The 57,671-nt window shown below is 64.5% G+C and carries 52 protein-coding genes and 3 tRNA genes (2 of these 55 running past the window's edge); 16 read left to right on the top strand and 39 right to left on the bottom strand.

The genetic code is table 11. The annotated features are described in order from the left end of the window. Positions 1-1,399: the 3' portion of a glucose-6-phosphate isomerase gene (locus ACFWHR_RS11560; RefSeq protein WP_382448449.1), read on the top strand. 233 nt of this gene lie to the left of the window's left edge; only the last 1,399 of its 1,632 coding nucleotides appear in the window; its start codon lies off the left edge, out of view; the stop codon is at positions 1,397-1,399. Positions 1,400-1,510: 111 nt separating this feature from the next. Here ACFWHR_RS11560 and ACFWHR_RS11555 read toward each other — a convergent pair whose 3' ends face one another. The 9 genes from ACFWHR_RS11555 to uvrA form a co-directional block, all read right to left on the bottom strand. Continuing rightward, positions 1,511-1,876 (bottom strand): RNA polymerase-binding protein RbpA, encoded by a 366-nt coding sequence (locus ACFWHR_RS11555; protein WP_382448448.1) that lies wholly within the window; start codon positions 1,874-1,876, stop codon positions 1,511-1,513. 39 nt (positions 1,877-1,915) lie between these two features. Then, the gene (secG, locus tag ACFWHR_RS11550) at positions 1,916-2,164 is read right to left on the bottom strand and encodes a preprotein translocase subunit SecG (RefSeq protein WP_382448447.1); all 249 of its coding nucleotides are present in this window, start codon (positions 2,162-2,164) and stop codon (positions 1,916-1,918) included. A gap of 62 nt (positions 2,165-2,226) precedes the next feature. Next, positions 2,227-3,063 (bottom strand): triose-phosphate isomerase, encoded by an 837-nt coding sequence (tpiA, locus tag ACFWHR_RS11545; protein ID WP_382448446.1) that lies wholly within the window; start codon positions 3,061-3,063, stop codon positions 2,227-2,229. Then, positions 3,060-4,262, bottom strand: a complete 1,203-nt coding sequence (locus tag ACFWHR_RS11540) for a phosphoglycerate kinase (protein ID WP_382448445.1) — start codon at positions 4,260-4,262, stop codon at positions 3,060-3,062. Before ACFWHR_RS11540 ends, tpiA begins: the two co-directional genes overlap by 4 nt. Positions 4,263-4,292: 30 nt before the next feature. Beyond that, positions 4,293-4,910 carry a superoxide dismutase gene (locus tag ACFWHR_RS11535; protein WP_382448444.1) on the bottom strand — a complete coding sequence of 206 codons (618 nt, stop codon included), beginning with the start codon at positions 4,908-4,910 and terminating at the stop codon, positions 4,293-4,295. Positions 4,911-5,024: 114 nt separating this feature from the next. Then, complete coding sequence (gene whiA / locus ACFWHR_RS11530; RefSeq protein WP_382448443.1) at positions 5,025-6,005, bottom strand: DNA-binding protein WhiA; 981 nt, start codon at positions 6,003-6,005, stop codon at positions 5,025-5,027. Between the two features lie 58 nt (positions 6,006-6,063). Beyond that, complete coding sequence (gene rapZ / locus ACFWHR_RS11525; RefSeq protein ID WP_382448442.1) at positions 6,064-6,942, bottom strand: RNase adapter RapZ; 879 nt, start codon at positions 6,940-6,942, stop codon at positions 6,064-6,066. Then, complete coding sequence (uvrC, locus tag ACFWHR_RS11520) at positions 6,939-8,867, bottom strand: excinuclease ABC subunit UvrC (protein WP_382448441.1); 1,929 nt, start codon at positions 8,865-8,867, stop codon at positions 6,939-6,941. The genes rapZ and uvrC overlap by 4 nt, the downstream gene beginning before the upstream one ends. Continuing rightward, positions 8,864-11,731, bottom strand: a complete 2,868-nt coding sequence (gene uvrA, locus ACFWHR_RS11515) for an excinuclease ABC subunit UvrA (protein ID WP_382448708.1) — start codon at positions 11,729-11,731, stop codon at positions 8,864-8,866. Before uvrA ends, uvrC begins: the two co-directional genes overlap by 4 nt. Before the next feature lie 161 nt (positions 11,732-11,892). On the opposite strand from uvrA, the gene ACFWHR_RS11510 reads away from it, so the two are divergent. The 4 genes from ACFWHR_RS11510 to ACFWHR_RS11495 all read left to right on the top strand — a co-directional run bounded on the left by ACFWHR_RS11510 (position 11,893) and on the right by ACFWHR_RS11495 (position 14,703). Further along, entirely contained in the window at positions 11,893-12,528 is a 636-nt protein-coding gene (locus ACFWHR_RS11510; RefSeq protein WP_382448440.1) for a hypothetical protein, read from the top strand. Further along, complete coding sequence (locus tag ACFWHR_RS11505; RefSeq protein ID WP_382448439.1) at positions 12,525-13,205, top strand: RES family NAD+ phosphorylase; 681 nt, start codon at positions 12,525-12,527, stop codon at positions 13,203-13,205. Before ACFWHR_RS11510 ends, ACFWHR_RS11505 begins: the two co-directional genes overlap by 4 nt. A gap of 24 nt (positions 13,206-13,229) precedes the next feature. Then, a complete protein-coding gene (locus ACFWHR_RS11500; RefSeq protein ID WP_382448438.1) occupies positions 13,230-13,634 on the top strand; it encodes a VOC family protein in 405 nt (134 codons plus the stop codon). A gap of 127 nt (positions 13,635-13,761) precedes the next feature. Next, positions 13,762-14,703, top strand: a complete 942-nt coding sequence (locus ACFWHR_RS11495; RefSeq protein ID WP_382448437.1) for a redoxin family protein — start codon at positions 13,762-13,764, stop codon at positions 14,701-14,703. A 34-nt stretch (positions 14,704-14,737) separates the two neighbouring features. Here the strand turns inward: ACFWHR_RS11495 and uvrB are convergent, their stop codons facing one another. The 6 genes from uvrB to ileS form a co-directional block, all read right to left on the bottom strand. Beyond that, on the bottom strand, positions 14,738-16,822 hold the full coding sequence (gene uvrB / locus ACFWHR_RS11490; RefSeq protein ID WP_382448436.1) for an excinuclease ABC subunit UvrB: 2,085 nt from the start codon (positions 16,820-16,822) through the stop codon (positions 14,738-14,740). 30 nt (positions 16,823-16,852) lie between these two features. After that, positions 16,853-18,070, bottom strand: coding sequence for a winged helix-turn-helix domain-containing protein (locus ACFWHR_RS11485; protein ID WP_382448435.1), 1,218 nt, complete (start codon positions 18,068-18,070; stop codon positions 16,853-16,855). Between the two features lie 36 nt (positions 18,071-18,106). Beyond that, positions 18,107-18,523 (bottom strand): nucleoside-diphosphate kinase, encoded by a 417-nt coding sequence (ndk, locus tag ACFWHR_RS11480; protein ID WP_382448434.1) that lies wholly within the window; start codon positions 18,521-18,523, stop codon positions 18,107-18,109. 121 nt (positions 18,524-18,644) lie between these two features. After that, positions 18,645-19,142 (bottom strand): DUF4233 domain-containing protein, encoded by a 498-nt coding sequence (locus tag ACFWHR_RS11475; protein WP_382448433.1) that lies wholly within the window; start codon positions 19,140-19,142, stop codon positions 18,645-18,647. Further along, positions 19,139-20,479 (bottom strand): bifunctional folylpolyglutamate synthase/dihydrofolate synthase, encoded by a 1,341-nt coding sequence (locus ACFWHR_RS11470; protein ID WP_382448432.1) that lies wholly within the window; start codon positions 20,477-20,479, stop codon positions 19,139-19,141. The genes ACFWHR_RS11475 and ACFWHR_RS11470 overlap by 4 nt, the downstream gene beginning before the upstream one ends. Further along, positions 20,476-23,862: an isoleucine--tRNA ligase gene (gene ileS / locus ACFWHR_RS11465; protein ID WP_382448431.1), complete on the bottom strand. Its 3,387-nt coding sequence runs from the start codon at positions 23,860-23,862 to the stop codon at positions 20,476-20,478. Before ileS ends, ACFWHR_RS11470 begins: the two co-directional genes overlap by 4 nt. A gap of 781 nt (positions 23,863-24,643) precedes the next feature. On the opposite strand from ileS, the gene ACFWHR_RS11460 reads away from it, so the two are divergent. The 8 genes from ACFWHR_RS11460 to ACFWHR_RS11425 all read left to right on the top strand — a co-directional run bounded on the left by ACFWHR_RS11460 (position 24,644) and on the right by ACFWHR_RS11425 (position 32,600). Continuing rightward, entirely contained in the window at positions 24,644-25,918 is a 1,275-nt protein-coding gene (locus ACFWHR_RS11460) for a glycine betaine/L-proline ABC transporter ATP-binding protein (protein WP_382448707.1), read from the top strand. Continuing rightward, entirely contained in the window at positions 25,918-26,823 is a 906-nt protein-coding gene (locus ACFWHR_RS11455) for an ABC transporter permease (RefSeq protein ID WP_382448430.1), read from the top strand. The genes ACFWHR_RS11460 and ACFWHR_RS11455 overlap by 1 nt, the downstream gene beginning before the upstream one ends. A gap of 71 nt (positions 26,824-26,894) precedes the next feature. Beyond that, a complete protein-coding gene (locus ACFWHR_RS11450) occupies positions 26,895-27,800 on the top strand; it encodes a glycine betaine ABC transporter substrate-binding protein (protein ID WP_382448429.1) in 906 nt (301 codons plus the stop codon). Between the two features lie 74 nt (positions 27,801-27,874). Continuing rightward, positions 27,875-28,357 (top strand): GyrI-like domain-containing protein, encoded by a 483-nt coding sequence (locus ACFWHR_RS11445; RefSeq protein WP_382448428.1) that lies wholly within the window; start codon positions 27,875-27,877, stop codon positions 28,355-28,357. Between the two features lie 130 nt (positions 28,358-28,487). Next, positions 28,488-31,082 carry a valine--tRNA ligase gene (valS, locus tag ACFWHR_RS11440; RefSeq protein ID WP_382448427.1) on the top strand — a complete coding sequence of 865 codons (2,595 nt, stop codon included), beginning with the start codon at positions 28,488-28,490 and terminating at the stop codon, positions 31,080-31,082. Positions 31,083-31,084: 2 nt separating this feature from the next. Beyond that, on the top strand, positions 31,085-31,396 hold the full coding sequence (locus ACFWHR_RS11435) for a Fe-S oxidoreductase (protein ID WP_382448426.1): 312 nt from the start codon (positions 31,085-31,087) through the stop codon (positions 31,394-31,396). Positions 31,397-31,425: 29 nt separating this feature from the next. Then, the gene (locus tag ACFWHR_RS11430) at positions 31,426-31,986 is read left to right on the top strand and encodes a hypothetical protein (RefSeq protein ID WP_382448425.1); all 561 of its coding nucleotides are present in this window, start codon (positions 31,426-31,428) and stop codon (positions 31,984-31,986) included. Further along, positions 31,983-32,600 carry a histidine phosphatase family protein gene (locus tag ACFWHR_RS11425; protein ID WP_382448424.1) on the top strand — a complete coding sequence of 206 codons (618 nt, stop codon included), beginning with the start codon at positions 31,983-31,985 and terminating at the stop codon, positions 32,598-32,600. The genes ACFWHR_RS11430 and ACFWHR_RS11425 overlap by 4 nt, the downstream gene beginning before the upstream one ends. On the opposite strand, the gene ACFWHR_RS11420 is transcribed toward ACFWHR_RS11425, so the two are convergent. The 5 genes from ACFWHR_RS11420 to ACFWHR_RS11400 all read right to left on the bottom strand — a co-directional run bounded on the left by ACFWHR_RS11420 (position 32,563) and on the right by ACFWHR_RS11400 (position 37,138). Further along, positions 32,563-33,249 (bottom strand): nucleoside/nucleotide kinase family protein, encoded by a 687-nt coding sequence (locus tag ACFWHR_RS11420; protein ID WP_382448423.1) that lies wholly within the window; start codon positions 33,247-33,249, stop codon positions 32,563-32,565. The genes ACFWHR_RS11425 and ACFWHR_RS11420 overlap by 38 nt on opposite strands. After that, positions 33,249-34,166: a PfkB family carbohydrate kinase gene (locus ACFWHR_RS11415; RefSeq protein WP_382448422.1), complete on the bottom strand. Its 918-nt coding sequence runs from the start codon at positions 34,164-34,166 to the stop codon at positions 33,249-33,251. The genes ACFWHR_RS11420 and ACFWHR_RS11415 overlap by 1 nt, the downstream gene beginning before the upstream one ends. Then, entirely contained in the window at positions 34,159-34,989 is an 831-nt protein-coding gene (locus tag ACFWHR_RS11410; RefSeq protein ID WP_382448421.1) for an ATP-binding cassette domain-containing protein, read from the bottom strand. The genes ACFWHR_RS11415 and ACFWHR_RS11410 overlap by 8 nt, the downstream gene beginning before the upstream one ends. A gap of 28 nt (positions 34,990-35,017) precedes the next feature. Next, positions 35,018-36,022, bottom strand: a complete 1,005-nt coding sequence (locus tag ACFWHR_RS11405) for an ABC transporter permease (protein WP_382448420.1) — start codon at positions 36,020-36,022, stop codon at positions 35,018-35,020. Between the two features lie 84 nt (positions 36,023-36,106). Then, positions 36,107-37,138 (bottom strand): substrate-binding domain-containing protein, encoded by a 1,032-nt coding sequence (locus ACFWHR_RS11400; RefSeq protein ID WP_382448419.1) that lies wholly within the window; start codon positions 37,136-37,138, stop codon positions 36,107-36,109. A 153-nt stretch (positions 37,139-37,291) separates the two neighbouring features. On the opposite strand from ACFWHR_RS11400, the gene ACFWHR_RS11395 reads away from it, so the two are divergent. Both ACFWHR_RS11395 and fbaA read left to right on the top strand, forming a co-directional pair. Next, positions 37,292-38,305, top strand: a complete 1,014-nt coding sequence (locus tag ACFWHR_RS11395) for a LacI family DNA-binding transcriptional regulator (protein WP_382448418.1) — start codon at positions 37,292-37,294, stop codon at positions 38,303-38,305. After that, the gene (gene fbaA, locus ACFWHR_RS11390; RefSeq protein WP_382448417.1) at positions 38,302-39,324 is read left to right on the top strand and encodes a class II fructose-bisphosphate aldolase; all 1,023 of its coding nucleotides are present in this window, start codon (positions 38,302-38,304) and stop codon (positions 39,322-39,324) included. The genes ACFWHR_RS11395 and fbaA overlap by 4 nt, the downstream gene beginning before the upstream one ends. 50 nt (positions 39,325-39,374) lie before the next feature. Here fbaA and clpX read toward each other — a convergent pair whose 3' ends face one another. The 14 genes from clpX to recO form a co-directional block, all read right to left on the bottom strand. Then, entirely contained in the window at positions 39,375-40,646 is a 1,272-nt protein-coding gene (gene clpX / locus ACFWHR_RS11385; protein WP_382448416.1) for an ATP-dependent Clp protease ATP-binding subunit ClpX, read from the bottom strand. A gap of 114 nt (positions 40,647-40,760) precedes the next feature. Next, positions 40,761-41,432 carry an ATP-dependent Clp protease proteolytic subunit gene (locus tag ACFWHR_RS11380; RefSeq protein WP_382448415.1) on the bottom strand — a complete coding sequence of 224 codons (672 nt, stop codon included), beginning with the start codon at positions 41,430-41,432 and terminating at the stop codon, positions 40,761-40,763. A gap of 26 nt (positions 41,433-41,458) precedes the next feature. Continuing rightward, on the bottom strand, positions 41,459-42,289 hold the full coding sequence (locus ACFWHR_RS11375) for an ATP-dependent Clp protease proteolytic subunit (RefSeq protein WP_382448414.1): 831 nt from the start codon (positions 42,287-42,289) through the stop codon (positions 41,459-41,461). Further along, positions 42,192-43,733 carry a trigger factor gene (gene tig, locus ACFWHR_RS11370; protein WP_382448413.1) on the bottom strand — a complete coding sequence of 514 codons (1,542 nt, stop codon included), beginning with the start codon at positions 43,731-43,733 and terminating at the stop codon, positions 42,192-42,194. Before tig ends, ACFWHR_RS11375 begins: the two co-directional genes overlap by 98 nt. A gap of 56 nt (positions 43,734-43,789) precedes the next feature. Continuing rightward, positions 43,790-43,867 (bottom strand) — tRNA-Pro (locus tag ACFWHR_RS11365). A gap of 294 nt (positions 43,868-44,161) precedes the next feature. Continuing rightward, positions 44,162-44,235 (bottom strand) — tRNA-Gly (locus tag ACFWHR_RS11360). Positions 44,236-44,310: 75 nt separating this feature from the next. Continuing rightward, positions 44,311-44,892 carry a gamma carbonic anhydrase family protein gene (locus ACFWHR_RS11355; protein WP_382448412.1) on the bottom strand — a complete coding sequence of 194 codons (582 nt, stop codon included), beginning with the start codon at positions 44,890-44,892 and terminating at the stop codon, positions 44,311-44,313. Between the two features lie 122 nt (positions 44,893-45,014). Next, positions 45,015-45,087, bottom strand: a tRNA-Asn gene (locus ACFWHR_RS11350). A 111-nt stretch (positions 45,088-45,198) separates the two neighbouring features. After that, on the bottom strand, positions 45,199-46,047 hold the full coding sequence (locus tag ACFWHR_RS11345) for an ABC transporter ATP-binding protein (protein WP_382448411.1): 849 nt from the start codon (positions 46,045-46,047) through the stop codon (positions 45,199-45,201). A 94-nt stretch (positions 46,048-46,141) separates the two neighbouring features. Beyond that, a complete protein-coding gene (gene dnaG / locus ACFWHR_RS11340; protein WP_382448410.1) occupies positions 46,142-48,256 on the bottom strand; it encodes a DNA primase in 2,115 nt (704 codons plus the stop codon). A 27-nt stretch (positions 48,257-48,283) separates the two neighbouring features. After that, on the bottom strand, positions 48,284-49,543 hold the full coding sequence (locus ACFWHR_RS11335; RefSeq protein ID WP_382448409.1) for a deoxyguanosinetriphosphate triphosphohydrolase: 1,260 nt from the start codon (positions 49,541-49,543) through the stop codon (positions 48,284-48,286). Continuing rightward, entirely contained in the window at positions 49,536-50,723 is a 1,188-nt protein-coding gene (gene dusB, locus ACFWHR_RS11330) for a tRNA dihydrouridine synthase DusB (protein WP_382448408.1), read from the bottom strand. Before dusB ends, ACFWHR_RS11335 begins: the two co-directional genes overlap by 8 nt. Before the next feature lie 20 nt (positions 50,724-50,743). Further along, positions 50,744-51,529, bottom strand: coding sequence for an isoprenyl transferase (locus tag ACFWHR_RS11325; protein WP_382448407.1), 786 nt, complete (start codon positions 51,527-51,529; stop codon positions 50,744-50,746). A 36-nt stretch (positions 51,530-51,565) separates the two neighbouring features. Beyond that, positions 51,566-52,288 (bottom strand): DNA repair protein RecO, encoded by a 723-nt coding sequence (gene recO / locus ACFWHR_RS11320; RefSeq protein WP_382448406.1) that lies wholly within the window; start codon positions 52,286-52,288, stop codon positions 51,566-51,568. Positions 52,289-52,390: 102 nt separating this feature from the next. Between recO and ACFWHR_RS11315 the strand changes: the two genes are divergently transcribed. Then, positions 52,391-53,158 (top strand): trimeric intracellular cation channel family protein, encoded by a 768-nt coding sequence (locus ACFWHR_RS11315; protein WP_382448405.1) that lies wholly within the window; start codon positions 52,391-52,393, stop codon positions 53,156-53,158. 151 nt (positions 53,159-53,309) lie between these two features. Here ACFWHR_RS11315 and ruvC read toward each other — a convergent pair whose 3' ends face one another. The 5 genes from ruvC to ACFWHR_RS11290 form a co-directional block, all read right to left on the bottom strand. Beyond that, positions 53,310-53,903, bottom strand: a complete 594-nt coding sequence (gene ruvC, locus ACFWHR_RS11310; protein WP_382448404.1) for a crossover junction endodeoxyribonuclease RuvC — start codon at positions 53,901-53,903, stop codon at positions 53,310-53,312. Between the two features lie 34 nt (positions 53,904-53,937). Then, the gene (locus ACFWHR_RS11305) at positions 53,938-54,702 is read right to left on the bottom strand and encodes a YebC/PmpR family DNA-binding transcriptional regulator (RefSeq protein WP_382448403.1); all 765 of its coding nucleotides are present in this window, start codon (positions 54,700-54,702) and stop codon (positions 53,938-53,940) included. 43 nt (positions 54,703-54,745) lie between these two features. Further along, on the bottom strand, positions 54,746-55,387 hold the full coding sequence (locus ACFWHR_RS11300; protein ID WP_382448402.1) for an HIT family protein: 642 nt from the start codon (positions 55,385-55,387) through the stop codon (positions 54,746-54,748). After that, positions 55,375-57,342 (bottom strand): threonine--tRNA ligase, encoded by a 1,968-nt coding sequence (gene thrS, locus ACFWHR_RS11295; protein ID WP_382448401.1) that lies wholly within the window; start codon positions 57,340-57,342, stop codon positions 55,375-55,377. Before thrS ends, ACFWHR_RS11300 begins: the two co-directional genes overlap by 13 nt. 87 nt (positions 57,343-57,429) lie before the next feature. Then, a protein-coding gene (locus ACFWHR_RS11290) for a hypothetical protein (protein ID WP_382448400.1) crosses the window boundary here: on the bottom strand, positions 57,430-57,671 show its 3' portion. 16 nt of this gene lie beyond the right edge of the window; only the last 242 of its 258 coding nucleotides appear in the window; its start codon lies beyond the right edge, outside the window; the stop codon is at positions 57,430-57,432.

The raw sequence follows: 57,671 nt of genomic DNA, 5'->3' as shown, positions 1-57,671 counted from the left end.
GGCCGGCGTCGACCGCATCGTGCTGTGCGGCATGGGCGGCTCAAGCTTGGCCCCCGCCGTCATCACGCGCTGGGCGGGAGTTGATCTCACCATGATCGACTCCACGCATCCAGACGTCGTGCGACGCGCGCTTGCCGGCGATCTCGCTCGCACCACAGTCGTGGTGAGTTCGAAGTCGGGCGGCACTATCGAGACCCGCAGCCACCTCGCCGCGTTTGAAGCGGCGTTCCGCACTGCGGGCATCGAGCCCACGGAGCGCGTCGTGATCGTGACGGACCCGGGTTCACCGCTCGAAGCAGATTCACGCGCGGCGGGCCGTCGAGTCTTTACCGCCGATCCGAACGTCGGAGGCCGTTTTTCGGCTTTGACGGCGTTCGGCCTTGTGCCTTCGGGCCTCGCGGGAGCCGATCTGCGCGCACTCGTCGCCGAAGCGGAAGCCGTGCGGGAGACGCTCGCGGTTGATTCAGCCGAGAACCCGGCGCTGCGCCTTGCGACCGCCGTCGCCACCGGACTCCCCCGGCGCTTCGTGCTGGCAGTAACCGAGATCGGCTCAGCCAGCTGGGGGCTCGGTCACTGGATCGAGCAGCTCGTCGCTGAGTCAACGGGTAAAGACGGCCACGGTGTCTTGCCCATCGCCCTCGAAACGGGCGCGCCCGAACTCGCTGAGGTTCCCGAGAGCGCGATCGTCGTCACTATTGCAGGAGACGGGGAAGACGCTGCGCGAGCAACTGACTCACGCACCGCAATTGCCGTCTCGGGCACTCTGGGCGCGCAGCTGCTGACCTGGGAGGTTGCCACAGCAGTTCTCGGCAGATTGATGGGCATCGACCCGTTCAATCAGCCCGACGTTGAATCAGCGAAGGTTGCCGCGCGCAGCGCACTCGACAGTGACGCTGCCGATGCGGGTGACGGCGGCCGCGTACTCACAGACCTCGCCGGGGCGAGCCTGGTCGCGGCGCCCGAGGGCTCCGACATCACAGACGCTGCAGGGCTGATCGCGCAGCTGCGCGAAGCCGCACGTGGTGCAGGGTATGTGTCGGTTCAGGCATACCTCGATCCTCAGGGCGACGAGGCGGCTCCGCTGCAGAGTCTGCGCGACGAACTCGCAGAACAGCTCGCGAAGCCGGTGGCACTCGGGTGGGGGCCGAGCTACTTGCACTCGACCGGTCAGCTCCATAAGGGCGGGCCTGCGGAAGCGGCGTTCCTCCAGCTCACGGCGCAGGATCTCACACCGCTCCCCATCCCCGGCTCCGAGCGAGGCTTCGACGCTCTTATTGCCGCGCAAGCGCGCGGCGACCGCACCGTACTCGCCGAGCGCGGCAGGCCGGTGTTCGCGCTCTCGTGCCCTGACCCCGCGGCGACCGTCACAGCGCTCATCGCGGCGCTCGACCAGGACTGATCGAAGCGAGCAGCCGCCCGCAACACGGCGCACACAACACAGAAACGCACAGAGAAGGGCCCCGGGCAACTGCCCGGGGCCCTTCTCTGTGTTGTCGACTGCGGTAGCGGTCTACGCCGACTTGCGTGCGGTGCCGCGACGCGTGCGGAGCTTCTGGAGTGCCGCCTCGAGCAGCTCCTCCGCCTCCTCGGGCGTGCGACGCTCTTTCACATACGCGAGGTGCGTCTTGAAAGGCTCGTTCTTCGGGAGCAACGGCGGATTCTCTTTGTCGCGCCCGGCCGGAAGGCCGGTCGTTGGAGAATCAATCTGCTCGGGAATGTCTTCGGTCGGAACGTCCGCTGCGAAGTAGCGAACGGTCTCATTGCCGAGGGCGTCCCAATATGAAATCTGCGTGCGTTCGGCGCGTGAGCCGTGATCCTTCTCCCCCATGGGGCCGGAACCGACGCGTGCGCCACGGATGGCGTTACTGCCTGCCACGAATTACCTTTCTGCTGCTGTCGGAGTCTGCGCGTCGAACTAGACGACGGAAAAGCGCGCTATAAGCCCGAGGCCGATGATCGATGCGCCCCAGATGAGAGACACGACGACCGTAATGCGGTTGAGGTTGCGCTCCGCGACTCCCGATGAGCCGAGGCTCGAGGTCACGCCGCCACCGAACATGTCGGAGAGGCCACCACCGCGCCCCTTGTGGAGCAGGATGAACAGCGTGAGCAGCAGGCTTGTCAGCACAAGGATGACGAGCAGGATGATCTTCAGAATGAGCACGAAGTGCACCTTTCGAGGTCGCGGGCGCGTAAGGCCAACGTCCAGTATAGCGTGGAGCCGAGTTAGCCGGCCGTCACGTGCTTCTTGAACTGAATGATCCGAGTAAACTCGTCGACTTTCAGGCTCGCGCCACCGATCAGGGCGCCGTCAATATTCGGCTGTCGCATGAACCCCGCAATATTTTGACTGGCGACGGATCCTCCGTACAGTACGCGGATCGCAACCGCACGGTCGTCGCCACGTAGCTCACGCAGGTGCTCGCGCAGCGCGCGGGCGACCTCTTCGGCCTGCTCCGGAGTTGCTGCCTGACCACTGCCGATCGCCCAAACGGGCTCGTACGCGACCACAAACTCGGCATCCTGGGGAAGGTGAGCGAGCGCCGCGGTCAACTGTGCAATCGGGATCGCGGCTGCGCCGTGCTGTTCGAGGTCTTCCGCGGTCTCACCGACACAAATCATGGGCACGATGCCGGCAGCGTGCGCAGCGCGCGCTTTGAGCCCGACCGTGTCATCGCTTTCGGAGTGACCGTGACGGCGCTCGGAGTGGCCTACCAGCGCGTACCGTACGTCGAGCTTGGCGAGCATAGCTGCCGAGATATCGCCGGTGTAGGCGCCAGACTCGTGCGGCGAGACATCTTGCGCGCCCAGCGTCAGCGAGAGCTTGTCGGCGGCGAGCAGGGTCTGCACTGAGCGAAGATCGGTGAACGGCGGGAACACCGCAACCTCGGCTTCGGAGAAGTCATGACGAACATCTTTCAGACCCCACGCGAGCTTCTGCACCAGCGCGATGGCTTGGAGGTGGTCGAGATTCATCTTCCAATTGCCAGCGATCAGGGGGGTGCGATTTCCCTGCGGCAGCGGCTCCCGAATTTCAGGGACCTCGGTGTTCTGATTGGTCATGCCAGTACCTCCAAGCCGGGCAACGACTTGCCCTCCAAGTATTCAAGACTCGCACCGCCACCGGTGGAGATGTGACCGAACTGGTCGTCAGCGAAACCGAGTGCGCGCACCGCCGCGGCCGAGTCGCCACCGCCGACGACGGTGAACCCGTCGGTTTCGGTGAGGGCGCGAGCGACTGTACGCGTGCCGGCGGCAAACGCCTCGAGTTCAAACACACCCATCGGCCCGTTCCAGAACACAGTGGCAGAGTCGGCAATGATCGCCGCGAACGCTGCAGCAGAATCGGGCCCGATATCGAGCCCCAGCCCACTGGCGCCGAAGCTTGACGATTCAATGGCGTCTGCGGGGACGATCTCGTGCGCCGCGTCAGCCGCAAACTTCTCGGCAACCACGATGTCGGTCGGGAGCACGATGCGGACACCCCGCCGCTCAGCCTCGGCAAGATAGCCGCGCACCGTATCCAGTTGATCTGCCTCAAGCAGGCTGGCGGCGACCGCGTGACCCTGCGCCGCGAGGAAGGTGAACAGCATGCCGCCCCCGATGAGCAGGGTGTCTACGCGTTCCAGAAGGTGCGCGATGACGCCGAGTTTGTCGGAGACCTTCGATCCGCCGAGCACAACCGTATACGGGCGCTGCGCATCTACTGTCAGCTTTTGCAGCACTTCGAGTTCGGCTGCAACAAGCCGGCCCGCTGCGCTCGGAAGCAGCTGAGCGAGTTCGTACACGCTCGCCTGCTGCCGGTGCACCACGCCGAATCCGTCGGAGATGAACGCGTCGCCGAACGCCGCGAGTTGCTGTGCGAACGCGCGACGCTCGGACTCGTCCTTGCTCGTTTCAGCGGCGTTGAACCGCAGGTTCTCGAGGAGCACCACGTCACCGTCGGAGAGTTCGCCGACCGCCGCAGAAGCAGCGTCTCCGACCGTCTCTTCGACGAAGCGCACCGGCGCGTCCAGCAGCTCGCTCATCCGCTCCGCGACCGGCCGCAGCGAATACTGCGGGTCGGGTTCACCCTTTGGGCGGCCGAGGTGACTGATGAGCACTACTCGTGCTCCAGCCTCTCGCAACTCGCGGATCGTAGTGAGTGAGGCGCGAATGCGGCCATCATCTGAGATGACGCCGTCGCTCAGTGGGACATTGAGGTCGCAGCGGACGATGACCGTCCGGGAACGCAACGCTCCGAGTGATTCGATGGTGCGCATAGGGTGAGTGGGCTCCTCGAGGTGCGGGTGTTAGATCAGGCCGGGCGTCTGGCTGCGCGCTGCTTCAAAGCGACGCGCAACGTCCTGCCAGTTTGCGATGTTCCAGAACGCCTTCACGTAGTCGGCGCGCACGTTGAGGTAATCGAGGTAGTAGGCGTGCTCCCAGACATCGAGCTGCAGCAGCGGAACGGTGCCAGCCGGGAGGTTGCCCTGCTGGTCAAACAGCTGCACGATGTTCGCGCGCTGACCGAGCGTGTCCCATGCGAGCACTGCCCAGCCCGAGCCCTGAACGCCGAGCGCGGTCGCGGTGAAGTGGGCCTGGAACTTCTCGAAATCGCCGAAGTACTCGTCGATCGCGGCTGCGAGCTCACCCTCGGGGCGATCCCCACCCTCGGGCGACAGGTTGTTCCAGAAGATGGTGTGGTTGACGTGGCCGCCCAGGTTGAACGCGAGGTCTTTCTCCAGCTTGTTCACCGAGGCAAGGTTGCCCGATTCGCGAGCCTCGGCGAGCTGATCCAGCGCCGTATTTGCACCGGTCACGTAGGCCTGATGGTGCTTGTCGTGGTGCAACTGCATGATCTTGCCGCTGATGTGCGGCTCGAGAGCGGCGTAATCATAGGGAAGCTCGGGAAGTGAGTAGGCGGCCATGGGCGATCCAATCTCTAGATGAACAGTTGTCAGATTCAGTCTATGGCGCAGCATCTCGCAGTGGTGGGAAAGGCGTCAGGTGACACCCGGGATTGTCCCGCTGTTCGCCAGCCGCTAAATTGCGTCGAGTTCTTCGGGCAGGCTCGCCTCGGTGCCGGGCACGCCGCGCACCTCTGCTTCTTTGTCTGCCATCGCCAACAGGCGACGAATGCGGCCCGCGACAGCGTCTTTAGTGAGCGGCGGATCAGCCCGAGCTCCGAGGTCGTCAAGGCTTGCCTCGCGGTGCGTCAGGCGCAGTTCGCCCGCATACCGGAGGTGCTCAGGGATTCCCTCGCCGAGCAGTTCCATGGCTCGCTCGACGCGCGCACACGCGGCGACGGACGCCTGCGCGGAGCGGCGAAGGTTTGCATCGTCGAAGTTCACCAGGCGGTTCGCTGTGGCACGCGTTTCGCGCGCGCGACGGAGTTCATCCCAGCTTGTGCGTGCCTGGTCGGCACCGATGAGCCCGAGCATTTCGCTAATCGCTTCGCTGTCGCGAATGAGCACCTTGTTCTGCCCGCGAATTTCGCGGCTCTTCGCGTCGACGCCGATGCGGCTCGCAGCGCCAACGAGAGCCATCGCGACCTCGTTGCTCGGGCACACGATCTCGAGATTCGCGGAGCGACCGGGGGCGGTGAGCCCACCGCGGGCAAGGAACGCACCGCGCCAGATTGCCGCGAGTTCGGGCTGGGCGCCCGTGGTCAATCGGTTGGGCAAACCGCGGATCTGACGTCGGCGCTGATCGAGCAGGCCGAGCTGACGGGCGAGCGTTTCGCCGTCAAGGACGCGAACGAGAAACTGCGGGGCGCCGGGGCGTGTGCTCGACGGGGGCAACTGCTTTGCATCCGAGCGGATGCCGTAGAGCTCGGCGAGGTCTTTACGCACGCGCTGCACGATCTGCGGGGTGTGCAGCTCGGCTTCCAGCGCGATCCGGCCGGAGATGGTGTGCAGCCCGCCTGCAAGACGGAGGATCGTGGCGACCTCGGCAACGCGTTCTCCGGTGCTCTGCACCGGGATTCGCACGAGTTCGCTCTTGACCTCGGGGGTAGACAGCACGAATGGGGTCCTTTCGGAGACAGTGTTTCGATGAATCGGTCGGCGTGTAAAACGTCGACTATTCGCGACCGAGGTCGCGGTGGCGCAGGCTCACGCTTACGCCGGGAAGCCCAGCAAGTCGGTCGGCAAGCTCTCGAGCGGTAGCGACCGAGCGGTGCTTACCGCCGGTGCAGCCTACCGCGAGCGAGGCGTGCCGCTTGTTTTCACGTTGGAATCCGGCGAGCACCGGGGTGAGGGCGGCCACGTAGTGATCGAGGAACTCCGCCGCGCCTTCGCGGCCGAGCACATACTCTTTCACTTCGGGATCGACCCCGGTCAGCGACCGGAGCTCGGGTTCCCAGAACGGATTCGGGAGGAAGCGCATGTCGACCATCAGGTCGACATCCGTGGGAGCCCCGTACTTAAACCCAAAACTCGATACGGAGAGCTGCAGCCCGGGTGTGTTGTCGTCAGAGAACAACTCACGGGTCGCGGTAGACAGTTCATGCACGTTGTACCGTGACGTATCGATGACGACGTCACACGAGGCGCGCAGTTCTTGCAGCCGCTCACGTTCGAGACGGATCCCCTCAAGGAGGCTCTGCTCTTCGCCCTGGAGCGGGTGCGGTCGACGCACTGCTTCATAGCGCCGCACGAGAATTTCGTCTGTCGCATCGAGGAACACGACGCGCACGGTGGCATTGTCACGGAGCTCGTCGACCGTCGCCTGAATATCTGCAAACAAATCGCGACCGCGCACATCGACGACGGCCACAATGCGCGGGAGCGCCCCGCCAGAGCGGTCAGCCATGTCGGCCAGCGTCTTCAGCATGGGAAGCGGAAGGTTGTCTACGACGTACCACCCGAGATCTTCGAGCGTGTTCGCGACCGTGCTGCGACCGGCACCGGACATACCGGTGACGATGAGGATCTCTTGCCGCGATACCGTGTCGTTCATGGGCCGAGTTCCTCCCCCTGCTTCGCTTCAGACTGAGCCTCTAGCTTAGCGCCAGACGCAGTGTCCGTTCGCAGATGGCCGATGATCTGCTCTGCAAGCTTCGGCCCGACACCGGGAGCTGCAGAAAGCTCCGCGAGTGATGCGGCGCGCAAGCGAGTCACCGAGCCGAAATACTTGAGCAGCGCCTGCACCCGCTTGGGGCCGAGCCCCGGGATCTCCGAGAGGCGACTTGAGATTGATGTGCTGCGGCGCTGGCGCTGGAAGGTAATCGCAAATCGGTGTGCCTCGTCGCGCACCCGCTGCACGAGAAACAGGGCCTCACTTGTGCGCGGCAGAATGACGGGGAACGGGTCGCCGGGCAACCAGATCTCTTCCAGCCGCTTTGCAATGCCGCACAGTGCAATGTCGGTGATTCCCGCCTCGGCGAGCGCGCGTGCGGCGGCCTTCACCTGTGGCTCGCCGCCGTCGACAATGAGCAGCTGCGGTCGATCCCGATAAATACCCGACGGTTCCACTCCGGCCTCGCGCGCAGCATTCAGCTGGGCCGCACGGCGAGACACAACCTGGTAGATCGAGTCGGTGTCGTCGGTCGTCTGCTCGATCCGATATTTACGATAGGCGCCCTTCGCGGGGAGTCCGTCTTCGAACACCACGAGCGATGCCACGACACCCGTGCCTTGCAGGTGAGACACGTCGATGCATTCGATGCGCAGTGGCGCCTCGTCCATGTCGATCGCACGCTGGAGCTCAGCGAGAGCATCCGTGCGCGCGGTCAGGTCTGCCGCTCGTTTCAGCTTGTGGCGGATCAGGTGCTCCCCCGCATTGCGCACGGCGCGATCCATGAGCTGCACCTTGTCGCCGCGTTCGGGGATGCGAATCGTGACGCGGCCGCGCCGGGGACGCCTGGCGCCGAGTGCTTCTTCGAGCGCCGCGGCATTTGCCGGAAGCTGCGGTACCAGAATCTGCGGCGGCGGTTCACGCTCGCCCTCGTACGCCGACTGCAGCACCTGCTCAAGCAGCGTCTCGGGGGAATCGTCGAGCTCGACGTCGACGATCCAGCTGCGCTCGCCTCGGATGCGGCCGCCCCGGATGATGAACTGATGCGCCGACGCGGCGAGTTCGTCAGACCGCAGCCCAAACACGTCGAGGTTCACGTCGAGTCCGAGCACGACCGCGTTTTTCTCCATCACGTGTTCGACAGCTTGGGCCTGATCACGGAGCCTCGCGGCATCCTCGTAGCGCTGCTCACTCGCGGCCTCGCGCATGCTGCGCTGAAGTGCCTTCAGATGGCTTGTGTCGCTGCCCGCGAGAAACGCGACGAGCTCCCCCACACGTTCGCGGTGCTCCTCGATCGTGAGCTTCTGCGAGCACGGTCCGCTGCAACGACCGATCTGCCCGGCGAGGCAGGGCTTTCCCGAGCTCATCGCGCGCTGATAGTCGGCATCGTTACACGTGCGAATCGGGAATGCCTGTTGCAGCAGCGACGTCGTCTCGCGCAGCGCCCAGACCTTCGGGTACGGGCCAAAGTAACGTGCACCGCGAATACGCTCGTTACGCGTTATGACGAGTCGGGGCGCGACCTCCTTCAGTGTGACCGCGAGATACGGGTAGGTCTTGTCGTCCTTGAACTGAACGTTGAAGGGTGGCTTGTACTCCGTGATCCAAGTGTGCTCGAGCACCAGGGACTCAGTGTCTGTCGCTACGACCGTCCAGTCGAGCTTCGCCGCGATCGTGAGCATGGTGCGCGTGCGCGGCATGAGTGAGTACTCAGGCTGGAAGTAGTTCGCGAGCCGCGCCCGCAGATTCTTCGCCTTACCGATGTACAACACCCTGCCGTGCCGGTCGCTAAAGCGATAGACCCCGGGAGAAGTCGGGATCTCGCCCTGCGCCGGCCGGAAGGATGCGCGGTGGTCGGTGTCGTTCAAGCCGAAGCTTTCGCTCGGCCGTTCAGCACCTCATTCAAGAACTGCCCGGTGTGACTGTCGGCAACGCGCACAAGCTGCTCTGGGGTACCCTCGGCGATGATCATGCCGCCGCCGGAACCGCCCTCGGGGCCCAGGTCAATGACCCAGTCCGCGCTGCGGATAACGTCGAGATTGTGCTCGATCGTGATCACCGTATTGCCCTTGTCGACAAGTCCGTTCAACACGAGGAGCAGCTTGCGCACGTCTTCGAAGTGGAGGCCGGTGGTCGGTTCGTCGAGCACGTAGATGCTGCGACCGTTTGACCGCTTCTGCAGTTCGGTCGCGAGCTTGACGCGCTGCGCTTCGCCGCCCGAAAGCGTCGTCGCGCTCTGCCCCAGCCGCACATAGCCCAGCCCCACGTCCACGAGCGTCTTCATAAAGCGGTGAATCGAAGAGATCGGCTCGAAGAACTGCTCAGCCTCCGCGATCGGCATTTCGAGCACCTCAGAAATGTTCTTGCCCTTGTAGCGCACCTGCAACGTTTCGCGGTTGTACCGCGAGCCGCCGCAGACCTCACACGCGACATACACGTCAGGCAAGAAGTTCATTTCAATCTTCAGCGTGCCGTCACCCGAGCAGGCCTCGCACCGGCCGCCCTTCACGTTAAAGCTGAACCGGCCGGGTAGGTAGCCGCGCGTCTTCGCTTCGGTGGTTTCCGCGAACAGGTTGCGGATCTTGTCGAACACTCCCGTGTAAGTCGCCGGGTTCGAGCGCGGCGTGCGCCCGATCGGCGCCTGGTCAACGTGTACGACCTTGTCGAGGTGCTCAAGCCCGGTAACGCGTGTGTGCTTACCGGGAACGAGACGAGCACCATTGAGCTGGTTTGCGAGCACGCGATACAGGATGTCGTTCACGAGCGTGGACTTGCCCGATCCCGATACACCGGTCACGGCCGTCATGATGCCGAGCGGGAACGTCGCGTCGACGTTCTTCAGGTTGTTCGACCGCGCGCCCATCACCTTCAGCTCGCGCTTGCGGTCGCGCTTGCGACGACGTTTGGGGGTCTCGATGCTGCGCCGGCCCGCGAGGTAGTCACCCGTGATGGACTCGCGGTTGCTGAGTAATTCGTCGTAGTGCCCCGAGTGGACAACCGAGCCACCCTCGACGCCCGCGCCCGGGCCGATGTCTACGATCCAGTCGGCCGCTTCGATCGTCTCTTCATCGTGCTCGACGACAATCAGCGTGTTGCCGAGGTCACGGAGCTTGATGAGCGTCTCAATGAGGCGCCGATTGTCGCGCTGATGCAGGCCAATGCTGGGCTCATCAAGCACGTAGAGCACGCCCGTCAGCCCCGATCCGATCTGCGTTGCAAGCCGAATGCGCTGCGCCTCGCCGCCCGAGAGTGTGCCCGCGGCGCGCGCCAGCGTCAGGTAGCCCAGGCCGACCTCGATCAAGAAATCAAAGCGGAGGCGGATCTCGCGCAGCACCTGTGCGCCGATTTTCGCTTCACGCTCGGTTAACTCGACCTCGTCGAAGAAGCGCTTGGCGTTCAGCAGGCTGAGTTCGCCGACAGCCGCGATCGACTGACCGTCGACCGTCACCGCGAGCACCTCGGGCTTCAGTCGCTGCCCCTGACAGGCATGGCAGGGTACCTCGCGCAGGAACTCCGACCACCGGTCGCGCTTCGCGTCGGACTCCGCCTCGGCGTACTGACGCTCGATGAACGGGATGACACCCTCGAAGCCAGACGAGTATTTCATCTCGCGACCGAACCGGTTGCGCCAGCGCACGCTCACCTTGAAGTCGTTGCCGTAGAGCACCGCTTGCTGCACCTCATCGCTGAGATCTGACCATGACGACTTCAGCGAGAAGTTGAGATCGTCTGAGAGGCCAACGAGCAGCTTCTCGTAGTACTGATACAGACTTTTGCCCTGACTCGTCCACGGGATAATGACACCCTCGGTGATCGAGAGCTCAGGATCACCGAGTACGAGATCTTCGTCCACAGACATGCTCGTGCCGAGACCCGAGCACGTCGGGCAGGCGCCGAACGGAGCGTTGAACGAGAAAGTGCGCGGCTCAATCTCGGTGAGCTGGACCGGGTGCTGATTCGGGCACGACAACTGCTCGGAAAACTGCTGTACGCGGTCGTCGGCCTTCGCATCACGGTCGATGAAATCAATCGCGACAATGCCACCCGCAAGGCGGAGTGCGGTCTCAAGCGAGTCGGTCAGACGGCCGAGAATGCTGGGGCCAGCGACAAGTCGATCGACCACGACCGAGATGTCGTGCTTCACCTGCTTCTTGAGCTTGGGCGGATCCGAGAGCTGAATCATCTCGCCATCGACGAGCGCACGCGAATAGCCATTGGCCGCGAGATCCTGGAAGAGGTCGACGAACTCCCCCTTTTTCTTCCCCACGACAGGTGCGAGCACCTGGTAGCGCGTGCGCTCTTCAAGACCCATAAGACGATCGGCGATCTGCTGCACGGTCTGCGATTCAATGCGCTCGCCGCACACTGCACAGTGCGGCACACCGATGCGCGCCCACAGCAGTCGCATGTAGTCGTAGATTTCAGTGATCGTGCCCACGGTCGAGCGCGGGTTTCGGTTCGTCGACTTCTGGTCAATGGAGACCGCCGGGCTGAGCCCCTCGATGAAGTCGACGTCTGGCCGATCCACCTGCCCAAGAAACTGACGCGCGTATGCACTCAGGGATTCAACGTACCGTCGCTGGCCCTCAGCGAAAATAGTGTCGAACGCGAGGCTCGACTTGCCACTCCCGGAGAGGCCAGTGAACACCACCATCGAGTCGCGCGGAATCGCGATATCGATGTTCTTGAGGTTGTGCACGCGAGCGCCCTGCACGCTGATTTGGGAGTGCATTGCGGAGGAACGGATGGGGGTCGTGGTCTTCGAAGTCACTGCTCCATAGTACGCGCTCGCTACAACATATTCGAACATACCTACGATATTTTCGCCACCAGCGCACTGGACTCGCAGCCACTATCGAGTACTATTGGTGTAAGCAATCGAAAGGGCAGATCATGTCACTCGCGCAACTAAATCCCCGACGACCCACTCAGGCAGGCACGGTCGGCGATGCTGCACGGGACAGGCTCGTATCGATCGTGACGCACCTCGACGGCGATCGTCTGGAATCTGCAGAAGAACTGCTCGCGGGCATCCTCGCCCATCAGCAGGCCGACACTCGAACACTGACCGGTGCAGAGGTGAGTGCGCTCGCCAGATTTGGCGCGACCGAACACGAGTTGCGTGCGCCGAGCGCCCTCCCCGCCACGACACGGGGGGTGCTCGCGAATCAAAGCTTGGCTGCGCGCAGCGCAACCGTCACGGAGGCCGCAGAGCTCCTTGGGGTTACTCCCGCGCGCATTCGCCAGCGGTGCGCCGCAGGAACATTGATCGCCCAGCGCACGAGTGACGGGTGGCATCTTCCCCGTTTCCAGTTCCCCGAGGATCGCGAGCTGCGCGGGTGGGCAACGGTGGCACGCGCCATTCCACGCGGAACTCCGGTGTTGCTGGCTGAGCGCGTGCTCACCTCCCCCGCGCCCGCGCTTCGCAGCGGCGGCGAAGAGCTTGCCCCGTTCGACTGGCTCGTGCAGGGCGGTGACGCGGCCGCGGCGGCGAGGGCGGTCGATGACGCACTGCACCGGCTGCCATGAGCGAGCGACTGCCGGCGCCAGATACTTCGCGATTCCCCGACCTTGCATCGGACGCAAGCTGGGTGCGGGAGCTCGCCACCGGAACAGGGTTCGCGCGCATTTTTAAGGCCGGCGGCCCGCACCCCGCGGCGTGGTACGACTTTCGAACGTACGGCCCGGTCGACGCCCGGTTTGATCCCCACCCCGAGCCGCCGGGAGACTACCCGGAGTGCGGCGTCATGTATGCCGCCCTTGAGTCGCGCGCTACTACGAGCACCGGCGGCGACCCCCTCGCCGCATTCGCCGCGTGCCTGCTCGAAGTCTTCCAGTCCACAAGGATCGTGCGTCGCGGTGACGACGATTCGACGCTGGTGATCTTCGAGAATGCGCGGCCCCTGCGATTACTCGACCTCAGCGACAGCGACTGGATCACCGTTGCGGGCGGCAACGCTGCAATTTCTTCCGGTGACCACTCGGATGCTCGCTCGTGGGCGCGCGCAATCCACGCCCACTATCCCGAACTCGACGGCATCGTATCGGCGTCTTCGGTCGTGCCTACCGCTCGCGTCGTCGCACTCTGGTCGACCGCAGCGGATGCACTCCCACGGCACCCCCTCGCGCGGTTACGCCTCGACCGTGATGAACTCACTGGCATCATCGACCGAATCGCCGACCGGTACGGGTACGTGGTGTTGTAACCGCCCGCGACGTACGCTGATGCCATGACTCTGAACTTTGACTTCATTGGGATTGTGACCGCGGATCTTGGCGCGTCCCTCGCCTTCTATCGCTCGCTGGGTATCGACATTCCGCAGGGCCTCGACGACGAGGCGCACGTCGAGGCGGTGCTGCCGAACGGCATGAAGCTCGCCTGGGATCCGGTGTCGACCATGGCCGGCTTCATTCCCGGCTACGAGCTCCCGACGGGCGAGAACCGCATCGCGTTCGCGTGCAGCGCGGCGACGCCGGCCGAAGTCGACGAGGCGTATGCGGCCATCACCGCCGAACACCCCGACTCTTCCGGTACGGCGCCGTGGGATACGCCGTGGGGCCAACGGTACGCCACGGTGCGCGACCCGGACGGCAACACGGTCGACCTGTACGCTCCGCTCGCGACCGACGACTGAGTCGCGAGCGGTATCGGTGCGGCCGCACAGCAGTAGTCGCTCCGCTGCCGACACTGCTTGAGCTTGAGCCTGAGCTTGACCTTGCCCCTTCGGGCAAGGTTTAGCCTCGTGCGTGGAGGGAGGCGAGATGCAAATCAGTGAGCTTGCGAAACGCTCGGGTGTCACCGTTAAGGCCGTGCGGTACTACGAGGGGCTCGGCCTGATCGCACCGAACAGACTGCGCAATGGGTACCGAGATTACAACGAGGGCCATGTGCGCATCTGCGTGGAAATCCGTGAGCTCGCCGCGACTGGAATCACTGCGCGACGCGCAGCCCCGTTTGTGGAGTGCCTGCAGCTTGGACACGAGCACGGCGATGACTGTGTCGGGTCACTGGTTACCTACCGAGACGGCATCGCCGAAATCGATCGCATGCTCGCCAAGCTCCATATCCGTCGCGCCGAGCTAGCAGCACGCTTGCACGCGGGCGCGAACCGCACCCAGACGAAGGACGACACAGTGAACGACTATTCCATGCTCCCCGAGGGACTCCCCGTACCGGCCGACGACGGTGCGGCGGATCATCTGCCAGGCACGACGGTTCCGTCACTCCACCTGCACTCCACTGACGGTCAGACGACGGACCTGGGAAATCTCGGCTCCGGGCGCGCGGTGCTGTATTTCTACCCGCTCACGGGGAGGCCAGGCGTTGACCTGCCGGATGGCTGGGATGCGATTCCGGGCGCTCGCGGCTGCACGACCGAAGCGTGCGATTTTCGCGATCATCACGACGAACTCCGCGCCGCTGGCGTCGCGACGGTGTTCGGCGTCTCGAACCAGGAATCCGACTATCAGCGAGAGGTCGTCGAGCGACTGCGGCTCCCCTTCACGATGCTGTCGGACCCGCGGTTTCAGGTGGCGGAGGCACTCGCGCTGCCGACGTTCTCTGCGCCCGGGCATGCGCGCCTGTACTCGCGTCTCACCCTCATTGTGCGAGACGGCAAGGTTGAGCACGTGTTCTACCCGATTTTTCCGCCGAATACGCACGCGCAGCAGGTGTTGGAGTGGTTGCGCGCGAATCCCGCCTAGCTCGGCGCGGATCGCGCGCAACCGTGCGCAGCGGCTAGAGGTGCCCCGCTTCACCCATGCTGCGAAGCTCTCGCTTCAGCTCCGACACCTCATCGCGCAGCCGCCCTGCAAGCTCGAACTTGAGCTCTTCAGCGGCCGCCAACATTTGCTCAGTGAGGTCGGCGATGAGCTCTTCAAGTTGGGCGGCTCCCTCGCCCGCGATCGCTCCCGCGCGCACGGCGCTCGAGCCCCGCTTCGACACCCCGCCCTTGCGCTGCGCGTGCGCACTGGAGCGAGACAGCACCTCTTCAGTGTCAGCTGCTTCTCGGTTCAGCAGCGCCGTGATGTCCCCAATCTTCTTGCGAAGGGGCTGCGGGTCGATGCCGTGCTCAGTGTTGTAAGCGACCTGAATCTCGCGGCGGCGATTCGTCTCATCGATCGCCTCACGCATTGATCGCGTGATCTTGTCGGCGTACATGTGCACCTGCCCGGACACGTTACGCGCGGCGCGACCAATGGTCTGGATGAGCGAGGTGCTCGACCGTAGGAACCCCTCTTTGTCTGCATCGAGAATCGCAACGAGTGACACCTCGGGAAGGTCGAGACCCTCTCGCAGCAGATTGATGCCGACGAGTACGTCGTACACGCCCGCGCGCAACTCGGTGAGCAACTCGACTCGGCGCAGGGTGTCGACGTCCGAGTGCAGGTAGCGCACTCGAATGCCCGCCTCTTCCATGAAGGTGGTCAGCTGTTCGGCCATCTTCTTCGTGAGGGTCGTCACCAGCACGCGCTCGTCGCGCTCTGCCCGCACGCGTACCTCTTCGAGCAGATCGTCGATCTGACCTTCGCTGGGCTTCACGATGATTTCAGGGTCGATGAGGCCCGTCGGGCGAATGATCTGCTGCACCACGCCGTCGGCGCGCTCAAGCTCGTACTTGCCGGGCGTCGCAGAGAGGTAGACCGTCTGACCCACGCGATCTTTGAACTCGCTGAACTTCAGCGGCCGGTTGTCGAGGGCGCTCGGCAACCGGAAGCCGTGTTCGACGAGCGTGCGCTTACGTGAGGCGTCTCCCTCAAACATCGCACCGATCTGTGGCACCGTCACGTGCGACTCATCGATCACGACGAGGAAGTCATCGGGGAAGTAGTCGAGCAGGCAGTGCGGCGCCTCCCCCGGCTTACGGCCGTCCATGTGCATCGAATAGTTCTCGATACCCGAGCAGAAACCGATCTGTTCCATCATCTCAAGATCGAACGTGGTGCGCATGCGAAGTCGCTGCTCTTCGACAAGCTTGTTCTGCTGCTTCAACTCTCGCGTACGGCTTTCAAGCTCGTTCGAGATCTGGCCCATCGCCCGGTTCATCACGTTGCGGCTGGCCACATAGTGCGAGCCGGGGAACACCGAGATGGAGTCGACCTGCTTGATGACGTCGCCGGTGAGGGGGTGCAGGTAGTAGAGCGCCTCGATCTCATCGCCAAAGAACTCGATGCGCACCGCGAGTTCTTCGTACATCGGGATGATCTCGACGGTATCGCCACGGACGCGGAAATTGCCGCGCACGAACTCGATGTCGTTGCGCTGATACTGCATGTCGACGAAGCGACGGAGCAGCACGTCGCGATCGAGCCGGTCGCCGACCACGAGCGGAACCATCGCCTCGTAATACTCTTCCGGCTTACCCAGGCCGTAGATGCACGACACCGTCGAGACGACGATCGTGTCTCGGCGACTGAGCAGCGCGTTCGTCGTGGAGTGACGCAGGCGCTCGACCTCGGCGTTCACCGACGAGTCCTTCTCAATGAATGTGTCGGTCTGCGGCACGTACGCCTCAGGCTGGTAGTAGTCGTAGTAGCTCACGAAGTACTCGACCGAGTTGTTCGGGAACAGTTCTCGGAACTCGCTCGCGAGTTGGGCCGCCAGGGTCTTGTTATGCGCGAGCACGAGCGTCGGGCGCTGCACTGCCTCGATGAGCCACGCGGTGGTCGCCGACTTGCCGGTGCCGGTCGCGCCGAGCAGCACGACGTCGGTCTCGCCGGCGTTAATGCGTCGCGAGAGATCTTCGATGGCCGCCGGCTGATCGCCGCTCGGCTCATACTCGCTGACCACTTCGAATGGGCGGACGCTACGGGTGGGTTCCATATCTTCGAGCGTACTCGGCACCACCGACATTCATGGTTTTAGAGGCGCGGGGTTGCGGTCAGGTAGGGCTAAGTTGCCAATGCTGAGATTTCCAACGTTTGAGACGCGAATCTCGTCGAGCCCCTGCCACTCCGCGGCCTGCGCGAGCAGCTCAGCCGCAACTTCGGGGGTGTGCCGCGGTGCCCCCGGCTCCTGCCAGGCGGCCTGCACGAGCAGTGCGCGCTGCGCGCGATCGGCCTTGAGATCGATGCGCCCGACCAGTCGCCCACCGACCATCAACGGCAAACAGTAATACCCGAACTGCCGCTTCTCTTTCGGCGTATAGATCTCGATGCGGTAGTGAAAATCGAACAGTCGCTCGGCCCGCGGCCGGAACCAGACCACAGGGTCAAACGGTGTCAACAGTGCATCGGGCGCCAGTCGGGTCGGCAACGTTGCGTCTCGGTGCATCCACGCGCGTTCGGGCTTGCCGGCTGACGTGAGCCAGCCCGCAACCGTCACCGGGATCAGCTCACCCTCTGCCTCGAGAACTTCGACGGCTGCGCGGGCCGGCGCAGTCTTGAGCCGGTGGTAATCAGCGAGGTCCGCGAGCGTTCCGACCCCGAGCGATCGCGCGGCCTGCGCGATCAGCGATCGCTGCGCTTCCACAACCGGCACGACACCGAGGCCCGACTCGGGCAGTACCTGCTCGGCGAGTGCGTAGCGCCGTTGAAAGCCCTCGCGCCCCGCGGTCACTACTTCGCCCCACGCAAACAGCACTTCGACGGCGCGCTTCGTTTCACTCCAGTCCCACCACGGACCACGGTTCGCGCGCGGGCCGTTTTCCAGCTCGCGCACGAACGACGGACCCTCAGCCGCGAGTTGCGACCTCACTCGAGCGAGCACCGGCGCGAGCGCAGCAGCATTGCCGCTGCGCTCGTCGCGGGCGCGCCGTTCGGCCATTCGCCACTGGAAGAGCGGGCGATCCGCCACCGGAATAAAGGCCGCCTCATGCGCCCAGTACTCGGTAAATTCGCCGCTGTGCCACAACTGCCGATCGAGCGCCGACGCGTCGTAACTGCCGTGGCGTGAAAACACAGGGAGGTAGTGACTGCGCGCGAAGACATTGACCGAGTCAATTTGCAGCACGTGCAGTCGACCGAGGGCAGCATCAAATGGCCGGCGCTTGCGCAGCCGCGCCGTGTTGGCAAAACCCTGCGCGGCAAGGGCGGTGCGGCGAGCCTCGCTCGCGGTGAGTGTCAGCGACATGCTGGCACGCTATCGCGAGCCGCCGACATCGTCAGCCTAGGCGAACCAGAGTGCGAGCTCGCGCGCGGCCGATTCGGGTGAATCGGATCCGTGCACGAGGTTCTGCTGCACCTTGAGGCCCCAGTCGCGGCCGAGGTCGCCGCGAATAGTACCGGGAGCCGCAGTCGTCGGGTCAGTCGTCCCGGCGAGCGAGCGGAAACCCTCGATGACGCGCTCACCCCGGGCACGAATCGCGATCGACGGGCCCGACGACATGAACTCGAGCAGCGGCTCATAGAAGGGCTTGCCCGCGTGTTCGGCGTAGTGCGCTGCAAGCAGATCGCGATCAGGATCGACAAAGCGCAGCCCGGTCAGGCGGTAGCCCTTTGCCTCGATACGACGGATGATCTCACCAGTGAGTCCGCGTTCGACACCGTCGGGCTTGACCAGGATCAGGGTTTCTTCTACCGACATAGGTACTCCTCAGGTTTCATGATGCACGATCTGGTTTTCGCGCACTTCGTGACGCGAATTCGAGCTGTGCCGCAACAGAGCGGCTCGATCAGAGTGTAGCGAACCGCCGAGCGTCAATAACTCAGCCCGCCTCGCTCTGCGTGGCCAGCCAGGCGGCGCGATCCCGATCGATGCGCGAGCCGCGCACCATGCAGTACACCCACAGTGCGGTGAACAGCACGCTGACGATCAGTGTCATCGGCAGAATGATGGCGACGAGCAGCATGAGCGCGTGCACGACCCACCCGATGATGATGCCGACGCGCCCCCGACGCATGGCCGCGAGCCCCACCAAAATAACGACGGCGAGGCCGCCGCCTAGATACAGCCCGAGCTCCCGCGGTTCAAGCGTGGCAAGCCCGAACAGCGTCAGTCCGATGAGCACGACGATGAACAATTCGAAACCGAGCACGATTGAGGCGAGTGCCTTCTGCGTGGAAGTCGGCCCACGTCGCGCCCCAGCGATGCGCATCGCGGAGTTGTGCGCCGCGGTCTCCGATGGCGAGAGCGTCAGCTCGGGCTCCTCGCGGTCAGACCCGTCGCCCGCTGCTCCTCTGCCCTGACCCGTGCCGTCGCTCACGCGATCCCCCAGCCATCGGCGCGTGAAAACGAAATGGCCTCGCCCGCGAGCAGCACGGATCCCATTACGAGCACGGCGCGCCCATCAGCACGCGCAGCCCACCCCCGAGCTTCATCGAGTGCCTCGGGGAGGGAGTCGGCTATTTCGATCGGCGTCCCGGGAATTTCTGCCTCAGCCATATCTTGCAGGTCGAGGATCGGTGTGCTCCGGGGCGAGTCAACCGGGGTGAGCGTCACGCGGTGCGCGATCGGCGCGAGGGTAGCGAGTAGACCGGCGACATCCTTTTCTTCCAGGACACCGATGACCAGGGCCAGCTCCTCGAAGTTGAACGAGTCTTCGACCGCCGAGACGAGCGCAGCTGCACCGTGCGGGTTGTGCGCCGCGTCGACATACACGATCGGTTCGGTGCCAATGAGCTGCAGGCGTCCAGGAGAGGTGAGCCCGCCGAACCCGTCGTCGAGCACCTCCTCGGGCACGGGGCGTTCGGCACCGAAGAACGCTTCAACAGCGGCGATGGCGAGCGTCGCGTTCTCGGCTTGATGCCGCCCGTACAACGGTACGAAGACCGGATCGTACGCGTGACCGGCCATACCCACCACGTCGATCTGTCGACCACCCACCGCGACGCGGTCATCGAGCAGTGAGAAATCGCGTCCCTGCACCGCGATCGAGGCACCATGGCGCGCCGCAGCGTCACTGAGCTCGGACAGCGCCTCGGGCTCCTGCACCGCAGAGACAACGATGGCGCCATCCTTGATGATGCCCGCCTTTGTTCGAGCGATCGTCTCGACATCGGGGCCGAGAATCGCGGTGTGATCAAGGCCGATCGGGGTGAAAACGGCGACGCGGGCGTCCACGATGTTCGTGGCGTCCCACTCGCCGCCCATGCCAACCTCAATCACTGCGACATCAACGGGAGCGTCGGCGAACGCCGCAAACGCCAGCACGGCCAGTGCCTCGAAGAACGTGATCGGTCCGTGCCCGGCGGCGACGAGCTCGGCGTCGGCGACCTGCAGTGGCAACTGCAGTTCGTCCCACGCCGAGGCGAGTACCTCGCCATCGATCGGCTCACCGTCCAACTGGAATCGCTCGGTGAACTCGACGAGGTGCGGGCTCGTAAAGAGGCCCGTTCGCAGTCCGTGCGCTCGCATCAGCGAGGCGATCGCCCGACTCGTCGATGTCTTCCCATTCGTTCCCGCGACGTGAATCACGGGGTAGGAGAGCTGCGGCGATCCGGCGAGCTCGGCCAGTCGTCGCACCGGCTCGATGCGCGGGCGCGGCTGCGCCTCCCCCACGCGCTCAATCAGTGCCGTGTATACGCGTTCTGCGCCGTTCATGCGGTCGCTCCCGTCAAATCTGTCGCGTCGATAGTCACGACAATGACCTCTTTTTCGGCGCCGAGCGCGCGCGCGGCTGTGACGTGCACGCCGTTACCCGGGGACACGAGGTCATCGACGATGGCATCGAGTCCGACCGACTCCTGTACCGCGAAGCCCTCGGCGAGCGTCTCTGCGGCAATGAGCGCAGCGTGCGTTTGCAGCGCGGCAGCGTAGGCGGGTTCCGCGTTCAACGCGAGCACGATGCGATCGCTCACCTCAAGACCAGCGTTCTTGCGCGCCTCCTGAACGGCCCGGATCGCGTCGCGCGCAATGCCTTCTGCCTCAAGCTCGGGGGTCAGCACCGTATCGAGCAGCACAAATCCGCCTCCCGGGAGCAGCGTGAGGGCCGGCCCACCGTCGCCGTCATCGTCGCTCGAACTGGCACGAAGCGTCAGCTCGTACTCGTGGGGCTCCAGGGCGATACCCCCGGCCACCACTGTGCCGCCCTGCTCGCTCCAGTCTCCCGACTTCGCGGCCTTGATCGCTTGCTGCACCTGCTTGCCCAGTCGCGGACCGGCAGCGCGGGCGTTCACAGACAGCGTCTGCACAATGCCGTGTTCGTCGGCGCTCGTCGGCGACTGTTGCACGAGCTCGACCGACTTCACGTTCAGCTCCTCACGAAGGATGTCCGCGAAGGGTTCGAGCGCCGCCGGATGCGCGTCGACCACGGTGAGCGAGGCCAGCGGCAAACGCACACGAAGACCCCGGCTCTTTCGCAGAGCAAGCGCCTGCGACGTGATCTGCCGCACCTCATCCATTGCCGAGACAAGTACCTCGTCGTCAGGGAACTCCGACGCTTCGGGCCAATCGGTCAGGTGCACTGAGCGCCCTCCGGTCAGGCCGCGCCACAGCTCCTCGGTGACGAGCGGGGCGAGCGGCGCAGCGACGCGAGCCACCGTCTCGAGCACCGTGTAGAGCGTGTCAAAGGCCTGGCGATTTTCTGGTTTTCCATTCTCGCCGGAGACGCCCTCCCAGAATCGGTCGCGTGATCGCCTGACGTACCAGTTAGTCAGTACCTCGGCGTACGCGCGAAGCGCCTCGGATGCCGAAGTCGTGTCGAGCGCTTCGAGGTGCGCCTCGACGTCGCGCACGAGTCGACCAGTTTTGGCCAGGATGTAGCGATCGAGCGGGTCGGTGGAGTCCGTGCGACGCTCGGCCTCGATCCCGTCGGCGTTCGCGTACAGCGAGAAGAAGTACCACGTGCTCCAGAGGGGCAAGATAAACTGCCGTACGCCCTCGCGAATCCCTTCTTCGGTCACGATGAGATTGCCGCCGCGCACCACCGGTGAGGCCATGAGGAACCAGCGCATCGCATCCGAGCCGTCGCGGTCAAACACCTCATTGACGTCGGGGTAGTTGCGCAGTGACTTCGACATTTTGTTGCCGTCGGAGCCGAGCACAATGCCGTGACTGATCACGCTCGTGAATGCTGGCCGGTCAAACAGCGCCGTCGCGAGCACGTGCTGCACGTAGAACCAACCACGCGTTTGACCGATGTACTCAACGATGAAGTCGGCGGGCTGGTGCGTCTCGAACCACTCTTGATTCTCAAACGGATAGTGCGCCTGGGCGAACGGCATTGAAGCAGAGTCGAACCAGACATCAAGCACGTCTTCAATGCGTCGCATCGTCGAGCGGCCAGTGGGGTCGCTCGGATTCGGGCGAGTCAGGCTGTCGATGTAGGGGCGATGCAGATCCACCTCCCCCGCCTCATTTCGCGGCAGTTCACCGAAGTCGGCCTCGAGGTCAGCGACCGAGCCGTACACGTCGACGCGCGGGTACTCAGGGTCATCGCTCTTCCACACCGGGATCGGGCTGCCCCAATAGCGGTTGCGGCTGATCGACCAGTCACGCGCGCCCTCAAGCCACTTGCCGAACTGACCGTGCTTCACGTTTTCGGGAACCCAGGTGATCTGCTCGTTCGTCTCGAGCATGCGCTCCTTGATATCCGTGACGCGCACGAACCAGCTGGAGACGGCCTTATAGATCAGCGGGTTGCGGCACCGCCAGCAGTGCGGGTAGGAGTGCTCATAGCTCTGCTCGCGCAGCAAACGGCCGCGCTCACGCACGAGTCGGATGAGCGGCCGGTTGGCATCCATCCACAGCTCGCCAGCGACATCGGTCACCGCCGCGATGAAGCGGCCGCCCTCGTCGACGCTCAAGATCGTCGGGATGCCCGCCGCCGATGCAATGCGGTGGTCATCCTCACCGTAGGCGGGCGCCTGGTGCACGATTCCGGTGCCGTCCGTCGTCGACACGTAGTCATCGACGAGGATCTGCCAGCTGTTCTCTGTGCCCCACGTCTCCGCGTCCGAGAAGTAGTCGAAGAGCGGCGCGTAGCGCACACCGAGCAGCTCGGCACCGCGCACCTCGCGCGACACGGCAACTACGGCGTCCTCTGCCGAGCCGTAGCCGAGGTCTTTCGCGTGCGCTCCGACGAGGTCTCGCGCGAGCAGATAACGCGCCTCGCCAGCGGCACCGCCGTCGGCGGCACCGGCGGGGCCAGCAACAACGACCGCGTACGAGATGTCGGGGCCGACCGCGAGGGCGGCATTCGTCGGCAGCGTCCACGGCGTTGTCGTCCAGGCGAGCGCTCGCACATCGCTGAGATTGAGTGCGCTCGCGCGGTCCCCCACGAGCGGGAAGGCAACCGTAACCGAGGGATCCTGGCGCATTTGGTAGACGTCGTCGTCCATGCGCAGCTCGTGATTCGAGAGCGGCGTCTCGTCACGCCAGCAGTACGGCAAGATGCGCGAACCCTCGTACGCGAGACCACCATCGTAGAGCCGCTTAAACGCCCAGATGACGCTTTCCATGTAGCTCAGATCCAGCGTCTTGTAGCCGTGCTCGAAATCTACCCAGCGCGCCTGGCGCGTGACGTATTCTTCCCACTCTCGGGTGTACTGCAGCACCGACGCGCGCGCCTTGCCATTGAAGGCCGCGACGCCCATGTCTTCGATCTCGGACTTCTCGGTGATACCGAGCTGCTTCATCGCCTCCAGCTCAGCGGGCAGGCCGTGCGTGTCCCAGCCGAAACGCCGTTCGACCTTCTTGCCTCGCATCGTCTGGAACCGAGGAAAGACGTCTTTCGCGTACCCGGTGAGTAGGTGGCCATAGTGCGGAAGTCCGTTCGCGAACGGCGGGCCATCGTTAAACACCCACTCGGGCGCACCCTCGCGACGCCGAATAGATTCCCTGAACGTGTCGTCGGCCGACCAGAATTCGAGCACCTGTCGCTCGAGCTCGGGAAGCTTCGGCGACGGCGACACACCAGCGGCTGCGCCAGTCGTCTTGGAATCGGTGGTGGGCGTGGTTCCCGTGGGCTGCTGAGGGTACGGCATGGGTTCCTTCTCGGTCCGGCGTCGGTCAATGTGCCTGTGCCGGGACGAGACTCGGATCGCAATCCGTTTCCCGCGGTACCACCCTGCTTGCCGCCCGCGTCACCCTGTGGGGTGCGCGGTGGCCGCTTCATTGGACGATGACGGGTCCTACCCGTTCGGTTCTACTGAGCACGCGAGCCCCGGTCACCCGAAACATCGCACTGCCGTTCTTCCAAAGACTCCCCGATGATGGTCGGTTCGCAGTCGTTCGTGCCATTCTAGCGCAGTCGTGTTCGCTCCGCCGCAGGGCCATGTCACTTCACAGCGGGCGAATGCGACGACCTTTGGTAACGAACAGGTAACGATAACTGCGAGAAGAAACCCCAGATCAGCGCAGGGAAGAGGCGTTCTGAGTACCCGACCGGCGCCGAGCGTACCTTGCACTTCGCCACCGTCCATTGTTAGCGTCGAGTCAGCGTTGAGGGCGGCCGCGTGCCATTCTTCCTGATCCGCTCCGGGATATCCAGTGCCGAAATTCGGTGCCCCGGGGTGCGGGAAGTCGAGTGCGGCCCGATCCTCCGCAATAGACAACTGGCCAATTGAGGGGCCGCCCGTCGACACCTGCGCTGTGTCCGCAGTCGTGCTCGACTCAGCTTTGGCGTGCTCCCGCATTCGTCGTGCCAAGAACGAGGAGTTAATCGTGACCAGTACAACTGAACAGCCCGCAGCTGCGGGCGGAACCGGGCCGAAAGCCGCGGACGAGGCATCGGTCCCCGCAATTTCCGTGTCCCACGCCTACAAGGTGTTCGGTCGCCGACCCCGCGAGGTCGTCAAGCGTCTCCGCAACGGCGCATCCCGCGAAGCGGTCCGTGGCCAGGGCACCGCAGCGGTGATCGACACGAACTTCACGGTCAATCACGGTGAAATTTTCGTGGTGATGGGGCTCTCGGGCTCGGGCAAATCAACGCTCATCCGCATGCTTAACGGCCTGAACGATACAACCGAGGGCTCGATCTCGGTGTTTGGAACCGAAGTCGTCGGGCTCAGCGGCCAGGAGCTGCGCGAGCTGCGCCGCGACCGCATGTCGATGGTGTTCCAGCACTTTGCGCTGCTCCCCCACCGTAGTGTGCTCGACAACGTCGCCTACGGTCTCGAGCTGCAGGGCGTCGCACTTCCCGAGCGACGCGATCGCGCACGCCACTGGTTGGAGCGCGTCGGTCTGAGCGGTTGGGAAGACCACCTGCCGGGCGAGCTTTCCGGAGGCATGCAGCAGCGCGTCGGCATTGCTCGCGCATTCGCCGCAGACACCGACATTCTGCTCATGGACGAGGCGTTCTCCGCGCTCGACCCCCTGATCCGTCGCGAGATGCAAGAGCAGCTTGTCGAACTGCAGCAGGAGCTGAATAAGACCATTGTCTTCATCACGCACGACCTCAACGAGGCCATGTTCCTCGGTGATCGCATCGCGGTGATGCGAGACGGTCGTATCGTTCAGGTCGGCACCCCCAATGACATTCTTACCGACCCCGCGAACGACTACGTCGCGCAGTTCGTGCAAGACGTCGACCGCGCCCGCGTACTCACAGCGGGTGACGTCATGGAGCCCCCGCGCGCTGTCGTGCCAGCTTCTGCCGGCCCGCGCACCGCGCTGCGCACCATGCGCGACCTGCAGACCTCCGCGTGCTTCGTCACCACGGGTTCGCGAAAGCTGCTCGGCGTGGTGCGCGACAAGGACGTGCTGCGCCAAGTGCGCGAGGGTGGCACGGACATCACCGAGCGGTTGCGCCCGACGCCGTCGATCGTGAAGCCCGACCAGCTCATCTCTGAACTGTTCGAGCTGGCCGTCGAAAGCCCGCTCCCCGTAGCGGTCACTGACGAGCAGGATCGTCTCATTGGCGTCGTACCGCGCGTGACACTGCTGGCAGCGCTCACCGACCTGCCGACGATGACGACTGAGATCCCCATCATCGAGCCGACGCCCACCGTGTCTGCCGCGATGATCACCGAAACGCTGGGCGACACGCCCGCCGGCGTCGCCGTCGAAGGCCTCGCCACCGAGACTGAGGGGGCGCGCTGATGGATAACTTCCGCATCCCGCTCGGCGACTGGGTCGCCGATGGCCTGAACTGGTTCAAGGAAACGTTCGACGGATTCCTCGACTTCGTCACGCTCATCGTGAAGTTTCTGGTTGAGGGCCTCGCCGACGGCCTCACGGCCGTGCCATTCGCGGTGCTCATCATCGTGTTCGCTCTGATCGGATGGCTGCTTCGTTCGTGGCAGCTCGCGCTCGGCACCATCGTCACAATGCTGCTGATCGTGGCAATGGATCAGTGGGAAAACGCGATGCTCACGCTCGCCCTGGTACTGGTCGCCGCGGTCATTGCAATCGTGATCGCGATTCCCCTCGGCATTGCCGCGGCGCGCAACGACACGTTCAGCGCGATACTGAAGCCGGTCCTCGACTTCATGCAGACGATGCCCGCCTTCGTCTACCTGATCCCCGCGGTGATTTTCTTCAGCATCGGCTTCGTTCCTGGTGTCTTTGCGACCGTGCTGTTCTCCGTGGCTCCCGGCGTCAGGTTTACCGAACTCGGCATCCGCGGTGTCGACTCCGAGACCGTTGAAGCGGGCTACGCGTTCGGTGCTGCGCCCGGCAGGATCCTGCGCGGCATCCAGCTCCCACTTGCGATGCCCACCATCATGGCCGGCATCAACCAGGTCATCATGCTCGCGCTCTCGATGGCCGTCGTCGCCGGCATGGCCGGGGCCAACGGTCTCGGAAAAGAGGTGGTCGCGGCCATCTCCACGCTCGACATCGCGCAGGGCGTCGAAGCCGGTCTCAGCGTCGTGATCCTCGCAGTGTTTCTCGACCGCGTCACTGCGGCCCTCGGCAACCCGGGCGACTACAAGCACTCGTTGCTCGGCAGCCTCCGCAAGCGCCGCGATGCGCGTCGCACTCAATCAATGGCGAAAGCCGCGTAACGCGGACCGCCCATTACACCCGAACGACACACCACATCGTGCGCGCAGCGCACGGGACGAAAGGACACGGTATGCGGAAGCGCACTCTGACAAGCATGGTGGCGCTCAGCGCCGCTGCGACACTCGCACTCGCGGGCTGCTCGGGCTCCGGCGACAGCGGAGACAGCAAGGATGGCGGCGAGAACGGCACGATAACGCTCGGCTATCTTCCAGGCTGGACCGACGGGCTGAGTACCGCCTACCTGCTCGAGGATCAGCTCGGCAAGATGGGCTACTCCGTCGAAATGGAAGAACTCACCGACGCCGGCGTGCTCTACGCGGGCCTCGCTGGCGGCGACTTCGACATTTACCCGTCGGCGTGGCCCGAGGTGACACACGCCTCGTACATGAAGAAGTTCGGCGATGACATCGAGGACCTCGGCGGATACTACGAGGGTGCCGTGCTGACGCTCGCCGTGCCCGAGTACGTCGACATCGATTCGATCGACGAGCTCAAGGGTGAATCGGACCGCTTTGGCGGCGAGATCATCGGCATTGAACCGGGCGCCGGACTCACCAAGCAGACACAAGATGTCGCGATGCCGGAGTACGGTCTCGACAAGGACTACGAGCTCGTCACCTCTTCGACAGCCACGATGCTCGCAACGCTGAAGGACAAGATCGGCAATGAAGAGGACGTCGTCGTCACGCTGTGGCGTCCGTTCTGGGCCAACGATGCGTTCCCGCTGAAGGATCTCAAGGATCCGAAGGGCGCGATGGGCAAGCCGGAGTCGCTGCACTTCCTCGGCAAGAAGGGCATCTCAGAGGAGTACCCGGAGGTCGCCGACTACATCGCGAAGATCAAGCTCGACGACGAGGCCTATGGCGCGCTCGAGGGGCTCGTGACCGGCGACGAGTACAAGAATGACCCCGAGGGCGCGGTTGACGCGTGGCTCGAAGAATACGGCGATGCCTACCCCGGGTTGCTCACGAAGTAATCGCACCGCGTACGTGGATCGCGTACGATCGTGAGCGTCGGGCTACTGCCCCAGCCAGCATCGAGGGAGTTTCCATGAGTGAGTCAATCATCGAGCCCCAGATCGAGGCCAGGCCAGAGGTCCACCTCGCGGTCGTACGCGATACCGTCGCGTTTGAGCGTATTCCTGAGCTGTACCACCGCGCGTACCCCGCCATTTTCGGCGCACTCGCAGCGGCCAACATCACCCCGGCCGCGGCGCCTATGGGCGTGATGCACGGAGCTCCCACCGCCGCGGGCCTCGACCTTTCTGTCGCAGTGCCGCTTTCTGAACCCTTCGCGCACGCCGACGACACGGTGTCAGCGGAGACTCTGCCGGCCGCCCGCACCGCGACGCTGCTACTGCGCGGCGACTACAACGGCCTCGCCGCCGGTTATGAACGCCTCAATGCTTGGATCCTCGATCAGGGCGAAACCTCCGCGGGCATCTCGTGGGAGCAGTACCTCACTGAGCCCGCCCCCGATGGCGACCCCGCTCTGAACGAGACACTGCTCGGGGTGCAGCTCACCGCGGTGTGATCGCCGGTAAGCTTGAGGGCACACCTTCAGGCACCAGTGCGACGATTGCTGTCGCGCGATCACGCGGTGCCGTCCACATCGAACCCCGATTCCGCGAGAGCGCGCGGCGTCGAGAAGCGGAGCCCCACGCATGAGCGCGATTCCCGAGAAGCCGGCACTCGAAGGCCTCGAAGCAAAGTGGGGCCCGATCTGGGAAGAGTCGGGCACGTACGCTTTTCCGCGTGAGCGCGCGACTCGTGAGAACATCTACAGCATCGACACGCCGCCCCCGACCGCCTCGGGCTCGCTGCACGTCGGGCACGTATTTTCGTATACGCACACCGATACCGTTGCGCGATTCCAGCGCATGCGAGGCAAAGATGTCTTCTACCCGATGGGCTGGGACGACAATGGCCTCCCCACCGAGCGCCGGGTGCAGAACTACTACGGTGTGCGGTGCGATCCGACACTCCCGTACGTCGAGAACTTCGTTCCCCCGCACGAGGGTGGCGACGGGAAGAGCATCAAGGCGGCGGATCAGCAGCCGATCTCGCGCCGCAACTTCATCGAGTTGTGTGAGCGTCTGACCTTCGAAGACGAGCAACAGTTCGAAGACCTGTGGCGCACGCTCGGCCTTTCGGTCGACTGGAAGCAGACCTACCGCACGATCGGCGCCGATTCGCTTCGCGCATCACAGCTCGCCTTCTTGCGCAACGTCGCGCGCGGCGAGGCCTACCAGGCACAGGCGCCCACGCTGTGGGACGTTACGTTCCGCACGGCCGTTGCGCAGGCCGAACTCGAAGACCGCGAGCAGCCGAGCGCCTATCACACGCTCGCGTTCCACAAGACGGACGGCTCGGGCGACATTCTCATCGACACCACCCGTCCCGAGCTGCTCGCAGCGTGCGTGGCTCTCGTGGCACACCCAGACGATGAGCGTTTCCAGCCGCTGTTCGGCAGCACCGTGCGCACGCCACTCTTCGACGTCGAGGTGCCGATCCTCGCCCACCATCTCGCCCAGAAAGATAAGGGCACCGGCATCGCAATGATCTGCACATTCGGTGATGTCACCGACGTTGTCTGGTGGCGTGAACTCGACCTGCCAAATCGCGCAATTCTCGGTTTTGACGGCCGGGTCATCTCAGAAGCTCCCGAAGCGATCACGAGCGAGGCCGGCCGAGCTGCGTACGCCGCCATCGCGGGCAAGACGGTTTTCAGCGCGAAGCAGACCGTCGTGGAGGCGCTGCAGGCCACAGGCGAACTCGTCGGCGACATCCGCAAGATCACCCACCCGGTGAAGTTCTTCGAGAAGGGCGACAAGCCGCTCGAGATCGTGTCGACGCGTCAGTGGTACGTCGTCAATGGCGCGCGCGATGAATCGCTGCGCGAGCGGTTGCTGGCTCACGGCCGGGAGCTCGAGTGGCACCCCGACTTCATGCGCGTGCGCTACGAGAACTGGGTCGAGGGACTCGCCGGAGACTGGCTCATTTCGCGCCAGCGGTTCTTCGGTGTGCCGATCCCGGTCTGGTACCCGCTCGATGCCGAGGGCAATCCCGTCTTCGACCAGCCGATTCTTCCGGCAGAAGACGAGCTGCCCGTCGACCCCTCGAGTGATGTGCCCGCGGGATACTCCGCAGAACAGCGGGGTGTCGCCGGCGGTTTCCAGGGCGAGGTCGACGTGATGGACACCTGGGCGACCTCGTCACTCACCCCGCAGCTCGCTGGCGGCTGGGAGCGCGACCCCGAGTTGTTCGACCTCGTGTACCCGTTTAGCCTTCGCCCGCAGGGTCAAGACATCATCCGCACGTGGCTCTTCTCGACCGTGCTTCGCTCTGAGCTCGAGGGCGGCCAGCTGCCCTGGCAGCACGCCGGCATCTCCGGGTGGATTCTCGACCCCGATCGTAAGAAGATGTCAAAGTCGAAGGGCAACGTGGTCACCCCGGCGGGCATGCTCGCGCAGCACGGCTCAGATGCGGTGCGTTACTGGGCGGCTTCCGCGAAGCTCGGCACTGACGCGGCGTTCGATGCACAGAATCCCACCCAGATCAAGATCGGTCGACGGCTCGCGATCAAACTGCTGAATGCGGCGAAGTTTACGTTGAGCTTCGATGCGTCGGGCGCCGGCACCGTGACCGAGGCACTCGATCGCGCGGTACTCGCTGGGCTTGCGCGCGTGATCGAGGATTCGACCCGCGCGTTCGAGAACTACGATCACGCGCGAGCGCTCGAGATCACGGAGTCGTACTTCTGGACGTTCTGCGACGACTACCTCGAGCTCGTCAAGGAGCGCGCCCACAACGGCACCGGTCAGGCTCAAGCCTCCGCTGTCACGGCGCTGCGCACCTCGCTCTCGGTCTTCGTGCGGTTGCTCGCCCCGTTCTTGCCGTTCGCGACCGAAGAGGTGTGGTCATGGTTCGGCGAGGGTTCAGTGCACCGGGCCGAGTGGCCCGTCGCTGATGAGGCGACCTCCCTTGCTGGCGAAGCCGCCGATGCCGGATTGCTCGGGCTCGTCGGCGAAGCGCTCGTCGGCATTCGCGGGGCAAAGACCGCAGCGAAAGCATCGCAGAAAACTCCGGTCTCGCTCGCCGTGGTGGAGGCTGCTGAGGCTGACGTCACCCGTCTCGAATCGGCCTCGGCCGACCTCGCGGCAGTCGGTCGCATCGCTGAGCTGCGCATCGAGGTCGGCGCGGCAGACGCGAGCCGCGTGACGGTGGCAGACATCCAGCTCGCACCCGCGGAGGCCTGAGCATGCAGCTGGGCGCACGCTGGAACACGGGCTCGGCCCCCCACCGCAGCGTGCCCCAGCTGCTGCACACAGCGATTTCCGAACAGGAAGCGCTGCACCCCGCGGCAGATTCGTGGACGCTGACCTGGCTCGAGGGCCGGCCGCGCTGCGTGCTCGATGACACGGTATTCGTCGGGCTCGATGCGCACGGCCGCGTGCGAGTCGGCCCGGTACAGAGTGCGGCGGCAGGCGGCGCAGCAGCGGGGTCGGCCGCGGCTGGCACAGTGAATTCGCCCAACGAAGACCCCGAAGAAGATGACGACTGGCTGAGCTAGGCCCATCCGCGAAGTTGAGGAGTACGATCATGACCCGCACCACGGTTCACCCGTTTGCGCGACTGAGCGCAGGGGCCGCCGTTGCGGCCGCGATCCTCGTGTTGTTCACGGGTTGCGCCCCCGAACCGGGATCAAGTGGCAGCGACGCGGGCACCGACGCCTCTGTGTCAGCGCCCGCTGACACAAAGGGCGCGAACGCTGATAGCGACTCGGCCGCCGACGCCACGGGGAGTTGGCAGCAGCAGGGCGATCCCGCCGAGAGTTCGAAGTCGCACGAGCTCCCTGCCTCATTCCCGAGCGACGCATTCGTGCTGCCACCGGATGCACCGATCGACGACGCGGGTGAGCGCGCAACCGGCGAATGGTATCTCGTTCTGTCGGTTCCGAACGCCGAAGCAGCGAAGACTCTGTGGCAGTCGATCATCGACTCGAGTGGTTTCACCGAGTCTGATCGGTCGACCACCGACGACGGCGGCGTATCGGCGAATCTGAACAGTGACGCCCTGAGTGTCGTAGCCCTGCAAATTCCGCAGCCCGACGGCTCGGTGCTCGTGAGCTTCGACATCGCGACGCCGTCCGCAGCCGAGTGAGCGTGCACGTTGCGCTCATCCGGCACGGGCAGACCGACTGGAATCGAGCACAGCGGATGCAGGGTCGCACTGACATTCCGCTCAATGAAACGGGGCGGCAACAGGCGCGCGAACTCGCGGAACAGCTCGCGGCCGGCGACGAGTGGCACGCCGTAGTGACCAGTCCGTTGCTCCGCGCGAGCGGCACCGCCGAGATCATCGCTAAGCGACTCGGTATCGAGGTGGTACTGCCGTGCCACGATCTCATCGAGCGTTCGTTCGGGGATGCGGAGGGGCTCTCCCCCACAACCGCGCTTACGCGCTGGCCGACACGAGAGTACCCGGGCATGGAGGGTCATGGGGCCGTCGCGCAGCGAGGACAGCGCGCCCTGAACGCAATAGACGCCCGGTTTTCAGGAAAACGGGTGCTCGCCGTTTCTCACGGGTCGTTCATGCGTCACCTACTCGCCCACATCGCCGGAACACAGGTGGCGGACATGCCGCGACTCGAAAATGCAACAGTGTCAGAGGTCTCAGCGACCGACGATGGATCGTGGCACATCAGGAGCATCGCTGGGGCACCATTCGTGCCCCCGGCTACGAGGCCTGCGGCGGAACTCGATCTGTCAGGCTGAACACGTGGTCAGCGAGCGCCGCCGTCGCAATGATCATTTCGGCGTTCCGCTGATCGCTGCCCGCTGATCGTTCAATCGCTGCCTCTCGGCTTCGTCCGAAGCGCATGTGGCGGTCGACAAGCTGTTGCATTCGGCGTTCCTCGTCGGGGGCGATGAACCAGCTCTCGTCGAGGATCTCGCGTGCGCGCGGCCACGGCTCGTCGCCGAGCAACAAGTAGTTTCCCTCGGTAATTACGAGCGGCGTTTCTCGCAGAACAGGAATGGACGATCCGATGGGTTCCTCGATATCTCGACGGAACACCGGCGCATACACAACGTCTTCGTCCACGCCGGGTACGCCCGTGCCCTGCGCTTGGATTCGTCGCATGAGCGACACGTACCCCGACGCGTCAAAGGTGTCGTGCGCCCCCTTCGTTGCCATTCGGCCGAGGGATTCAAGCACTTCGTTGGCGAGGTGATAGCCGTCCATCGGCACGAGCACCGCGAGCGACGGGCCGAGCTCTGCCACGAGCGCCTCGGCCAGTGTGGACTTTCCCGCTCCAGGTGCGCCCGTGATTCCGAGAATCTTGCGCTCACCCGGTACAGCGAGTGCGTGTGCTCGATCAAGCAACGCTGCGAATGACGTGCGTTCTCGCTGGAGTGTGTGCATCAGGCCCCTCCAGAAGCGCGCGGCGGCTGCGACCGCTTTCGTATTGTCGATAGCCAGCTTCTCGGGCCGACGTGTGCACATCGTATCGCTGCGATTTCGCTCGCGTAGGCAACTCGCTCGGAAACGGTGTGATCTGAGGCGATCGCATACGCGTAGGCGCCGTGAAACACATCGCCAGCCCCCAGGGTATCGACGGCTTGAATTTGGGGAACGGGAGACGCGCCCGTTCCCCCCGCCGACCACCACCGGACTGGCCCGTCCCCGGCGGTTGCGACTACGTGGGGCACGCCCCGCTCGACGAGCCACCGGGCGGTGTCTTCAGAGTTCTCCGCACCCGGCGTGCGGAAGTCTGCCGACATAACGACGTCGCTGACTCCGTCGAATAGCCTGGCCATGATTGGCCTCCAGCGCCCCGCGTCGAGCACGGTCGGCAGACCACGCTGATCAGCGAGCACTGCCGCTGCACGCGCAAGCGATGGGTGGTGACCGTCGATGAGCACGACCTCCGCACCATCGAACGCCGATTCGAGCACGGCAGCGTTGGGCGGCGCGACGGACAGGGACGCCCCGTCCCCGCCGATCACTGATCGCTCGCCCGTTGCCTCGATCACAGCCACGGACGATAGCGGAGCCGACTCGCGCGCCTCGGGCGCGACGTCGATGACGCGCACACCCTGCTCCGCAAGTTCAGCGCGAATGATCTCGGCGACCGGCCCTGAACCAACGGCTGAGAGCAGGGTCGCGCTCCCGCCCAATGCCGCAAACGTCACTGCCGCGTTCGCGGCTGGACCACCGGCGGCGACAAACTGCGCGATCGAGGTGATCTTTTCGTTAGGACCCGGATGTCGCTCGACGCGGTGAATCACGTCGAGCGTGGCGAGGCCGACAAAGACGCCGACCGGCTTCCGCTCAGGCATTGCCTGCGGCCTCCTCGTCGCTCGGACGCTCGGCTCCGGTCATCAACGCCACTACCTCAGACATGGAGCGTTTGGCTGGATCGACGACGGCCGCTCGTTTGCCGAGGCGGTGCACGTGAATGCGGTCGGCCACCTCAAACACGTGCGGCATGTCATGGCTGATCAGCACGACCGGAATGCCGCGATCCCGAATTGATCGAATCAGCTCGATGACCTGGCCCGATTCGCGCACTCCGAGGGCCGCGGTCGGCTCATCCATGATGATCACTCCGCGTCCAAACGCCGCCGCGCGAGACACCGCGACGCCCTGCCGCTGACCGCCAGAGAGTGTTTCGACCGACTGGTTCACCGATTTGATGCCGATCTGCAAATCGGCAAGGTGTTGCGTAGCTTCCGACCGCATGCGCGGCATATCGAGTCTACGAAGCACCTTTCCCATGAATCCTGCGCGACGAATCTCGCGCCCGAGATAGAGGTTCGATGCGATGTCAAGTGCCGGGATCACTGCGAGGTCTTGATACACGGTCTCGATTCCGGCGGCGCGCGCATCGCCCGTATTTTTGAACTGCACCTCAGCGCCGTCCATGTAGATGGTTCCCTCGTCGGGGACGACGGCTCCGGCGAGAGCCTTGATCAGACTTGACTTGCCCGCGCCGTTGTCGCCGATTACAGCGAGCACCTCGCCGTGCCTGAGATCGAAGTCGGCGCCGTTGATCGCGGTGACGCTGCCGTATCGTTTGACCAGTCCGCGCGCATGGAGCGCGAGCGGCCGTTCTGACGCGACCGAAGCGGCGCCTGCCGCAGTAGATTCTGTTTCACGCATGGTGTTTCCTCCTGTACTGCTCCCCCGGTCAGCGCGCGGTGCGTCGGCGCATGAACTGGTCGATAGTTACGGCAACGATCACGAGCACGCCGGTCGCGATGTTCTGGTAGAGGTTGTCCACACCCGCGAGGGTGAGGCCATTGCGCAGCACGCCGACGATCAGCGTGCCGATCAGGGTGCCGAGCACACCGCCACGGCCGCCAAACAGACTGGTTCCGCCGATTACGACCGCTGTGATCGTCTCGAGGTTGGCGTTCTGAAACGCGTTCGGATCGGCGTTCGGAATGCGACCGAGCGCCGCCCAAGCTGCGATCATTGCGATAACTCCCGCCACGACGTACACCGAGAAAATAGTGCGGTTGGTTTTGACCCCCGAGAGGCGCGCCGCGACCGGATTGCCGCCCACCGCATACACGTGCTTGCCCCAAGCGGTTTGCGTCAGGGCATACCCGACAACAAGGTAGACGAGCAGCATCGCGACCACGCCGTAGGTCGTGACGAACGTTCCGATGCGGAATGAGGTGCCCAGGAAAATCAGCAGTGGATCGGTGACGGTGAAGGTCTGCGAACCGGCGATCAGCCGTGTCGCCGCAACGATCGCCGTGAATGTGCCCAGGGTGACAATGAATGGGGGCAACCGAAGCAGCGTCACGAGCGTGCCGTTCAGTGAGCCGAGCGCGACGCACACGAGCAGCGCGATGAGCAGGCCGACGACTGAACCGAACGATCCTGATCCGATGGCAAGCACGATCGTTCCGAGCACCGCGATAGCGCCGATCGACAGGTCAATGCCCGCGGTCAGAATGATCAGCGTTTGGGCGACCGCCAAAATGCCGATCACCACCGACTGCTGCAGAATGAGCGAGAAATTGCCCAGTGTGAGAAAGCGTGGTGACAGCACGCTGAACACGATGAGCGCGACGACGAGCGCCACGGTCGATCCGAAGAGCGGAGCCTGCAGCACACGACCCCAACTGAAGCTGGTGCGCTGAGCGAGCGGCGATGGCATCGCCTGGGTGGGTGTTGCGGTCATTTCGGTACGTCCTCTTTCCTCGGGTGGACCGCGCGGATTGCGCGGTCCACCGTCGTCGAACGGGGGTGTCGGCGTGGACTCGTGTTAGCCCCAGCAGTTATCGGCGCCCCACGCCGAATCCTTGGAGTCAAGGCCGTCCACCGGCTTGTCGGTGATGAGTACCGAACCTGTGTCGTTAAAGCCAGCCTTCGGCTTCGTGCCGTCCTTCGCATAACTCGCGATTGCTTCGACGCCCTGCTCGGCCATCTTGGTCGGGAACTGCATCACGGTCGCCCCAATGACGCCCTTCTTCACGTTTTCTACTCCAGTGCACGAACCATCAATTGAACCGATGAGTACCTGGTCTTCTTTGCCCGCTGCTTTGATCGCCGCATAGCCGCCGGCTGCCGCCGGCTCGTTGATCGTGTATAGCGCGTTTGCCTCTGGGGCGCGCTGCAGCAGATTTTCCATTGCGGTCTGCGCCTTGGTCTGGTCGCCGTTGGTATTCTCCATGCCGAGCACCTCGGGGGAATCCTCCGTGAGTTCCATCCCCTTCAGGAAGCCGTCGTGACGGAAAGTATCAACCGTGCCTCCGGGGGTGCCGTCGAGCATCACGAGCTGGGGCTTCTTGTCACCCAAGCTCGCCTTCACCCACGACCCCTGAGCGACACCGGCGGCGAGGTTGTCGGTGGCAAACGTCGCGTCAACGGCGTCTTCCGGGTCGGTCGCAGTGTCGAGCGCAACGACAAGGACACCCTGATCCCGCGCCTGTTTGATCGCCGCGAGAATACCCGACGAGGAGTTCGGCGTGATCATGATGCCCTGAACGCCCTGGCTCACCAGGTTTTCGATAGCGGCAACCTGCCCCTCGTTGTCGCCGTCGAACGAGCCGGCGAGTGCGATGAGTTCCGCACCCTGCTTATCGGCTGCGTCCTGAGCCGACTCACGCATCTTGACGAAGAACGGGTTGGAGTCCGTCTTTGTCACGAGGCCAATCTTGAGGTCCCCCTCCGGGGCCGCCGCTCCATCACCGCCGCCGCTGTCGGAAGCCGAGCAGGCCGTGACGCCGAGCAGCATCACCGCCGCAGCGACCGCAGCTGCGCGCACACCCATGCGATATGAAAACCGTGTGTTCATCTGAGAGCTCCTTCGATCCCGTGTCGGACTTCTCTGTCCACGGACACCATAAGCAGCACGCAAGCGCTTGCGCAAGCGCTTTCGTGAATCTGCATGATTCTGTTATCGTGTGCCCAGACGTCCAGCGCGAAAGGAAGTCACACTGTGGTGACAATGGCCGAGGTTGCGGAGCTCTCCGGGGTGTCTTCAAGCACCGTGTCGCACGTGCTCAATGGCACGCGCCACGTCAGTGGTGAGACGCGCGAGCGCGTCGAGCGGGCGGTCGCCGAACTCGGGTATCGCAGAAATACCGCTGCCCGAACCCTCGCAGGCGGCCGGTCGCACACGATCGGCCTGGCCATCTCCGGCCTCACGAACCCCTACTTCGGCCCGCTACTGCATGCCATTGAGCAACGCGTTTCCGACGCAGACTATGTGCTGGTGCTCGGGGACACGCACGACGACGCGGAAATGGAGCGTCGGGTCATCGAATCGCTTCTGGATCGCCGCGTCGACGGCATCATTGTGGCGCCGTCGCGGGGGTTCATCGAGCACTCGGCACAGCTCATCGCAGACGCCGACACGCCACTCGTGATCATCGACCGAAGCATTGATCTCGCCTGCGATCAGCTGGCCCCCGAGAACAGTGAATCAGCTGCAACACTAACGAGTCATCTCATTTCCCACGGCCACGAACGCATCGCCGCAATCGGCGGTCTTCCCGGCCTCGCCTCAACTTCAGAGCGACTCGAAGGCTACAAGCTCGCGCTCGAGCGTGCCGGAGTGCCACTTGACCCAGCAATGATCGTGTCGGGCGAGTCCAATACTGACACCGCCGAGGCCGTTGTCTCGGAGTTGCTCGAAGGTCCCCGTCCTCCCACTGCGATCCTGACTCTGAACAACGCCATGACGATCGGCGCGCTTCGAGCGGCACGACGTCGGGGGCTTCGGATTCCGGCTGATATCGCGCTCGCAGCCTACGACGACTTTGAGTGGAGCGACCTGTTTGAGCCCGGCCTCACCGCGATCGCCCAGAACGTGACACGTCTGGGTCATGAAGCCGTCGATCTCTTGTTCGCTCGCGTCGCCGGCGATACGCGCGAGCACGACGTTCGCGTCATCCCGACCACATTCCAGCGTCGCACATCGTGCGGATGCCCAGACACCGCAACGAAAGGCACCTCGTGACCATCGCCTCCTCCGACACCTACGCCGCAGTGATCGACCACGCGAAAGCGCGCGGCTTCGCTCTTCCCGCGATCAACGTGACGAGTTCCCAGAGCCTCAATGCGGCGCTGCAGGGCTTTGCTGACGCTGAGAGCGACGGCATCATTCAGATCTCGCTGGGAACTGCGCTGTATCTGTCAGGCAATCGCGTGCAGGATCGCGCAAAGGGTTCGCGCGCACTTGCCCTCTACGCGCACGAAGTCGCCGCAGACTACGGCGTCAATGTGGCGCTGCACACCGACCACTGCCCGAAGCAGCATCTCGACGACTGGGTACGCCCGCTCTTAAACGATGGCATCGAGCGCCGGGCGCGCGGACTGGAGCCGCTGTTTCAGTCGCACATGTGGGATGGCTCCGCCGTGCCGCTCAGCGAGAACCTGAGCGTTGCAGAAGAGCTTCTCGAGCTGAGTGCGCGGGCGCACACCATCCTCGAGATCGAGGTCGGCGTCGTTGGTGGCGAAGAAGACGGCATCTCGCACGACATCAACGACGATCTGTACTCAACTGTTGATGACGCTCGCGCGACCGTCGCGGCACTGGGGCTTGGCGAGCGCGGACGCTATCTCACCGCGCTCACGTTTGGCAACGTGCACGGCGTCTACAACCCGGCCGCGGTACATCTACGCCCGGAGCTGCTCGGCGACATCCAGCGCGAGATCGGCGCTGAGACGGGCCGAGAACGGCCATTTGATTTGGTGTTCCACGGCGGATCGGGTTCGTCCCCGCAAGATATTGCGGCGGCCGTCGCGCATGGCGTTGTGAAGATGAACATCGACACGGACACGCAGTACGCGTTCACGCGGTCGATTGCCGGGCATATGCTGTCGAACTGGGATCGCGTGGTGAAGGTCGACGGAGGCTACGGTGACAAAAAGTACTACGACCCGCGCGCATGGGGGAAGCCGGCTGAAAACGCAATGGCCGCCCGCGTCGTGCAGGCCGCTGAAGAGCTCGGCTCGGCGGGAAACTCGCTGCGCTAGAGGCTTTCGGAGCGCTCAACGCTCTCGGTGCGCTAGGCCCGTTCGGTACGCTAGGCGCTCTCGCGCCCACCGCGGGCTTGGAGCACGCGCGGGCTCGCCTCGCCGAGCACGGATTCACGCGTGACGATCACCTTGGTGATGTCGCCGTCTGACGGAACCTCGAACATCACGGGCCCGAGCACCCCCTCGAGAATGGCGCGGAGACCGCGAGCACCCGTCTTCCGTTCGACCGCGAGATCGGCGATGGCTTCAAGGGCGGCATCTTCGAACTCGAGGCTCACGCCATCAAGTTCGAACATGCGCTGGTACTGCTTCACGAGCGCGTTCTTCGGCTCGGTCAAGATGCGTGTCAGCGCTTCGACGTCGAGCGGATCGACGGTCGCGACGATTGGCAGGCGGCCGATGAATTCGGGAATGAGGCCGAACTTGTGCAGGTCTTCGGGCTGCACCTGAGAGAAGAGTTGATCATCGTTGCGCTTGCTCGACACCGGTGCACCGAACCCGATGCCGCCCTTGCCGAGCCGTGACCCGATGATCTCCTCGAGGCCCGCGAAGGCGCCGGCCACGATGAAGAGCACGTTCGTCGTATCGAGTTGGATGAACTCCTGGTTCGGATGCTTGCGACCGCCCTGTGGCGGGATGGAGGCGACCGTTCCCTCCAAGATTTTGAGCAGTGCCTGCTGCACGCCCTCGCCGGAGACATCGCGCGTGATCGACGGGTTCTCGGCCTTGCGCGAGATCTTGTCGATCTCGTCGATGTAAATGATGCCCATCTCGGCACGCGGCACATCAAAATCAGCAGCCTGCAGTAGCTTCAGCAAAATGTTCTCGACGTCTTCGCCGACGTAGCCAGCCTCCGTGAGTGCGGTCGCGTCGGCGACAGCAAACGGCACGCCCAGCTGTCGCGCGAGGGACTGCGCCAGATACGTCTTGCCACAGCCCGTCGGGCCGATGAGCAGGATGTTGGACTTCGCGATCTCGACCTGCTCCGATGCAACCTCGGCGCTGGCCAGCGAAGTGAGGGCACGCACGCGCTTGTAGTGGTTGTAGACCGCGACCGCGAGAGACTGCTTCGCCCGATCCTGACCGATGACGTACTGGTTCAGGAAATCGGCGATCTCACGCGGCTTGTGCAGGGTGAAGTCTGAGGTTTCGCCCGTCTGGTGTTCAGCCAGTCGCTCCTCAATGATCTCGTTGCAGAGCGCGACGCACTCATCGCAGATGTAGATCTGCGGGCCAGCGATGAGCTGCTGTACCTGCTTCTGCGACTTACCGCAGAAGGAGCACTTGAGCAGCTCGCTGCTCTCGCCGATCTTCGCCATGCGAAACTCCTTCACCTACTCGGTCTGATCCGGTGTCTTCGAGACTAGCGGGAGCCTCAGACATTGACGGGCGGCGCGCCGGAGCCCCGGGGTCGCCCCCGAGGCTCCGTTCGACTACTTGGAAATAACCGGCTGCGGGTTCTTCCGGCTCGTCAGCACCTGGTCAACGAGACCGTATTCGAACGCCTCCTGTGCGCTCAGAATCTTATCGCGATCGATGTCACGATTCACCTCGGCGACGGTGCGCTTTGAGTGCTTCGAGAGCGTCTCTTCGAGCCACTCGCGCATGCGCAGGATCTCGCGAGCCTGGATCTCGATGTCGGAGGCCTGGCCGTGGCCACCCTGGCCGCTCGACGGCTGATGAATCAGCACGCGAGCGTTCGGCAGCGCGAGGCGCTTGCCCGGCGTTCCGCCCGCGAGCAGGACGGCCGCAGCTGATGCGGCCTGACCGAGGCACACGGTCTGCACATGGGGGCGAATGTACTGCATCGTGTCGTAGATCGCCGTCATCGCGGTGAACGAGCCACCGGGTGAGTTGATGTACATCGTAATGTCGCGCTCGGGATCCTGGCTCTCGAGCACCAGTAGCTGCGCCATGACGTCGTCTGCCGAGGCATCATCAACCTGCACACCGAGGAAGATGATGCGATCCTCAAAGAGCTTCGCGTAGGGATCCTGGCGCTTGTAGCCGTAGGCGGTGCGCTCCTCGAACGACGGGAGCACGTAGCGCGCCTCCGGCATCAGCAGGCTCGATCCACCGGACTGGGGCATGTATGAAGTATTCATCGAATCGATTGCTTCCTGCTGTCGCGTTAGTTGCTCGTGCCGCCGCCGCCGATGACATCGGTGGCAGAGTCGCGGATGTAATCAATGAAGCCGTATTCGAGCGCCTCGTCAGCGGTAAACCACCGGTCGCGGTCTCCGTCTTCGTTGATCTGTTCCAGAGTCTTGCCCGTCTGCGCCGCGGTGATCTCGGCGAGGCGGTTCTTCATCGAAGTGATGAGCTGAGCCTGGGTCTGGATGTCGCTCGCCGTACCGCCGAAGCCACCGTGCGGCTGGTGCAGCAGAACGCGCGCGTTCGGCGTGATGTAGCGCTTGCCCTTGGTGCCCGCGGTGAGCAGGAACTGACCCATGGAGGCCGCCATGCCGATACCGACGGTGACGATGTCGTTGGGAACGAACGACATCGTGTCGTAGATTGCCATACCCGCGGTGATCGAGCCACCGGGCGAGTTGATGTAGAGGTAGATGTCTGACTTCGGATCCTCAGCTGCGAGCAGCAGGATCTTTGCACAGATCTCATTCGCGTTATCGTCACGCACCTCGGAACCGAGCCAGATAATACGGTCCTTCAGCAGTCGTTCGAACACGCTGTTCGGTGGCGTCTGTTCAGCCATGCGGCGCTCCATTCGTTGTTGCTTGATTCGAGCGTACCGAGTCGTTCGCGCCTCGGCTGCCGTGTTCGCCGTGGGCGCATGGCGAGCGCCAAACGCAAGGATCCCCCGCCTCTCGGAAGAGGCGGGGGATCCTTGCGTACTGCGAAAGTTACTTGCCGGCTTCCTCAGCCTCGGCAGCGGCCTTCTTGGCGGCGCGCGTCGCGGCTGCCTTCTTGGCTGCTGCGGAGCGAGCGGCCTTCTTGGCATCCTCGTCGTCGGCTGCCGCGGGCTCGACGGCCTCTGCGTCAGCGGCGGCCTTCTTCGGAGCAGCCTTCTTTGCAGCGGGCTTCTTCTTCGCGGGGGCCTTCTCGGCCGCGGCGACCTCGCCTGCTGCGTCGTCAGCGTTCTCGTCGTTAGCGTTCTCGTCATCGGTGTCGACGGCGGTGAACTCGCTCAGGTCGACGGTGTTGCCGTCCTGGTCGACAACGACGGCCTTCGCGAGTGCGACCGCGAGGGCCTTGTTGCGGGTGACCTCGCCGAGGATGACGCCCATCTGGTTGCCCTGGCTGATCGCCTGGAGGAACTGGGTGGGCTCCATGCCGTACTGCTGAGCCGACTGGAAGATGTACTGCGAGAGCTCGTTCTGCGTCGGGGTAACACCCTCGGCCTCAACGATCGCGTCGAGCAGCAGCTGGAGCTGGATCTGCTCTTCAGACGACTTGCGAACCTCTGCGCGGTGCTCGTCGTCTTCAAGACGACCCTCACCCTCGAGGTGACGGTGCACCTCTTCTTCGACGAGCTCCTCGGAGACCGGGATGCCGGCCTGCTCGATGAGGGTCGAGGTGAAGAGGTCACGAGCCTGCTGGCCCTGCGCGAAGACGGAGGCCTTCGAGACCTGCTCCTTGAGGCTCTCGCGGAGCTCAGCGATCGTGTCGAACTCGCTCGCGAGCTGTGCGAACTCGTCGTCAGCCTCGGGCAGCTCGCGCTCCTTGACGGCGGTGAGCGTCAGCTCGACCTCAGCGTCCTGACCCTCGTACTCGCCGCCGAGCAGCTGCGAGGTGAAGTTCGTGGTCTCGCCAGCGGTGAGCGTCTCGACGGCCTCGTCGGTGCCGGTGAGGAGGTTGCCCGCACCAATCTCGTACGAGACGCCGCTGGCCTGGTCGACCTCGGTGCCGTCGATCGTGGCGGTGAGATCGAGTTCAACAAAATCGCCGGTCTTGGCCGGGCGATCCACGGTCACGAGAGTGCCAAAGCGCTCGCGCAGCTTGGTCAGCTCAGCGTCAACAGCAGCCTCGTCGATTTCGACGTTGTCAACGGTCAGCTTCAGGCCGTCGTACTTGGGCAGCGTGAACTCGGGGCGCACCTCGACCTCGAACGACAGCACGAGCGTGCTCTTCGGATCCTTGGCGTCAGGCCACTGCGCAACGTCAGCGGTCGGGCGGCCCATCGGGCGCTCGTCTGCCTCGGCGAGTGCTGCCTGGTAGAAGTCGTCGAGTGAGCTGTTCACCGCTTCCTGGATGACGGCTTCGCGGCCGACACGCTGGTCGATGATCGGTGCCGGCACCTTACCCTTGCGGAAGCCGGGGATCGAGACCTGCTCGGAGATGGTCTTGTACGCCTGCTTGAGGTAGGGCTCCAGCTCGTCGAGCGAAACTTCCACGCTCAGCTTGGCGCGGGTCGGAGTGAGCTTCTCAGCTGTCGTCTTCGGCAATTTGGCCTCTCATCATCAGAATGTTGTTCGGATGCCGGTTTCGGGCCGGCGGACCCTGGTCGGGGCGACAGGATTCGAACCTGCGACCTCCCGCTCCCAAAGCGGGCGCTCTAGCCAAGCTGAGCTACGCCCCGGAATACCCGGGTGATCCATTGCGATGGCGCGCGGACGCGCACAACCCGAGCAAGTCTAGCCGATCGGCGGCTGAGACGGGAGCAAGCCGCACCGAGCACCCCCTGGTGGCGACCGGAACTCCCGCCCGCGGCGACAAAAACTCCCACCCGAGGCGACAAAAACTCCGCTCAAAATCGCGTTTTAGGCGGAGTTTCTGTCGCCTCCCGAAGCGGCACCGCGCGGCGGCGGGGCGCCGGGCACGGTGGCGCGGCGCGGCAGCGCGCGGCGACCTGGCTGGCCGGAAAGAGGAGATTTGGAGGGGATGACGGGAATCGAACCCGCGTAATCAGTTTGGAAGACTGAGGCTCTACCATTGAGCTACATCCCCGAGCTGCGTGCAGCACGTGTTGCCGAAGCACCTCACCGAGCATACTGCATCGAGCGCAGCGCCACGAACGCGCATTCAGTCAGCGCGTGTCGCCGTACGGTGGTGTTCAGTGGTCGTGAGGTAGCGCTCCGAGTTCAGACGCACCGCCTCCCGGTCGTCGTCGCGCAGTTCCCGCACGACACGCCCGGGCACGCCCACCACGAGTGAGTGCGGCGGCACGATCATGCCCTGCGGAACGACAGCGCCAGCCGCGACGAGACTTCCGGCACCCACCACTGCACCGGTGAGCACCGTCGCGTGCATGCCGATGAGGCAACCGTCCTCGATCGTCGCACCGTGAATCATCGCGAGGTGCCCAACGGATACGTCATTGCCGATCACCGCGGCGTCCCCGTGCTGCGTGTGCACGACCGCACCGTCTTGAATGTTGGTTCGCTCCCCCACGCGCACCGCGTCGGAGTCACCGCGCAGCACTGCGTTGTACCAAACGCTCGAGCGCGCGCCGATGCGCACATTGCCGACAACTACGGCGCCAGGTGCGATCCACGCCGCTTCGTCGACCTCTGGCGATCCGTAGGGCGCGACCGCGATGATCCGGCCCCGGTCGCCGGGCACAGAAACAGCAGCACCCGCCGCGCGATCAGATTCCCAGGTCATTGTGTCCCCCGCCGACGAAGATAAAAATGAAGCAGAACAAAAGAGCACAGCACAGCTGCCAGTTGACAAAACTACCTGCCGAAACGAAAAAGCCCCTACCGCAAGGGTAAGGGCTTTGATCGCTCCCCCGGCTGGGCTCGAACCAGCGACATCCTGATTAACAGTCAAGCGCTCTGCCAACTGAGCTACAGGGGATCATTGCGACTGCAACCAGACTAGATTAGCAAGCCGCGATGTGCGTGTGCAAATCAGGTCGGCCCGGGCGATTCCCGGACGACGGACGGTGATACTCCCGCCGATTTACGGCTACTCCTCCGCTATCTCGTCGTAGGCCGTCGCTCGCAGCGCCTGCGCGAGGCGCTGCACGTAGCCGTGATCGGCGTTGCGGAAGATCTCATTGATATCGCCGCGACCCACGAGCCGCCCCTGCTGCATCACGAGCACGTCTTGCACGAGCGCTTCGAGCATGCCGATGTCGTGACTGATTAGCAGCATCGTCGCGTCGGTGCGTTCCCGATACCAGCGCAGCAGCTCCACAATCTTCGGGCGGTTGTTGGCGTCGACGCCGAGAGTCGGCTCGTCGGCGATCAACAGTCTGGGATCAAGCATCAGCGACCGCATCACTGCGACCCGCTGCCGCTGCCCCTTGGAGAGTTCGTACGGATACTCCTGCAGCTTCGCCAGCGGAAGCGCGACGATGTCCATCATTTCGGCGATGCGCTCACCGAGCACGTCGCGATCGAAATGTTTGCTGCGCTCCACGATCGGCTCGAACAGAATGTCACCTACGTTGAGTTCGGGAGTGAGCGTCGCCCCAGCGTCTTGCGACAGATGCCCGACGTACGCGGTGAGACGCGCACGCGTGCGCCGTCCCAGCCGCTTCATGGGCACGTCCATCACACTCGCCTCGCCGCCGGTGAGGCGGATCCTGCCCGATTTCTCAGTCGCTTCGTTCGCGCGACCGGCGAGGAACTTAGCGAGCGTCGACTTCCCCGATCCGCTCTCACCGAGCAGCGCGAACACGTCGCCACGGGCGACGTCGAACGTCAGCCCCTCGACCGCCTCGAATTCGCGCCCGCCGGCATGAGCCGGGTATGACAGCGAAAGATCAGAGACGCGGATCGTGGGGTCGGCGTCGACTACGGGGTGGGGCATCCTGAAATCTCCTCGGGGGTTCGGGGTGTGCTCCGTCTGTCCAGCAGCCTAGGGCATGGCGCGGCGGCCGCGCGGGTGCGAGTCGGCTCGCCGCTCAATCGCCGCGCAGACTGCGACGCGCGGCTTCGAGGGCGACGAGCTGCTCCTGAATGCGTCGGGCACGCGGATCGCCGGAGTCACCGATGCGTTGATGCCGCGCGAGCAGTTCGCGTTTCAGCTCTACTAGATCTCGGTCGAGTAGCGAGACAACAACGTCTCGGGAGTAGGCCGCAAGCTGGTCGAGGTTGCGCTGCGGCATCGGGGCTATCGCGAGCTCGCGGATCAACCCGTGGTGGGTGTCGGGCGCGGCACCGAGCACCGATTCCAACCACGTTGGCGTGCCGAGGGAACCCAGCGCCGCGCCCATCGCGTCTCGCACGATGTGCAGATCGGGATCGAGCACCTGCGCCGTGACCGCCTGCTGCATCAACTCTGCACCGACCGATTCGCCCTGCTGCATCATCGCCATCAGAGCGTCCCGCTCGAGCCACGTCGTGGGTGCGTTGCGAAGTGAGGACAACCCGATGCGCCTGGCCGGGGCGGGCGCCGGATCACCGTACGCGTCTCCCTGACCGCCGTATTGGTCGCCGAATCGACCGTCGAGCTGGTCGCCGCGGTCGTCGTACTGATCGCTCGGCCCGTCGCCGTAGTGGTCGACGCCGCTCTGCCGCGCGGACCGTCGCTGACCGCCGCTGCGCTGCTGCTCCGGCTGCCCTTGCCGGGACTGCTGCCCCTGTTGATTCGAGCGAGCCTGCTGCGGAGTCGGCTGTTGCTGGCGCTGCTGCTGGGTGCCGCGTTGCTGCGACGGCTGCTGCTGCCGCTCGCGATCGTTTGCGCGATCATTGCTTCGTGGCGCCCGCTCTGCGGCGCGCACCGCCTGCTGCACTTCGCCGAGCTCGGCGCCGAGCATCCGCGTGAGTTCTCGCGTGTATCCGGGCCGAAGCGACGGATCTTTGATCTCTGCAATGATCGGCGCGGCCTCGCGCAGCGCAGCGACGCGTCCTTCAACGCTGTTGAGATCGAAGCGAGCAATCGCCTGGCGAAGCGCAAATTCGAACAGGGGCTGCTTACGCGTGAACAATTCGCGCACCGCCTCGTCGCCGCGGTGCTGACGCAGGTCCGACGGGTCGAGCCCTTCGGGCGCCACTGCAACATACGTCTGCGCAGTGAACCGTCGCTCTTCGCTGAACGCACGCAGCGCCGCCTTTTGGCCAGCCTCATCGGGGTCGAAGGTGAAGATCACCTCGGCCGCGGAGTCGTCACCCATGATGCGCCGCAGCACGGCGATGTGGTCCTTGCCAAATGCCGTGCCACAGGTGGCGACCGCGGTCTCGATACCTGCCAGGTGGCAGGCCATCACATCGGTGTATCCCTCGACCACGACGGCGCGCTTGCCGCGCGAGATCGCGCGTTTCGCGAGATCGAGCCCGTAGAGCACCTGGGACTTGTGATAGACGGGAGACTCGGGCGTGTTCAGGTACTTCGGGCCGTTGTCGTCCTCGTACAGCTTGCGCGCGCCAAACCCGAGAGTCTGTCCGCTGGTATCTCGGATGGGCCACACGATGCGTCCGCGGAAGCGATCGTAGGCGCCGCGCTGTCCCTCGGAGGCGAGACCCGAGAGCACGAGTTCCTGGGGAGTGTAGCCAAGACCGCGCAGGTGCCCGCTCATGCCGTCCCAGCCCCGCGGGGCGTACCCCACCCCGAATCGCTCACAGGCAGCCGCGTCGAAACCGCGCTGCCCGAGAAACTCTCGCGCTGTCGCAGCTTCGTCCCCGGCCAGCTGCTCGACGAAGTACGCCGCGGCCGCGGTATTCGCGGCGAGTAAGCGCGCGCGATTCGGGCCGTCTTCGCGCGAGAAGTTCCCTTCTTCGTATGTCAGGCCGTAGTGGATGCGCGCGGCAAGACGCTCGACTGTCTCGGCAAACGTGAGGTGATCCATGCGCTGCACGAACGTGAATGCGTCTCCGGACTCACCGCAGCCAAAGCAGTGGTAGTACCCGAGCGCGGGCCGCACGTGAAAGCTGGGGCTGCGCTCGTCGTGGAAGGGGCACAGGCCCTTCATCGAGTCGATGCCAGCGCTCTTCAGCGTGACGTAGTCACCCACGAGATCGGCAAGGTTGGTGCGGCGCTTCACTTCCTCGATATCGCTCGCACGGATCCGACCTGCCATAGCTGCTCAGTCTAGTGCTGTGAGATTTCAGACGAGCGGAACATCACACAGCCGCCGGTGCCAGGTGATCGCGGACTGGTCTGTGAGCGACGCGACCTGATCGACGATGGCGCGGCGGCGGCCAGCATCGTCGGCCGCGGCAAGGAAATCGGCCGCGAACGCTGGCTCGAGTTCGCTCTCCCCCGAGTCCCACAACACCTCGAGCAATTCGCTCAGTAGATCGCGCTGACGCCGGTACGTTGGCTGTCGCCGGCCGCTCGCCATCACGAACGCTGCAACGATACCCTTGAGCACGGCGATTTCGGCGCGGATCTCGCGCGGCACGATGATCGACGCGCCATACCGAGCGAGCGACGCACCATCTGCGGCCTCGAGCGTCGCGGCGATTGACGCGCGCGCGAACCGCCCGATCATCTCGCTCGTGAAATTCTTGAGCTGCGCCTGATGGGCGCGCGACTCGTCCCAGCGCCGCAGCCAGGTCTCCGATTCGGAAATGCGATTGTAGGCCGCCCCCAGCTCATCGCTCGTGTAGGTGCCCCCGGCCCACTCAGACACCGCGCGAATCAACGAGTCATGACCGGAACGCGCCGTCAAGATCTCGGGGTCAATGAACCCGCTCACCACTGCGTCTTCAAAGTCGTGCACAGAGTAAGCGATGTCGTCGGAGAGATCCATCACTTGCGCCTCTGCGCACTTGCGGCGCTCGGGGGCACCCTCGCGCAACCAGTTGAAGATCGGAGCGTCGTCACCGAAGTAGCCGAACTTCACACTTCCCGGCGCGGCCTCTGCAAGGCTCCACGGGTACTTGCAGCTCGCGTCGAGCGTGGCGCGCGTCAGATTGAGCCCGACGCTCACGCCGTCGTCCGTGAAGCGTTTGGGTTCGAGACGCGCCAGCACGCGGAGCGTCTGGGCGTTGCCCTCGAAGCCGCCAGCGTCTGCCGCCCAAGCGTTCAACGCCTTCTCGCCGTTGTGCCCGAACGGCGGGTGACCGAGGTCGTGCGCGAGGCACGCCGTATCCACGACGTCTTGCGCAAGGCGGAGCGATACGGCCAGTTCGCGCCCGACCTGCGCGACCTCGAGCGAGTGCGTCAGTCGATTGCGTGCGAAATCAATGCCCGCCGTCGGGCTCAGCACCTGCGTTTTGGCGGCGAGCCGCCGCCACCCGCTCGAGTGCAACACGCGAGCGCGATCCCGTGCAAAATCGCTGCGGGCACCCGCATGAGTCTCGGGCACGAAGCGCTCGGCGTCGGCCTCGCTGTATCCCTCTGGGAGCGCTGTATTAGCCACCTGAGTCGTCTCGCTCGGCTTCAGCGAGGTCGTCGAAGTTGATGCCCTCACTCGTGCGGCTCTCAAGCCAGCGATCGGGCAGCACGACGCGCTTGGGGCTCCCAGCGCGGCCGCGCTGACCCTCGGCGCCCTCACCCGGGTATGGCAATGAGGCGTCCATCGTCGCGAAGAGGTCGTCCATCTGCGCGAGCGACTCGACCGCCGCGAGCGCGCGGCGCGTGTCACCGCCGACGCCGTAGCCCTTGAAATACCAGGCGACGTGCTTGCGAATATCGCGGCAGGCGTGCGGTTCGTCGCCGTCGTGGAATTCGACGAGCAGCTCGGTATGACGGCGCATGGCCTCCATCACGAAGCCGAGCGGCGGCTTGGCGATGGCAGCTTTCGCTTCGTCGGCGCTGATCTCGCCCGCCTCGGCACGGAATGCCGCGGCAAGATCGCCGAACAGCCAGGGCCGACCGAGGCAGCCACGACCGACAACGACCCCGTCGCATCCGGTTTCGTGCACCATGCGAATCGCGTCTTCGGCAGACCAAATGTCGCCGTTGCCAAGCACCGGCACGCTCGTGATCGTCTGCTTGAGAGTGGCGATCGAGCTCCAGTCAGCGTGACCCGAGTAAAACTGATTGGCGGTGCGACCGTGCAGCGCGATCGCCGCGACCCCGGCGGCTTCGGCGGCACGCGCCGCGTCGAGGAACGTGAGGTGATCCTCATCGATGCCCTTGCGCATCTTGACCGTCAGCGGAATGTCACCAGCGGCCCGCACGGCGCCCTCGACGATCGCACGGAACAGATCACTCTTCCAGGGCAGCGCTGAGCCACCACCCTTGCGGGTGACCTTTGGAACCGGGCACCCAAAGTTCAGGTCGATGTGGTCCGCGAGATCTTGATCGACGAGAAATCGCACGGCCTCGGACACCGTCTTCGGGTCGACGCCGTAGAGCTGAATCGACCGAGTCGTTTCGCTTTCGTGGTGCTTGATGAGGCGCAGCGACGCCGGGGTGCGCTCGACGAGCGCACGACTCGTGATCATTTCGCTTACGTAGAGCCCCGCGCCGTATTCGCGGCAGAGGCGACGGAACGCGGTATTGGTAATGCCGGCCATGGGCGCGAGCACGACGGGCACGTCGAGTGCGAGCGGGCCGATGCGCAGGCGGGCGTCATCGAGAGTCTGGGAAGTCATATCCCCACTATTCTCGCAGATCAGGATCCGTTGGGCGTATCGACCGCGCCTCCGAAGCGGCGATCGCGATCGTGATAGATGCCGATCGCCTCCCACAGCTGTTGCCTGCCGAAGTCTGGCCAGAGCGTGTCGAGAAACACCATTTCGGCATAGGCCGACTGCCAGAGCATGAAATTGCTCGTGCGCTGCTCCCCTGAGCTGCGCAGAAACAGGTCAACGTTCGGCAGTTCAGGCACGTACAGGTGACGTTCAATGGTGCGCTCGGTGATGCCGTTCGGAGAGAGTCGACCGGCGCGCACCTCGGCCGCAATGCTGCGCACCGCATCGGTGATCTCGTTGCGCCCACCGTAGTTCACGCACATCGTCAGCGTGAGTCCCGTGTTCGACGCCGTAGCGCGCTCAGATGCCTGCAATTCATTGATGACCGAGCCCCAGAGCTTCGGGCGCCGCCCCGCCCACCGCATGCGCACGTTCCAGGCGTCGAGCTGCGCCCGGCGACGGCGCAGCACGTCGCGGTTGAACCCCATGAGAAATCGCACCTCATCCGGCGACCGCCGCCAGTTCTCCGTGGAGAACGCATACACGCTGAGGTGACCTACCCCGGCCTGGATCGCGCCTGCAACCACGTCGAGCAACGCCTGCTCCCCCATGCGGTGTCCCTCGACGCGGGCGAGCCCGCGCCGATTCGCCCACCGACCGTTGCCGTCCATCACGATGGCGACGTGCTGGGGCGGTGCCCCCCTGAATGTGGGCGGCTGCTCACCGGTCCAGTCGACCGGCACGAGCGTTGCTGGAGCGCGGTGCATGCCTGCCAGTGTAGAGGCGCGCGTGGGGGCGATTGTTCAACGCCTCGGCGCACTGAACGAACGAAGCCCGCGTTCGAGTTGCCACTGCGTGTAGGCGGCAGTGATACCGGCGGCCTGGCCGCGCTCACGCTCGCTTGCGGTGAGCGCCGCGTCCCAGTCCCCGGCGAGCAGCGCCCCGAGCAGGTCGATGCTGCCTGCGTCGAGTCGGGGTGAACCCGGCGTGCGGCAGTTTTCGCAGACGACACCGCCGAGCTGCACCACGACGGCCGTGTGCGGGCCTGGGGCGCCGCATCGCACACAGTCCACGAAGCCGGGGGTCCAACCAGCGATCGAGAGCGCGCGCAGCAGGTATCCGTCGCGCACGAGCTCGGGCGGGATGCGAGCGCCAGCGAGCGTTCGTAGCGCGCCAACGAGCAGTCGGTACAGCTCGCGCGATGGGTCGCCCTCGGCCAGTCGCTCGGCGGTCTCGACGATCACACTTCCGGCTCGATAGCGGTCGTAGTCGGCGCTGATAGCTGGACCGTACGCCCCCAGCGTTTCCGCCTGCGTAATGGTGTCGAGCGTGCGCCCCTCAAAGCACTGCACATCGGCGACCATGAACGGCTCGAGCCGCGCACCGAACTTTGACGACGTGCGGCGAACCCCCTTGGCGACCGCGCGTAAAAGACCGCGCCCGGGCGTAAACATCGTGACAATGCGGTCGGCCTCGCCCAGCTTGTGGGTGCGAAGCACGACGCCTTGTTCGCGATACAGGGGCACAGGTCAAGTATCTCGCACGTCGCTGTGGCCGGGCTCTGGCGGGAGAGCCAAATGCCAGCTGTGGGCGTGGTGAGCGCCCCGCGCGTGCGCAAGAATGGGGCTGTGATCGACGAAACATTTCACCTTCCGCTCTACGCGGATCTTGCCGCAGTCGGCGTGGGCAGCCTGCAAGGCGCGCTGTTCGCCGCCGGTTTCAAGCGCATCGATCTGCTCGGCGTCGCGATCATCGGGATCTTCTCTGGCATCGGCGGCGGCTTTTTGCGCGATGTCTTTCTCGGTTCAACGCCGGCGGCGTTCTCAGACAACTGGTATTTGATCGTCGCGACCGGTGCGGCCTTCATCGGCATGCTGCTGCAGCGGCTGCTCGAGAGAGTGGACCCCGTCATCACCGTGCTCGATGCAATCAGCATTGGCATGTTCGGCGCGATCGGCACCACGAAGGCGCTAGCGCTCGGGCTGCCCGTGATTCCCGCGCTGTTTATCGGGACAGTATCTGCCGTTGGCGGTGGCGTGCTGCGCGACCTGATGCTGAACATTCCCATCGCGCTGATGCACGTGGGCTCGCTCTACGCCGTGGCGAGCCTCGCGGGCGTCGCGGTGTTGACCGGATTGCTGGCCGTGGGCGTCGCGGTGATTCCCGCGGGCATTGTCTGTGTCGTCGTCACGGCGCTCGTGCGGTTGCTCGCGGTGCGGTTCGGGTGGAGCCTGCCCGAGCAGCGTGCGCTCAGCCGCATTCGCCTACGCCGTCAGCGCCAGGTCGAGCAGGTCATCGAAGAGGCGCTGCACACGGGCACCATCACGCTCCCGATCACCCTTCCAGACCCCAAAACCCCAGACTCCGACACCCCATACCCCGAATCCCCCCGCTAGCGCCCGACGCGACCCCTGTTCTGTCGTCCACTCGACCCCTGTTCTGTCGTCCCAAATAATCCCTTCGCGAACCTGATCGGATCATTTGGGACGACAGAAGGAGCGAGAGGGGGCTTAGGGGGGGGCTAGGGGGCACGAGGGGGTAGGGGCACTAGGACCTCGGGCCCGTGCGGCGGCGGCCGACCTTGGCCTCGGCCTCGCGCCAGGCGCGCTGGGCCGGAGTTTCTCCTGCGGGAGCGGCACCGCGCGCCGAGCGGTCGGCCGTGCCGCCACGCGAGAGGTGCCACGCGTGCGTGATCGCGAGCGCAAGCGCATCGGCGGCATCGGCCGGTTTCGGCGGCGCGGCGAGGTTCAAGAGCCGCGTCACCATGGTGGTCACCTGCGCCTTGTCGGCACTGCCGTACCCGGTGACCTGCGCCTTCACCTCGTTGGGGGTGTAGAGCGCAACGGGTATGCCGCGGCGCTCGGCGAGAAACATCACGACACCGCTGATCTGGGCGACACCCATCACGCTCGGGAGGTTCTGCTGCGCGAAGACGCGTTCGAGCGCGATCGCCGCGGGTTTCTCACCGTCGAGCAGGCGCTCGATCGCGGAGCCCAACTGATGCAGGCGCGCTGGCAGTGGCGCGCTGGCAGGGCTGCCCAGCACCTCCACGTGCTCAAACGTGACGCGACGCCCGGCACCGGCGGTCACCACGCCGATGCCGCAGCGAGTCAATCCGGGATCGATCCCGATAATGCGCATCGTGGGTTCCGCTGAGCCGGGCGTCGCAGCCCCGCTACTCGTCTTCTGCGAGTTCGGCCTGCACCTCGGCGGTGAGGTCAAAGTTCGCGAACACGTTTTGCACGTCGTCGCTGTCTTCGAGGGCCTCGATCAACCTGAAGACCTTGCGGGCGGTATCGGCGTCAACTTCGACTTTCAGGCTCGGTACGAACTCGGCATCCGCTGAGTCGTAGTCGATGCCCGCGTCGACGAGCGCGGTACGCGCCGCAACCAGCTCTGATGGGTCGGTGATCACGTCGAACGTCTCACCGTTCGGGGCGGTGTTCACTTCTTCGGCGCCTGCCTCGAGAACGGCGGTCAGCACGTCGTCTTCGGTGGTGCCCTCGGTCGGCACCACGATGACGCCCTTGCGCGCGAAGTTGTATGCGACGCTCCCGGGGTCGGCGAGCGTGCCGTTGTTGCGGTTCAGCGCGGTGCGCACCTCTGCTGCAGCGCGGTTCTTGTTGTCGGTGAGGCACTCGATCATGAGGGCGACGCCGTTCGGTCCATAAGCTTCGTAGACGATTGTCATGTACTCGACGGCGTCACCGTCGAGACCCGCGCCGCGCTTGATCGCGCGATCGATGTTGTCGCCGGGAACCGAGTTCTTCTTCGCCTTCTGCACGGCGTCGACGAGGGTGGGGTTGCCCGAGAGATCGGCGCCGCCGATGCGGGCTGCAACCTCAATGTTCTTGATGTACTTGGCGAACGCCTTCGCGCGCCGAGAGTCGATGACGGCCTTCTTGTGCTTGGTCGTCGCCCACTTGGAGTGTCCTGACACGGGAGCTCCTCTTTGATAGTTGCTGAAACGGGTGGTCTGAGTATCAGTCTAGGGTCGCGGGCGGCCAGGCATCGGCGAACAGCTCGCGCACATCACCGAGCAGCTGCGGCATTGCCTTCGACTTTGCGATGATCGGGAAAAAGTTCGCGTCTGACGTCCACCGCGGCACGATGTGCTGATGCAGGTGCGCGGCAACACCCGCACCTGCCGCTTCGCCCTGGTTCATGCCGATGTTGAAGCCGTCGCAATTCAGGGTCGCCCGAGCAACTCGCATGGCGGTCTGCGTCAGCGTGCCGATCTCCGCGATTTCAGCCTCGTTCGCCTCGTCGTACGTCGCGATGTGTCGGTACGGACAGACGAGCATGTGCCCGCTGTTGTAGGGAAACAGGTTGAGCAACACATACGCGTGTTCGCCTCGCGCCACGATCAGCGCGTCTGCGTCGCTGCGCTCCGGCGCGGCGCAAAACGGGCAATCGTGCTGCTTCGGCTGATGGTGATCCGACACGTAGACCATTCGGTGCGGCACCCACAAGCGCTGCAGATGGTCGGCGACGCCCACGGCACCGCTTTCATCAACCGACTCGACGCGGGGCGCAGACTCGACGCGAGGCGCAGACTCGACGCCCGCAGCCGACTCGACTCGCGACGCAGGCTCCCCCGCCTCGCCCGCGTCTACTCCGACCATGCCGTGGAGATCTGCTCGTGCCGGCGAATCGCGCCGGTGATGCGCTCGATCGCCTCGGCGACGGGCACACCGTTCATTTGCGTACCGTCGCGGAACCGGAAGCTTACGGCGCCGGCCTCGCGATCCTCCTCGCCAGCGATCAGCTGGAATGGAATCTTCGCCTTGGTGTGCGTACGAATCTTCTTCGGCATCCGGTCGTCGCTGTGGTCGACCTCGGCGCGCACGCCCTGCTCGCGCAGCTGCGCAATGACACCGTCGAGGTACTCGCCGTAGTGCTCGGCGACGGGAATGCCAACAACCTGTGTGGGCGAGAGCCACACGGGGAACGCACCGGCGTAGTGCTCGAGCAGAATCGCGAAGAACCGCTCGACCGAGCCCAACAGGGCACGGTGAATCATGATCGGCTGCTTGCGCGTGCCGTCGGCCGCCGCGTATTCAAGTTCGAAGAGTTCCGGCTGGTTGAAGTCGAGCTGCACCGTCGAGAGCTGCCAGGTGCGTCCAATCGCGTCGCGCGCCTGCACCGAGATCTTCGGGCCGTAGAACGCCGCGCCACCGGGGTCAGCGACGAGCTCCAGGCCCGACTCTTCGCCCACCTCGCGGAGGGTCTCGGTGGCGAGTTCCCACTGCTCGTCGGAGCCGACCGACTTTTCGGGGTCCCGGGTCGACAGTTCAAGGTAGAAGTCATTCAATCCGTACGCGCGCAGCGTCGAGAACACGAACTCGAGCTGCTGCTTGATCTCGCCCTTGACCTGTTCGTCGGTGACGTAGATATGCGCGTCGTCCTGGGTCAAGCCGCGCACGCGCGTAAGCCCTGAGAGCGTGCCGCTCTTCTCGTAGCGGTAGACGGTGCCGAACTCGGCGAGGCGCAACGGCAGTTCTCGGTAGCTGCGCGCGCGAGCGCGGTAGATGAGGTTGTGGAACGGGCAGTTCATGGGCTTCAGGTAGTAGTCCTGGCCCTGCTTGACCACGTTGCCGTCGTCGTCGACCACCTCATCGAGGTGCATCGCGGGGAACATGCCGTCTTTGTACCAGTTCAGGTGCTGGCTCGTCTCAAACAGCGACCCCTTGGTGATGTGGGGGCTGTTGACGACCTCGTACCCGTTCTTCAGCAGCTCAGATCGCATGAAGTTCTCGATCTCGTGCCGGATGATGCCGCCCTTGGGATGGAACACCGCGAGGCCAGAACCGATCTCGTCGGGGAAGCTAAAGAGATCGAGTTCGACGCCCAGCTTGCGGTGGTCGCGCTTCGCCGCTTCCTCGAGTCGCGTCTGATAGGCGCGCAGCTCGTCTTTCGTCGGCCAGGCGGTTCCGTAGATGCGCTGCAGCATCGGGTTCTTCTCACTGCCGCGCCAGTACGCACCAGCCGACCGCATCAGCGCCCAACCATTACCGAGCACGCGTGTCGACGGTACGTGGGGGCCGCGGCAGAGATCTTTCCAGCAGAGTTCGCCGGTCTTCGGGTCAATGTTGTCGTAGATCGTGAGTTCGGCGCCGCCGACCTCGACGCTCTCGCCGTTTTCGTCTCTTGCCGAACCACCCTTGAGCCCGATGAGTTCGAGCTTGTATGGCTCGTTCGCGAGCTCAGCCCTGGCCTCGTCTTCGGTAACGACGCGACGCACGAACCGCTGCCCCTGCTTCACGATCTTCTGCATTTCAGCGGAGATTGCCTTCAGGTCGTCGGGCGTGAACGGCTCGGCCGGGTCGAAGTCGTAGTAGAAACCGTCGGTGATCGGCGGCCCAATGCCGAGACGAGCCTCGGGGTTGATGCGCTGCACGGCCTGCGCGAGCACGTGCGCCGCGGAGTGCCGCAGGATGTTCAGCCCGTCAACCGATTCGATGGAGACGGGCTCGACCGTGTCGGTCTCCGTGATTTCGGCTGCGAGATCGCGCAGCTCTCCGTTGACGCGCATCGCGACGATCGAACGTTCGGTGAATCGGGAGAAGCCATCGGCCACGGGTGAACTCCTTCGCTGTGGAGGTCGAGGAGCGCGCACGCGGAGGCGAGCGCGCAGAATCGGCGCGGTGCCGACCACCGTACGATCCTACTGCGTCGGAGCTGGGTCGATCTTCGAGTCGTCCGCGGCAGCAGAGCGATATCCGCGCCGGCCCGCGGTAAACCACACGATGGCGCCCACGAGCGGAATTGCCGCGATAAAGAAGATCCACGCGATCATCTTCGGCCAGCTGAGCTGTGGCCCAATCTTTGCGAGCGACAGGATCGCCGTAAGTCCCACCACGGCGTGCGTGAGCGCAAAGATCGCGGGCACAAAATCGATCAGCGTGG

Source organism: Leucobacter sp. NPDC058333, assembly GCF_042726155.1.
Classification (GTDB): domain Bacteria; phylum Actinomycetota; class Actinomycetes; order Actinomycetales; family Microbacteriaceae; genus Leucobacter.
The sequence above is the reverse complement of the archived record's forward strand: the minus strand, read 5'-3'. Positions and strand labels throughout refer to the sequence as shown.

Coding starts and splice junctions, on each gene's coding strand:
- ACFWHR_RS11415 (WP_382448422.1), bottom strand. CDS start 34,166: ATGCCTGAGCGGAAGCCGGTCGGCGTCTTTGTCGGCCTCGCCACGCTC.
- ACFWHR_RS11400 (WP_382448419.1), bottom strand. CDS start 37,138: ATGAACACACGGTTTTCATATCGCATGGGTGTGCGCGCAGCTGCGGTC.
- ACFWHR_RS11455 (WP_382448430.1), top strand. CDS start 25,918: ATGGATAACTTCCGCATCCCGCTCGGCGACTGGGTCGCCGATGGCCTG.
- ACFWHR_RS11420 (WP_382448423.1), bottom strand. CDS start 33,249: ATGCACACACTCCAGCGAGAACGCACGTCATTCGCAGCGTTGCTTGAT.
- ACFWHR_RS11430 (WP_382448425.1), top strand. CDS start 31,426: ATGACCCGCACCACGGTTCACCCGTTTGCGCGACTGAGCGCAGGGGCC.
- dusB (WP_382448408.1), bottom strand. CDS start 50,723: ATGACTTCCCAGACTCTCGATGACGCCCGCCTGCGCATCGGCCCGCTC.
- ACFWHR_RS11500 (WP_382448438.1), top strand. CDS start 13,230: ATGACTCTGAACTTTGACTTCATTGGGATTGTGACCGCGGATCTTGGC.
- ACFWHR_RS11300 (WP_382448402.1), bottom strand. CDS start 55,387: ATGGTCGGAGTAGACGCGGGCGAGGCGGGGGAGCCTGCGTCGCGAGTC.
- ACFWHR_RS11445 (WP_382448428.1), top strand. CDS start 27,875: ATGAGTGAGTCAATCATCGAGCCCCAGATCGAGGCCAGGCCAGAGGTC.
- ileS (WP_382448431.1), bottom strand. CDS start 23,862: ATGCCGTACCCTCAGCAGCCCACGGGAACCACGCCCACCACCGATTCC.
- ACFWHR_RS11380 (WP_382448415.1), bottom strand. CDS start 41,432: ATGAATACTTCATACATGCCCCAGTCCGGTGGATCGAGCCTGCTGATG.
- valS (WP_382448427.1), top strand. CDS start 28,488: ATGAGCGCGATTCCCGAGAAGCCGGCACTCGAAGGCCTCGAAGCAAAG.
- ACFWHR_RS11410 (WP_382448421.1), bottom strand. CDS start 34,989: ATGCGTGAAACAGAATCTACTGCGGCAGGCGCCGCTTCGGTCGCGTCA.
- ACFWHR_RS11355 (WP_382448412.1), bottom strand. CDS start 44,892: ATGACCTGGGAATCTGATCGCGCGGCGGGTGCTGCTGTTTCTGTGCCC.
- ruvC (WP_382448404.1), bottom strand. CDS start 53,903: ATGCGCATTATCGGGATCGATCCCGGATTGACTCGCTGCGGCATCGGC.
- ACFWHR_RS11345 (WP_382448411.1), bottom strand. CDS start 46,047: ATGCCCCACCCCGTAGTCGACGCCGACCCCACGATCCGCGTCTCTGAT.
- ACFWHR_RS11485 (WP_382448435.1), bottom strand. CDS start 18,070: ATGTCGCTGACACTCACCGCGAGCGAGGCTCGCCGCACCGCCCTTGCC.
- tpiA (WP_382448446.1), bottom strand. CDS start 3,063: ATGACCAATCAGAACACCGAGGTCCCTGAAATTCGGGAGCCGCTGCCG.
- uvrB (WP_382448436.1), bottom strand. CDS start 16,822: ATGGAACCCACCCGTAGCGTCCGCCCATTCGAAGTGGTCAGCGAGTAT.
- ACFWHR_RS11510 (WP_382448440.1), top strand. CDS start 11,893: ATGTCACTCGCGCAACTAAATCCCCGACGACCCACTCAGGCAGGCACG.
- ACFWHR_RS11435 (WP_382448426.1), top strand. CDS start 31,085: ATGCAGCTGGGCGCACGCTGGAACACGGGCTCGGCCCCCCACCGCAGC.
- ACFWHR_RS11375 (WP_382448414.1), bottom strand. CDS start 42,289: ATGCCAAGAAGGCCGCTCGCTCCGCAGCAGCCAAGAAGGCAGCCGCGA.
- ACFWHR_RS11325 (WP_382448407.1), bottom strand. CDS start 51,529: ATGCACCGCGCTCCAGCAACGCTCGTGCCGGTCGACTGGACCGGTGAG.
- ACFWHR_RS11450 (WP_382448429.1), top strand. CDS start 26,895: ATGCGGAAGCGCACTCTGACAAGCATGGTGGCGCTCAGCGCCGCTGCG.
- dnaG (WP_382448410.1), bottom strand. CDS start 48,256: ATGGCAGGTCGGATCCGTGCGAGCGATATCGAGGAAGTGAAGCGCCGC.
- uvrA (WP_382448708.1), bottom strand. CDS start 11,731: ATGCACTCCCAAATCAGCGTGCAGGGCGCTCGCGTGCACAACCTCAAG.
- rapZ (WP_382448442.1), bottom strand. CDS start 6,942: ATGAACGACACGGTATCGCGGCAAGAGATCCTCATCGTCACCGGTATG.
- ACFWHR_RS11495 (WP_382448437.1), top strand. CDS start 13,762: ATGCAAATCAGTGAGCTTGCGAAACGCTCGGGTGTCACCGTTAAGGCC.
- ACFWHR_RS11470 (WP_382448432.1), bottom strand. CDS start 20,479: ATGAACGGCGCAGAACGCGTATACACGGCACTGATTGAGCGCGTGGGG.
- ndk (WP_382448434.1), bottom strand. CDS start 18,523: ATGTCGGTAGAAGAAACCCTGATCCTGGTCAAGCCCGACGGTGTCGAA.
- ACFWHR_RS11535 (WP_382448444.1), bottom strand. CDS start 4,910: ATGGCCGCCTACTCACTTCCCGAGCTTCCCTATGATTACGCCGCTCTC.
- ACFWHR_RS11395 (WP_382448418.1), top strand. CDS start 37,292: ATGGCCGAGGTTGCGGAGCTCTCCGGGGTGTCTTCAAGCACCGTGTCG.
- clpX (WP_382448416.1), bottom strand. CDS start 40,646: ATGGCGAAGATCGGCGAGAGCAGCGAGCTGCTCAAGTGCTCCTTCTGC.
- ACFWHR_RS11505 (WP_382448439.1), top strand. CDS start 12,525: ATGAGCGAGCGACTGCCGGCGCCAGATACTTCGCGATTCCCCGACCTT.
- ACFWHR_RS11540 (WP_382448445.1), bottom strand. CDS start 4,262: ATGCGCACCATCGAATCACTCGGAGCGTTGCGTTCCCGGACGGTCATC.
- ACFWHR_RS11405 (WP_382448420.1), bottom strand. CDS start 36,022: ATGACCGCAACACCCACCCAGGCGATGCCATCGCCGCTCGCTCAGCGC.